This window comes from Leptothrix ochracea (assembly GCF_041083635.1).
Taxonomy (GTDB): domain Bacteria; phylum Pseudomonadota; class Gammaproteobacteria; order Burkholderiales; family Burkholderiaceae_C; genus Sphaerotilus; species Sphaerotilus ochraceus.
The window spans coordinates 57672-115342 of record NZ_JBFPHB010000025.1 but is presented as its reverse complement, the minus strand read 5'-3'; the positions used below and the strand labels follow the sequence as shown (position 1 = coordinate 115342).

The window sequence follows — 57671 nt, the reverse complement described above, 5'->3', positions numbered from 1 at the left end:
CATCGAGCGCGCCGGCCTGCGCCTGACGCCGGGCGTGGATTTTGAAGTCGTCAACCCTGAAGACGACCCACGCTACCGCGCTTGCTGGGAAGACTATCGCCAGCTGCTGGGTCGCGACGGCGTCTCGCCGGAAACCGCCAAGGCGGCCGTGCGTCGCAGCAACACGCTGATTTCCAGCTTGTTGCTGCGCCGGGGCGATGCCGACGCGATGCTTTGCGGCTTGGTGGGCCGCTTCGACGCGCACTTCGATCACATCCGCTCGGTGATCGGCGCCCGCCCGGGCATCCGCACCATGGCGACCATGAACGCCTTGATGCTGGAACAGCACAACCTGTTCATCACCGACACCTTCATCAACGAAGAGCCCAGCGCCGAAGAATTGGCCGAGATCGCCCGCATGGCCGCCGAGGAAGTGCAGCGCTTTGGCCTGCCACCCAAGGTGGCTTTCTTATCGCACTCGATGTTTGGCAGCTCAACCCGCCCCAGCGCCAAGCGCATGCGTGCGGCCCGCGATCTGTTCGTGGCGCGGCACCCAGAGATCGAATGCGACGGCGAAATGCACGGTGATGCGGCCCTGACCGATGTGGTACGGCGTAACACCCTGCCCGAAACCCGCCTCGAAGGCTCGGCCAACGTGCTGGTGCTGCCCAACCTTGACGCCGCCAACATCTTGTTCAGCGTGCTCAAAGTGGTGGCGGGTCACAACGTCACCATCGGTCCGATTTTGCTGGGTGCAGCAGCGCCAGTGCAGTTCCTGAGCCCCTCAGCGACGATGCGGCGCGTGGTCAACATGACCGCCTTGGCAGTGGCGGACGCAGCAGCCATCGCCGGTTCTGCGGTGTAACGCGACCGGAGCAAGGTCTACGGACCTTGCTTGTTCCTTGCATGTTCCTGTCGGGGTCGATAATCGCAAGCCTTACGCTTGCGATTTGATCTTTCATCACGATCCCTACAGGAGACAGCCCCATGCCCCGTCACACCAAGATTGTTGCCACGCTCGGCCCCGCATCCTCGGATCCCGCCGTGCTGGAACGCATGCTCAGGGCGGGCGTGGACGTGGTGCGACTGAACTTCAGCCACGGCAAGGCCGAAGATCACATCGGCCGGGCCCGCTTGGTGCGCGAAATCGCCAAAAAGATCGGCCGTACCGTGGCCATCATGGCCGACTTGCAAGGTCCGAAGATCCGCGTCGGCAAGTTTGCCGAAGGCAAAGTCATGCTCGAAGCGGGCCAACCCTTCGTGCTCGACGCTGGGCGCGTTGAACTGGGCGACCTGAGCGGCGTGGGCCTAGACTACAAGGAGCTGCCGCGCGATGTGAAAGCCGGCGACACCTTGCTGCTCAACGACGGCCTGATCGTTTTGACCGTCACCGCCGTGCGCGGCGAGCAGGTGCATACCGTCGTCAAGATCGGCGGCGAGCTGTCAAACAACAAGGGCATCAACAAGCAAGGTGGTGGCCTGACCGCACCGGCCTTGACAGGCAAGGACATGGAAGACATCAAGACAGCGATGTCCTTCCAGTGCGAGTACTTGGCCGTCTCGTTCCCAAAGAACGCCACTGACATGGAAATGGCGCGTCAGCTGGCCAACGTGGCCGGTGAGCCTTGGCGTCACAAGCCGGGCATGATCGCCAAGATCGAGCGCACCGAAGCCATTCCGCAGCTTGAAGCGATCCTCAAGGCCAGCGACGGCATCATGGTGGCGCGCGGTGATTTGGCGGTCGAAGTCGGCAATGCGGCGGTGCCCGCGCTGCAAAAACGCATGATCCGCATGGCACGCTCGATGGACAAGGTCGCCATCACCGCCACGCAGATGATGGAGTCGATGATCCAGAACCCGGTGCCCACCCGCGCCGAAGTCTCGGACGTGGCCAACGCCGTGCTCGACGGCACCGACGCCGTGATGCTCTCGGCCGAAACCGCTGCCGGCAAGTACCCGGTCGAAACGGTCGAGCAGATGGTGGCCATTGCCATGGCTGCCGAGCAGGCCGAAGAAACCTCGCTGGACGCCGACTTCGTCAACAAGACCTTCTCGCGCATTGATCAATCGATCGCCATGGCCGCCCTGTTTGCCGCCCATCACCTCGGTTGCAAGGCGATCGTCGCGCTGACCGAATCGGGCTCAACCGCGCTCTGGATGAGCCGCTACCGCATCCACGTACCGATCTTTGGCCTGACCAGCCAGCCGGTGTCGCAACACAAGATGGCGCTTTACCGCAACGTGCGCCCCCATCTGGTGGAGCGCATCGAAGACCGTGAAGCCGCCTTGGCCAACGCCGAACAACTGCTGGTGGCCCAGGGCTTCCTCAAGCCGGGCGATACCTACGCCATCACCTGTGGCTCACCGATGGGTCATCCGGGTGGCACCAACTTGCTCAAGGTCTGTCGCGTGGCCGATGAAGGCCGTTGAGGCCGCGTAGCCCCGTAGAATTCACCGGTTTTGCACCCGGAGTTTCAGCGAGGTTACAAGGACGGGTGCTCAGTTTCGCTCCACTTTCTGAGGACTTTCCCATGGCACTCGTCTCAATGCGCCAACTGCTGGACCACGCCGCCGAGAACGGCTACGGCATCCCGGCCTTCAACGTCAACAACCTCGAACAGGTTCAGGCCGTGATGGCCGCTGCCGACGAGGTCGGCGCGCCGGTCATCCTGCAAGCCAGTGCCGGTGCGCGCAAGTACGCCGGCGAGCCCTTCATCAAGCACCTGATCCAGGCTGCGGCCGAGATGTATCCGCACATCCCGCTGGTGATGCACCAAGACCACGGCACCAGCCCGAAGATCTGCGCTGGCGCGATCGACTTGGGCTTCGGCTCGGTGATGATGGATGGCTCACTGATGGAAGACGGCAAGACGCCGTCGAGCTTCGACTACAACGTCGAGGTCACCCGCAAGGTCGTCGAGATGGCCCACAAGGTCGGCGTGACGGTCGAAGGTGAACTGGGTTGCTTGGGCAATCTGGAAACCGGCGATGCGGGCGAGGAAGATGGCATCGGCGCGGTCGGCAAGCTCGATCACAGCCAGATGCTGACGGATCCGGAAGAGGCGGCCACCTTCGTCAAAGCGACGCAGCTCGACGCCTTGGCCATCGCCATCGGCACCAGCCACGGCGCCTACAAGTTCAGCCGCAAGCCCACCGGCGACATCTTGGCGATCAGCCGCGTCAAGGAAATCCACGCCCGCATCCCCAACACCCACTTGGTGATGCACGGCTCGTCCTCGGTGCCCCAAGAACTGCTGGCCATGATCAACCAGTACGGCGGCAAGATGAAGGAAACCTATGGCGTGCCAGTCGAAGAGCTCCAAGAAGCCATCAAGTACGGCGTGCGCAAGATCAACATCGATACCGACATCCGCTTGGCCATGACCAGCGCCGTACGCAAGTTCTTGGTCGAGAACCCCGAGAAGTTCGACGCCCGCGAATGGCTCAAGCCAGCCCGCGAGGCCGCCAAGGCCATCTGCAAACAACGCTACATGGAATTTGGCTGTGAAGGCCAAGGCAGCAAAATCCAAGGTTTGTCACTGGCCGTGATCGCTCAAAAATACGCCGCCGGTGAATTGACTCAAAAGGTACTCTGAGATGACCCAAGCCCTGCACGAATCCAGCCTGAACAGCCTGCCGCTTCTGGCACGCGGCAAGGTGCGCGACAACTACGCGGTCGGCACCGACCGCATCCTCATGGTGGCCAGCGATCGGCTCTCCGCCTTCGACGTCATCATGGGTGAACCCATTCCTGGCAAAGGGGCCCTACTGACCCAAGTCGCGCTGTTTTGGTTCGAGAAGCTGACGGGGATCGTGCCCAATCATTTGACCGGGGACGATCCCGTCAGCGTTGTGCCGGACGCGGAGCAAGCGCAGGTGCGCGGGCGCTCCATGCTGGTCAAGCGCTTGAAGCCCCTGCCGGTCGAGGCCGTGGTGCGCGGCTATTTGGCCGGCAGCGGCTGGAAGGAATACCGTGAAAGCGGCACCGTCTGCGGCGTGCAACTTCCGGCCGGTCTGGGCAACGCCAGCCGTCTGCCTGAGCCGATCTTCACCCCCGCCACCAAGGCCGAGATGGGTGATCATGACGAAAACATCTCGTTCGAACGCATGGTCGGCCTGATCGGCGCTGATTTGGCTGAACGGGTGCGCAGCATCTCCATCCAGCTCTACAAAACGGCCGCTGACATCGCCCTCACCAAGGGCATCATCATCGCCGATACCAAATTTGAGTTCGGTTTGGACAGCGATGGCACCCTGACCCTGATGGACGAAGTGTTGACCCCCGACTCCTCACGCTACTGGCCCGTTGAGAGCTACGCTGCGGCCGTGGCGCGTGGGGAGAATCCGCCCAGCTTCGACAAGCAGTTCGTCCGGGACTGGTTGGAGCAAGCCGAGGTGGATGGTGCCCTCTGGAACAAGCAGGCTCCCGCCCCCGCGCTGCCCAAGGAGGTCATCGAACGGACCGCCGCCAAGTACGAAGAAGCGCGCGCACGTTTGATGGATTAAGCATCCAGCGGCCGAGACGAGCCGCATCCGGTGGTTGAAGGGGGGCGATCATGCGACGGCGACTCGAAGCGCTGGGGCATGCCATTCGGCAAGCCAGTGATCCACGTGACATCTTGCTGCTGGGTGCGCAACGCGCCCTGCTGCTGGCCCGTTTGGGCGACATCTCTCTCGCACGCAGAGATATCCGCGTCATGCGTGAGGCTCCGCTCACCGTGATGGACCCCACCTTGGCCTGTTGGCTATGGCTGGCGGAAGGGGTCACGAACTACTTCGAAAACTTGGCGCCCACCGCCCGAGCGCACATCGCTCGGGCTCATGCCTTGGCCACAGCAACCGCCGCACCCGTGGTGCAAGCGTTGGCATCCGCGTGGCTGGCTCACCTCGATATCGCGGCACAGGACGACCAAGCTGTCGTCACACATGTCGATGAGGCCTTCAAATACTCCGATACAGATCACCACGCCGCCCGTGCCCGTGCAGCCTTGGTGATGGCGTGGGCGTGGCATTTATCCGGCAATGAACACGAAGCCCAGCCGTGGTACAGCCTCGCTCGACGCCATGCCACCGAAGAGGGCGATGGTGGGACCTTGGGTTCCGTGATGCACAACATGGCGGCCTTGCAAGTGATTCGCCTGCGACTCCATGCCATCACCGGCCCCATCGATCGGCGGGCGGCTTACCGTGCGCTTCTCAGTACCGAATCCTCGGCCTTCTTGAATGTCAAGATCCACGCACACGCCCTACAAACACATCTGCACCTTCTACGGGCGCAGATCTTTTTGATGCTGGGGCAAAACGCCGAAGCACTGCGTCTTTACAACAACCATGCGCCTTATGCCTCTCGACAAGGTTTGGCCGAAACGATGGGGCTTTTGCTGGCGGACCGGGCTTGGTGCCTGTGCCAAACCGGGGGAGCCGCCGCACAAGCAGAGGCCAGTTTGGTCGCGGAAGATGCCGCTATCGCCCTCAAGTTCGCCAGAACCGACGAAGAAACAGCCATCGGTCATGCCCAACTGGCCCAAGTCACGGGCTATCTGGGCCATCACAGCGCCAAGTGTCAGCACCGAAATCTGGCTTTGGCGGCCTTGGAGCGACATCAGCAACACAGCAGCGAACGACAACAGTTGTTGAAACGCTCTGATCTAAGTGCATGGGCTCACACCTCAAGCTCTGGTAGAAACACACCTTGAAAGCAGGGGCTGGATCGTTTCGCCGAGACGAGGTCCTGCATACGAGCATTCTCATGGCCCGGATCTGTTCCAAGACGTCGCTCCTGTCCACGCTCAGCTCAGGCCTTGTGTGCTTGGGTCTTGCATTCGGTACAGGCATCTCTGCCGCGCAGGCGCAAAGCAGCGATGCCCGTTTGCCCACCACCCGGCCCGTCTTGGGCATCGGTTTTACCGGCGGAGGTGATTTGCTGGTCCAAGTGCCGTTCAGCGACGGTACGGTCCAAAACATCTACGCCGGACGTCTGGTGCACATGTTTCTCGGCCTGGAACACCAAGTCGCACAAGGCTACTTTTTCCGGGGAACACTGGGCTATCACTCTGATTCGGTCAGCGCCAGCAATGGTTCGGTGTCGTTTTCACGCCTACCGCTGGAGCTGAGCACCCATGTCTATGCGGCAGACCGGGTCACGCTGGGTCTGGGCATGCGCAAATCGCTCAGCCCCTCGCTGGACAGCACCGGCGTGCCCATGCAACCGGTCCCGATGATGGCGGACATGGGTTGGTTCGCGCAAATCGAATACGAACTCACCCCGCAGTTCAGCATCGCTGGACGCACCACGCATGAGACCTTCCACTATCAATCTGGGGGCGTTGATACCCCGATCGATGGCAATCACGTGGGACTTTATTTCAACGTCACGTTCTAAACCCAAAGGCCCAAAACCATGTCAAAGCCCGCCATCTTTTCGATCAAGTTCAGCCGATCCAAACTGATCGCCGCCTTGGGTTTGATCACCGTCACCGCGACAACATGGGCCAATGGGGCCGCCGCGATCGAACCAGGCTTCACACCCAAGCTCCAAGGGGTGTTCGGCCTAGGTTTAACCGTCGGCGGGGATACCTTGGCCCGTTTCACCATGACTGACGGCAGCACCAGCAGCCTCACAGCGGGCGGTCTGTTCCACATCTACGGCGGCGGACGTTATCAGTTCCACCCGCATGGCGCGATCCAAGCCACCCTCGGCTATCAAGCGAGCGATGTCACCGCGAGTAACGGCTCCGCCAGTTTTAGCCGATTTCCACTCGAGGTCATCGGCCAATACCGAGCCAATGAAAAGATTCAGCTCGGCGGTGGTTTGCGCTTGGCCACAGGAGCCAGTTTCAGCACGAGTGGGGCAGCGTCCAACATGACCGGCCCGAACACCTCCCTGACGGCCAACCTTGGCACCGTCCTTGAGGGCGATTACTTCTATGCCGAGAAAGGCAGCTTCGCCCTGCGCTTTGTCAGTGAATCTTTCAAAGGCCCCTACGGACAGACGATCAACGGCTCGCATGTCGGTCTCTATCTCAAAGGCCTGTTTTAACCCGAGCAACAGATGCGCCACCCGAACGGTCGATACGCGCCAGCATGCCTGTTGCTGGCGCCGTTGCTTGTGTTGCTGATGTCGACCCCATGTTCGGCGCAACTCCGGCCTGAGACTTCATGGTCCTCGCTGATAAGCGTGGGGGTCCTCTCCGGACAGCGGGGATTCAGCCAATTCGGTCCAGCCCTACCCGACAAGACACAACTTGGGATCGCCGTCACCTTGGGTATGCGCTATCAGTCCGGGTCAGATGCCGCCCTTAAAGCCACGGTGGGCTACGAGAGCTTGAACTTTGGCTCCGACAAGGCCCTCGTGTTTCAGCATGCCCCGATCGAGCTGATCAGTTCCCTCAAAGTGGCACCCCAGCTTTGGTTAGGGTGGGGCCTGCGACGGACCGTGAAGGCCGAACTTTCAGGATCTACCCAGCCTGCACGACACTTGGCATCGAACACCGGTTTGGTCTTAGAAGCCACCATCCCGATCCTCGTCAAACCCCCCACCCGCCTTCCACCGGAGGGCCGGACTGAACGTGACGCAGTCGGTCTGCGCTACGTTCGTGAGTCGTACCGGGATACTGTCAGCGGGATAAGCCTCAACGCCCCCCACATCAGCCTCTTCTTCCAAGGCTACTGGGAGTAACGGAGCGTCGGCCGAGACGAGGCTCAGAAAATCACCATGCTGAGCCGGCGGCGATATTGGTCGATCACCGGGTCAGCGCTGGTCACCACGGCTTTGCCGGCGATTTCCAAGGTGCTCTTGGCTTCGTTCGCGGCGGGTTTCGGGGCCGGTTTACTCATCAGCTCCAAGATCGCCACGTACGTCTTGCGGGCCAGACCGTCCTGCCACGCTTTGTCGCGCATCAGGATTTCCAGCAGTTCATCCATCGCTTGGGTGTACTGCTGCGCCGCAAACAAGCCTTGGGCCAGAGCAAACCGAGCCTCAAAGTCACGTTTGTTGGCCGCAATCGCCGCCAGCAATTCTTCAGGGTGACGCGCATGGGCTTGGGCCTCCATAGCGCTCAACCAAGCACTCAAGGCGGCGATGCGCTGATCCATCAAGACCTTGCTGGCGATGGGCGCAAAGACGTTGCGAGCCTCTGCGACAAAGCCGTTTTCAAGCAACAACTTGATGTAGTCAAAGCGGACGACATCGTTCTCGGGATCGGCTGCCAAAGCTTGTTGAAGCTTGTCGATGGCCGCGTCCAAAGAATCATCCTCGGCCACCCCTTCCGCTTCGGCCCAATCCGCGTCGGGCGCCATCGCATCAGCACTCGGCACGTGCTTGTCGAGGAACTCGCGGATCTTCTCTTCGGGGATGGCGCCGACAAAGCCATCCACCGGCTGACCGCCGGCAAACATCACACAAAAAGGGATGGAGCGCACACCAAACATCTCACCCAATTGGCTGGAAATGTCTTGCTGCTCATCGGCATTGAGCTTGGCCAGCACGAAACGGCCAGCGTATTCAGTTTCGAGTTTTTCAAGGATCGGACCCAAGCTGCGACACGGTCCGCACCACGGGGCCCAGATGTCGAGCAGCACGGGTTGCTGGAGGGACGCCTGGATCAGGTCGTTCTGAAAATTCTCAAGGGTGATATCGATCATCGTGGGTACCTGGGCCTTGTGGGAGTGTTTTGTGCCGATCGGTCTGGGGGCCGCCTAGAATCTCCCCTTTTTGCTCGACGGGAGTCCGCCTTGAACAGTGCCCAGCCCGTGGTCGGCATCGTCATGGGGTCCAACAGTGATTGGGACACCATGAAGAACGCGGCCCAGATTCTCGCCGACTTCGGCGTGGCTTATGAAGCCCGCGTCGTTTCGGCCCACCGCATGCCTGACGACATGTTTCGCTACGCCGAAGCGGCGCGTTCACGCGGCCTGCAAGCCATCATCGCCGGCGCGGGTGGTGCTGCGCACTTGCCCGGCATGCTCGCGGCCAAGACCTCGGTGCCGGTGCTGGGCGTGCCGGTGGCCAGCAAACATCTGCAAGGGGTGGATTCGCTGCACTCCATCGTGCAAATGCCCAAGGGCATCCCGGTGGCCACCTTTGCCATCGGTGTCGCCGGTGCGGCCAACGCCGCCCTGTTCGCGGTCGCGCTGTTGGCCAACCACGACGAAGGCTTGCGCGCGGCCTTGGACGCCTTTCGAGCCAAGCAAACCGACGTGGCCCGAGCCATGACGCTGGACGATTGATGGATGCTGCTGCCGTGACCTCTTCGCCCTCCACCCCTGTTTTGTTGCCAGGCGTTGTTGGCCCATCCGGTCAACCCACGACCTTGGGTGTGATGGGCGGCGGCCAGCTCGGCCGGATGTTCGTCCACGCGGCCCAAACCTTGGGCTACCGCACGGTGGTGTTGGATCCTGACCCGAGCAGCCCGGCGGGCTTGGTCGCGCATGCGCACATCGCCACCTCCTATCTGGACGGCACCGGCTTGTTCGGCTTGGCCGGCATGGCGGATGCCATCACCACCGAGTTTGAAAACGTGCCCGCCGAAGCCCTGCACGCCTTGGCTGCGCAGCGACCTGTGGCCCCTGGGGCGGCAGCGGTCGCCGTTTGCCAAGACCGCGCCGCTGAGAAAGCACACTTCATGGCGTGCAGCGTGGCGTGCGCACCGCACGCCCTGATCGAAACGCCCGAGCAACTCGCCGCTGTGCCCGACCGCTTGCTGCCCGGTATTCTCAAAACCACCCGCATGGGCTACGACGGCAAGGGCCAGATCCGCGTCACCTCGCGCGAAGATCTCGAAGCCGCTTGGTTGGATCTGAAGCAAGTGAGCTGCGTGCTTGAAGCGCGCTTGAGCCTAGCCTTCGAAGTCAGCGTGATCGTGGCGCGCAACGCCGCTGGCGAGGTGGTTCACTACCCGCTGCAACAAAACCTGCACCGCGACGGCATCTTGGCGGTCACCACCGTGCCCGCACCGGATCTCACCCCGGCCTTGCAGGCCCAAGCGATCACGGCGGCGGAGACCATCGCCGCCCGACTCGGCTACGTGGGCGTGCTGTGCGTTGAATTCTTCGTGCTGCAAGACGGCAGTTTGGTGGTCAACGAGATGGCACCGCGTCCGCACAACTCCGGGCACTACACCATCGACGCCTGCGATGTGTCGCAGTTCGAATTGCAAGTGCGCGCGATGTGCAACCTGCCTTTGGTCGCCCCACGCTTGCACTCGCCGACCGTGATGCTGAACTTGCTGGGCGACCTGTGGTTTGACGCTGAAGGCCGCGAGCACACGCCAAATTGGTCCGGTGTCTTGGCCTTGCCCGGCGTGCATCTGCACCTTTACGGTAAGCACGCCGCCCGCCCGGGTCGCAAGATGGGTCACCTGACCTGCACAGCCGCCACCGAAGAGCAGGTCCGCCAAACGGGTCTGCGGGCGGCGCACATCTTGGGTTTAAGTCGGTGGTGAATGCAACCATGCGCAACGTGATGGAGGCCGCCCAGGCCTTGGCCGAGGGCCATTTGGTGGCTTTTCCGACCGAAACGGTCTACGGCTTGGGTGCGCGCGCGGATCAAGCCCAAGCCGTGGCGCAGATCTTTGCCGCCAAAGGCCGACCCAGTGATCACCCGTTGATCGTGCATGTGGCGGATGCAGCTGCGGCAGCCCACTTTGCTGCTGAACTGCCCCCCGTGGCCCAGCGGCTGATGCAAGCCTTCTGGCCCGGACCGCTCACCGTGATCGTGCCGCGCCGCGCCGGGTTGGCAGCCGAAGCCGCTGGTGGACAAGACAGCATCGGCCTGCGCTGCCCCGCCCACCCGGTGGCCCACGCCTTGCTGCAAGCGGCTGCGGCCTTGGGCGTGATGGGGGTGGCAGCACCGAGCGCCAACCGCTTTGGCCGCATCAGCCCAACCACGGCCGCCCACGTGGCCCGTGAATTTGCCGATCAACCCGAGCTCCTCATCTTGGATGGCGGCGATTGCAACGTCGGCATCGAGTCCGCCATCGTCGATTGCAGCCGAGGTAAGCCCGTGCTGTTGCGCCCCGGTGCCCTTGAACGCGCCGCCATTGAAGCGGCGGCCGGCGAGCCTTTGCACGATCGGGATAAGGCTGCCCCGCGTGCCTCGGGCACCTTGGCCGCGCACTACGCACCGCGCGCCAAAGTCCGGCTGATGTCGGCACACGCCTTGCGCACCGCCTTGGAGCTCCTCGGCCCGGACGAAGCCCGCCAAGCGGGTTTGGCGGTTTATCTACGCACCGTACCGCCACCGACCAAGATGGTCGTGCGGCGCATGCCCAGTGAGGCTAACGCTGCGGCCCGCGAACTGTTTGCCACGTTGCGGGCCCTCGACGACGAAGCCGGCATCCGCCTGATCTGGGTCGAAGCCCCCCCCGAAGACAGCGCGTGGGATGGTGTCCGTGACCGACTCACACGCGCCGCTGCCGCCTGAGCACGAAAGACCCCGAAAGATGAATGCGATGAAGAAACTGTTCTGGCTGCATGCCCTGCTGTTGACCCTCTTGCTCAGCAGCTGCGGTGGCAGCGTGACCCGGGTCGAACCCTTCGTGGCGCAAGCAGTGGTGGTTTTCGGTGATGAGTGGAGCCTGACTCAACCCGATGGTTACCGCTACGGCATCAATGCCTTGGATGCCTCCACCACCCCGGCGACCCTCAGTTGCGCACTGAATCCCGTCTGGAGCCAAATCTTGGCGTCCAACTTTGGCTTCGGCTTCCCGGGGTGCTCTGCGGGCCCCACGGCAACCGTCTTGGCGCAACCCAAAGCCACCGTGGCAGGTGTTGCCACCCAAGTTCAGAACTACACCGGCGGCTTCACCAGCAAAACGTTGATCAGCGTGATGGCGGGCATGCATGACATCGTCAATGCCTATGCCGATTGCAACGCTGGCACGATCACCCCCGCAGGAGCGGTGGAGCAGGTCAAAGCGGCAGGAACCCAGCTTGGTAACCTCATCAACAGCATGGCTGCCGATGGCGTGGGCGGCCGGGTGGTCTTCGTCACCATCCCGGATCCACTGATGAGCCCCAAGGGCATCAGCCCAGATCCGACGGTCAATTTCGGCACCTGTGTCAGCGCCATCCCGTCGGTCGCCCGCACGGGGAAAGATCTGAACTCGTGCGCCGGACAAGGCTTGGCTTGCTCGTTCAACACCGCCCTGCGAACCACCGTGGTCAATGACGGGCGCTACGTGGCCATCGTGACTGCCGATGAATTGACCCATTTGATGACCATCGCCCCCGGCACCTACGGCTTGACCAACATCACCGATCCAGCCTGTGATCCGGCACTGTCGAACATGGCCGCGAATCCGCCGGTGTTCTGCACCACTTCCACCTTGGTGGCTGGCGCAGTGGCCAATCCAACCCTTTACATGTGGTCGGACAACTTTCTTCCAGGGCCCATCGTGCACAGCCGTATCGGTGCAGCCGCTGTGACCCGAGCACGCAACAACCCGTTTTGATCCATCGCTCAACCGCCCTCCACGACCGTGCTACGCTGAAAGCCACCGGGGCCATCTCGGTCCCCGTGGCTTGACGATTGGAGACGATCATGCGTTGGCAAAAACAGGTTCGTGGCTTGGTTTGGGGCACAGTGGTCATCGGCACTTTCGCTGCTGGGCTGGTCGGTTGCGGCGGCAACACCACCCCCTACACCTACAACCGCTTGGTGGTGTTCGGCGACAGCCTGAGCGATGTCGGCAGCTATCGCACGGCGGGTTTGGTCACCACTTTTACCGACGCGGGCAAATACACCATCAACGGGCCCTCTTCGACCATCTGGGTGGAAAACATTGCCACCCAATTGGGGGTCGCGGCCCCTTGTGCCGCACAAACTGGGCTGGAAAGCAGTGGACCTTTAGCAGGGTTTGCTGAGGCCATCGCCAACCACAGTGGCTGCTATGACTACGCCCAAGGCGGCGCCCGCGTCACGGCCACCGTGGGTCCGGGCAACAAAGCGCTGCCTGCACCCGATAGCTACATGGGCAACCTCACGGTCCCCGTCGTGACGCAGATGGATAACCATTTGGCTGTCAGCAGCTACACCAACCATGATTTGGTGACGGTGCTGGCCGGGGGCAACGATGTGTTCATGCAATTGGCAGGCATCGCTTCTGCCACCGTCACACCCGCAGCGGCGATCACCGCCATGCAGCAAGCGGGCGATGAACTGGCCGCAGCGGTTTTGTCCAAAGTCATCGCCAAAGGAGCCAGTCGGGTGGTGGTGGCCAATATCCCGGACATCAGCCTCACACCCTACGGCATCAGCTTGGGAGCCGCCACACAGACGGTGATCGTTCAGCTGGTGCAAGCTTTCAACACCCGTCTCAGCGCGGGGCTGGGCAACAGCAACCGCATCGTCTTGGTCGATCTCTTCACCGAAAGCCAAAAACAAGCGGCCACACCGGCCGCCTATGGTTTAAGCAATGTCACCGCTGTGGCTTGCCCTCCGCCTCCCGTCAATCCAGTGAAGTCCATCGGATGTAACGCCACCACGCTGGTGGCGGGTCAAACAGCGGCCACCACGTACGAATACGCGGATGACGTTCACCCGACGCCCTACGGCTACAAATTGGTGTCGGACAAGGTCTGGGCCGACATGAGCCTGCGCGGCTGGCAACCGTAAAAAGGTCTGGCCGGGATCAATCGGTCCCGGTCGCCTCAAACCAGATCTTCATGGCCAAAATCGTTCCGGCCAACAGCAGCGTGAAAGCGTTGGCGATGATCACGGGCCAAGCGCCGATCAAGCAGCCGTAAACCAGCCAAAGCGCGATGCCAAGGGTGAAAGCCAAGTACATCGGCAGTGAAATGCCGCTGACGTCACGGGTGCGCAAGGTCAGCAGCGTTTGGGGCACAAAAGCCACGGTGGTCAGGGTGGCGGCGATGGAGCCGATGGTGTCGATCCATCCGGGCGAAAGGTTCATGGGGCGCTGGCCGCTGGGGCCATGGAGTCGTCGGGCGGCCAGCGTAGCACGCCCACCAGCAAGGCCTCCAGCACCGCCCGGGCGGTCTCACTTTGAGCCTTGGGGTCATTGAGCATCACCACCACCACCCAACGCTGGCCGGGCTGCGTGCCCTCCACATAGCCCGCCAACCCAGCCACGTTGTCGAGCGAGCCGGTTTTGAGATGGGCTCGCCCGGCAAGGCTGGTCAAGCGCCGCACCGTGGTTTCACCGGCCAAGGGCAAGGAAGCCAGCAGCTCGGGCATCCAAGGTCGCGTCCAAGTCCACTGGAGCAGCTGCGCCAAGCAGTGCGCGCTCAACCGCTCCTCGCGCGACAGCCCCGAACCCACCTCGATCCGCAGGCTCTCAAGCGCACAACCCGCTTGGCTGCGCAGACGCTCACTCACCAGCGCCCGGCTGGCTTCCCATGTGCCCACACCTTGCTGCGCCAGACTCAGGCTCAGAAAAATTTGGTGCGCAATGACGTTGTTGCTGTACTTGTTCATGTCACGCAGCACCTCAGCCAGCGGCGGCGAACTCCACGTCCACCACGGGTTGCGGTTGGCGGGCACCGCCCCATCGCGCACCTTGCCACTCAACTTGCCGCCCAGCTCACGCCACGCCGCTTCCAGCAACCGCGCGTTGTAGCTGGCCGGATCAGCGTAGGCCACCGGCCAGCTTTTTTCGCCGCAGATCCAAGCCATGGCCCCTTTGAAGACCGGCCGGGTCCGGTCGCGCCAATCGGCCTGAAGCAGACTGCGCCAATCACCACACGGTGCTTGGCCCTCGCTCAGGGCCACCTGCGGCGGCAGCGTCACACCCGCCAAGGCGGGTTCGCTCCAAAGCCGGATTTTTTTCAACGCTGCCTCGGGCACAAAGTTGAGCGTGAGGCTCTTGTAATTGAGCATCAACGCATCGGGGCGCACGTTGTAGGGCCGCGATGGCTCAGCATCGAAGGCAGCCGGATCGACCGCTGGGATCTGGAACGCTTGGCGGTCCAGCACGATGTCGCCCCGGATCTCCTTCACCCCGCGTTGCTGAACAGCACGCAGCAACCGTTGCACGCGCTCCACCACCAAGCTCGGATCGCCCAAGCCTTGCACCACGAGGTTGCCGTGCAGCACGCCGTCACGCAACTCGCCGTCAAGGTAGATGGGGGTTGGCCAGACGTAAGTCGGGCCCAGCACATCGAGCGCCACCGCACTGGTGGCCAGCTTCATCAGCGACGCCGGATTGAAGGCCTGATCCGCGTTGTGGGCCAGCCGAGGGGCCTCCGAGCCGACTGGGGCCACCCAGACGGCCAAGCTGCGCGGCTCGATATGCGCCCGAGCTAGGACCGCCAAGACCTCGGGCGGCAGGGGGGCAGCCCGAGCCACAAAGCCCGAAACGTTGAAGAGCAGGAACAGACCCAGAAAGACGCAGCGCAGTGACATCTTGAAAATCATACGCACCGCTACACTGCCGCCGATGACAACGCGCCTCCTTGCCCTCGATAGTTCGACCGAAACCCTGCACTTGGCGTTGTGCGTGGGTGAGGCGGTCCATCGCGTCACCGCCCCCGGCGGGGCCCAAGCCTCCACGACCCTGTTGCCCACAGTGCAACGCCTGCTGACGGATGCCGGCTTGTCAGTGCGCGATCTTGACGCCATCGCTTTCGGACGCGGTCCCGGAGCCTTCACCGGCTTACGCACCGCCTGCTCCGTGGCCCAAGGTTTGGCAGCAGGCGCTGATCGCCCGGTGTTGATGCTCGACACCTTGGCCTTGGTGGCCGAATCGGCCCGGCAACGCGGCGGCCCGCTGCGGGTTTGGGTCGGTTTGGATGCGCGCATGCACGAGGTCTACGCCGCCTGCTGGCACTGGGAGGCCGCCGCCGGCTGGGTGGCCGAACAAAGCGTGGCGCTCTACACCCCTGGCATTTTGGCCGAGCATGTGGCGGCTTCTGGGCTGTGGATGGTCGGCAACGCCTTGTTGGCTTATCCGGAGGCCTTGGCGGCCTTGGGGCGGCCAGAGGGTGCGCTGGCGCAACCGGAAGGGGCCGCGTTGGCAGCCTTGGCACGCGCCGCTTGGGCGCGAGGTGAAGGGCTGGACAGCGCCTTGGCCTTGCCGCTCTATGTGCGCGACAAAGTGGCGCAAACCACCGCTGAGCGCACCGCACAGAAGGTCGCCCCCAAAGGGATCGCATCATGAAACTGCGCCCCATGCTGATGCAGGACGTGGACGCCGTGATGGCCCTTGAAATCCGGGCTTATGCCTTCCCGTGGACGCGCGATCACGTCACCAGCAGCCTCACCACCCCCGGCTACACCGCTCTCTGTCTCGTGAACGACGCGGAGCAGCTCTGCGGTTACCAGATCAGCTTGAGCGGCGTGGACGAGCTGCATCTGCTCAACATCACGGTCGCCCCCGAGCAACAAGGGCGCGGTTTGGCCAGAACACTGCTGGCCGAGCTGCTTGAGCAAGCCAAGCAGCAACGCGCCGAATTCATCTGGCTCGAAGTGCGGCCCAGCAACACCCGAGCCTGCGCGCTCTACGAGCACGAAGGCTTTGAGACCGTGGGCCGACGCCGAGGCTATTACCCCGCCCCACAGGGGCAACGCGAAGATGCGCTCGTGATGCGTCGCCAAGTGATGGCCCACCGGGTTATGGCCCCACACACCGAGGCTGGACATGCGCTGGACTGAACGGCAATGCGCCTTGCTGGGTGAAATCGGCATCAAGGGCTGGTGGCCCACACCGCCCCAAGCGCCGAGGGCCATGCTTGCTCCCCCACCTCCGCCGGCGGCACCCCACCCCAAAGAGAAACCGATCCCGATCACTGTCCCGAGATCCGAACCGGCGCAGCCCGTACCGATCATCCCGCCCGTCGTCGCAGCCGGGCCCACCGCCACCTTGGACTGGCCGGCCCTGCGGGCAGCGGTTGCCGGCTGCCAAGCCTGCTCACTGTGCGAAAGCCGCACCCAAACCGTGTTCGGCACTGGCCATGAACAGGCGCACTGGATGCTGGTGGGTGAAGCACCGGGTGAACAGGAAGACCGCCAAGGTGAGCCCTTCGTCGGCAAAGCGGGGCAGTTGCTCGACAACATGCTGTTTGCCGTCGGGCTTGGGCGGGGTCCAAGTCCACAAGGACAGGACGACCCGGCCCGGCAGGTTTACATCGCCAACGTCCTCAAGTGCCGACCGCCGCAAAACCGCAATCCCTTGCCGGAAGAGGTGCTGCGCTGCGAACCATACCTGAAGCGTCAAGTCGAGCTGGTCCGGCCCCGTTTGATCTTGGCCATGGGCCGCTTTGCAGTGCAGTCGCTCTTGCAAACCCAAGAACCTATCGGTCGGTTGCGCGGCCGGGTGCATCGCTACCAAGGCGTCCCGCTGGTGGTGACCTATCACCCGGCTTATTTACTGCGCAACCCCATCGACAAAGCCAAGGCTTGGGAAGACCTTTGCTTGGCCCGCAACGTGATCCTCGGGCATCAGCCCAGCCATCACCCCTGACGCAACAGGCGGGCAGCGTCGAGCGCGAAGTACGTCAAGATGCCATCCGCGCCCGCACGCTTGAAGGCCAGCAGCGACTCCATCATCACGGCGTCGTGGTCCAGCCAGCCGTTTTGCGCAGCAGCTTTAAGCATGGCGTACTCACCGCTGACTTGGTAGGCAAAGGTCGGCACGCGGAACTCGTCCTTAACCCGGCGCACGATGTCGAGGTACGGCATCCCGGGTTTGACCATCACCATGTCAGCCCCTTCAGCGATGTCGAGCGCCACTTCGCGCAGCGCCTCATCGCTGTTACCCGGGTCCATCTGGTAGACCTTTTTGTTGCTCTTTCCCAAGTTGCCCGCCGAGCCCACCGCGTCGCGGAACGGGCCGTAGAAGCTGCTGGCATACTTGGCGCTGTAGGCCATGATGCGCGTGTGGATGAAGCGCTGCGCTTCGAGCGCTTGGCGGATCGCACCGATACGGCCGTCCATCATGTCGCTGGGTGCCACGATGTCCACGCCAGCTTGGGCATGCGCCAAGGCCTGTTTGACCAACACCTCGGTGGTTTCGTCGTTCAACACATAGCCGGTGTCGTCGATCAAGCCGTCTTGGCCGTGGGTGGTGTACGGATCAAGCGCAATGTCGGTCATCAACCCCAGCTCGGGAAACCGGCGCTTGAGCTCAGCCACAGCTTGCGGGATCAGGCCCTCTGGGTTGAAAGCCTCACGTCCATCGGCGGTCTTGTTGCCCCCCTCCAGCACTGGGAACAACGCCATCACCGGCACACCCAAGGTGACGCATTGCTCGGCGACCTCAAAGAGACGGTCCAAGCTGTGGCGCTGAACCCCCGGCATGGAACCCACGTCTTGGCGCTTGCCCTCACCCTCAAGCAAGAAAACCGGGTAAATCAAGTCCTGCGCACGCAGGTGGTTTTCACGCACCAAGGCACGGGTGAAGTCGTCCCGACGCAGACGACGCGGGCGGTGAAAAGGGAAGCTGTGGGGGAAATGCATGGCAAGGTCCGTTTGAAAGCCTGCGAAATGTGCAGCCATTTCTGGCTCCCCGATTTAGGGGAGAGTCCGTATTGTCATTAGATTCAGAAGTGATATAGTTATTCCTGAGTGGTGCGCCGCAAGGCAGCCACTCCCTGCTTTTCCTCCCTGAGCAGGTGCCTTACCGTGTTGACAGCGTTAAGGCTTCGAAGCCCCAGCCTACGGTTGGGGCTCTTTTTTTTCCAGCCTCACGTCAATGCTTGCGTGAATGGCTTGAGCCCGCTGGCTTCACATGCCCCGGACGATCATCAAACTGCACCGGGCGGGTCGAATGCAACTCATCAAACCACGATGACATCGGCGGAGCCATCGGATCCTCGAATTCATCGCCCATGGGGATGGTGATCGGATTGCTACTCGCTTCCGCATGCACAAAAGGTTCGGCCAGCGGCGGGACAGGATTCCAAGGAGGAATCTCTGGATTGTCCTTCACCAAAGCTTTGCGCACCGCAGCAGGGTCGGGGAGCATCGCATCCCCCCAGATGTGCACGGGGATACCCGCAGCGTGCATCACGCGTTCGACACGACTGCGCCGCTTGCGAGTTCGTTCGGTCTCACTACGGCCCGGATCACGCACATCAATCACAGCAATCACACCCGAAGACAGATCGCAGACCATGAGATCGACGCACACATGACCAATGCGTCGCATCCATTCGCTGTAGGACAGCCGCGTAGGCACGCGCACAAAGCGTGCAATGGGCACCTGCGCCAAAACAAAGTGATCCGGCAAGGCGCGCCTGAGAATTTCCAAAGCATCACGGTGGCGCGGCGTCAACAAACGGGTTCGCTGAGGAACCCACCCGGCGACGGTATCGATCCCATCCAAGATGCGATTGCTACCACCGTGCCCCCCCGAAGGACGCTTACGTCCCTTCCCAAGCTGACTGCGCTGCCATCCCCAAAAGACCAGCACAATCACAAAGCCAAACAACAGCACCTGAAACCAAGGTGTGTTGATCAAAGTCGTCGCCATGGCAACCCCTACCGATCTTTTCGTCGATCTTGAAAGACTCAGCCAGCGTTGGGACCCGGTTTAAGCACCAAATCCCGGCAACCCGCCGCGTCGCCCACCGCCGCCCATGCGCTTGATCATCTTCATCAAACCACCACCGCGCATCTTCTTCATCATGTCACGCATCTGCTCGTACTGATTGAGCATGCGATTCACCTCTTGGACCTGCACTCCTGCCCCAGCAGCAATGCGCCGCTTGCGACTGGCCTTGATGAGATCTGGCTTCGAACGCTCCAAAGGCGTCATTGAGTGGATGATGCCTTCCATGCGGCGCATATCGCGCTCCGCTTTATTCATGTCCGCTTGACCGGCCTTGGCCGCCATCGCCGCAGGGAGCTTGTCCACCAAGCTGGAAAGTCCGCCCATCTTCTTCATCTGACTGAGCTGGAGCAGGAAATCGTTCAAATCGAAGTCAGCACCAGATTTGACCTTTTCAGCCAATTTCTGGGCCGACTCCAGATCCACGCCCTTCTGGACCTCTTCCACCAAGGCAACGATGTCACCCATGCCCAGCACACGGCCAGCATGACGATCAGCATCGAAAACTTCCAGTCCGTCGATTTTCTCCGACACCCCAGCGAACTTGATCGGCGCGCCGGTGATTGCGCGCACCGAAAGTGCGGCACCACCGCGTGAATCACCGTCGAGCTTGGTCAGGACAATCCCGCTCAGCGGCAGAGCTTCCTTGAACGCCTTGGCCGTATTGATCGCGTCTTGACCTTGCATGGCATCGACCACGAACAACGTCTCAATCGGGTTGAGCGTGGCGTGCAGATCTTTGATTTCCGCCATCAAGGCTTCATCAATCGCCAACCGGCCTGCCGTGTCCACCAAAAGGACATCGAAATAATGCTTGCGGGCGTAGTCGATCGCCGCCAAGGCGATGTCATGCGGCTTCTGATCCGGCTGACTCGGGAACCACTCGGCCCCAGCCTGACGCGTCACTGTCTTGAGCTGCTCAATCGCCGCAGGTCGGTAAACGTCGGCAGAAACCGTAAGAACCTTCTTCTTGCGCCGCTCGATCAGATGCTTGGCCAGTTTGGCCGTGGTGGTAGTTTTACCCGCCCCCTGCAAACCGGCCATCAAGATGACCGCCGGCGGCTGGGTGGCCAAATTCAGATCGGCCACCCCCGCCCCCATGGTGGCCGTCAATTCCCGGTGCACGATGCCCACCAGCGCTTGACCGGGTGAGAGCGAGCCCACCACCTCTTGACCCAAAGCTTTGTCTTTGACCCGGGCGATGAAGTCGCGCACCACCGGCAAAGCCACGTCGGCCTCTAAGAGCGCCATGCGAATCTCGCGCAGCATGTCCTGCACGTTGGATTCGGTGATGCGAGCTTGGCCGCGCATCGATTTGACAAGGCGGGATAAACGTTCGGAAAGAGCTGAGGCCATGCGATGCGATGCTACGAAAGTACACTGTGCGGGTGATTCTATCGACCAGCTCCGTCCTTACCCCGACCTTGTGGGTCGTCGTCCCCGCCATGCTGGCCATGGTGGCCTATCTATGGGCTCTGGGCTCGACCGCGCGATGGCCCAAGCGCGCCTTTGCACTCGCTTGGTTGGCCCACGGTACCGCCCTTTTAGCGCATCAATTCGGCGTCGGTGAGCCGGGTGTCGGTGCCCGCTTTGGTTTCGCCTTGGCGCTCACCATGACGCTCTGGCTCGTGATGCTCGTCTATGCCATTGAGCGTCATTTACGCCCCTTGGCCGATGTCCGCCGGGCGCTGTCGATTGCAGGAAGCTCTTCCCTTCTCCTGCTCCTTTTTTACCCGGGTGACCCCCTCGGTCATCCGACGTCTCCTTGGGCCCCACTGCACTGGGTGCTTGGTCTGGTGTCCTATGGGCTCTTTGGCGTCGCGGTGCTCCACGCCTTGCTGCTGGACCGTGCCGAACGCGGCCTGCGCTCCCACGCCAAGCCGAGGGTCATGGAGGCTGAGGCCGCCGGAGCAACCCCCAGCCTGCCGCTCCTGACGCTGGAAAAGCTCACCTTCCGCTTTGTCAAAGCAGGTTTCGTGGCTCTTTCCCTTGCGATTGCTGTGGGCTGGCTATCCAGTCCAGCGTGGCGTTGGGACCACAAGATGGTCTTTTCCCTGCTCGGCTGGCTCATCGTTGCCGGTCTGCTGGGGGGACGGCACCGTTTGGGCTGGCGCGGCCGTCGGGCCACACGTTGGCTTTACGCCGGTGCTGGCTTTCTGCTCTTGGCCTATGTGGGTTCACGCTTCGTGGTCGAAGTGATGCTGCATAAATCCCCAGGCCAAGGCATGGCGTTCGGATGGATCCCCCCTTGGGTGCTGGGATGAGAACCCTGCTCCTGCTCTTGATCGGCGCCTTGGTCTGGTGGCTCGGCCGCTTGGCCGGACGCTCGTCTTCTGCGCTGACCCTGCGAACCCGTGCAAAGTCTTCTGCCGCTGGCCCGCAAACGTTGGTGGCTTGCGCGCATTGCGGTGTACAGCAGCCACGCAGTGAAGCGCTGTTTGATGCAGCAGGGCGGCCCTACTGCTGCGCCGAACACCGCGACGCCGCTCGGCGCGCGTCGCTCAAGACCTGATGCATCTTTTTGGCATCTTTGCCTTGGCCCGCGTCCTGCTGGGCCTGTTGTTGTTGCTGGTCGAAGTCCTGCTGGAGCTCTACGCCCATACCGGTATTTCGATCCTCGCTTGGGGCTTGTGCTCCGCGTATGTGGCTGCCGCCGTCGGGCTGCTGCGCTGGCAACGCCGCACCAGCACCACCTACCCCCACACCGCCCCCATACCGCCCAAACATTGGTGGCTATGGACGGTGGGCGTGGATCTTTTGGCCTTCACCTTCTTGCTTCAGGTGGTCGGTACAGGCCAAAACATCGCAGCGATGTTCGCCATGCCCGTGTTGATGGCCGCCATGCTGGCTCGTCGTCGAACGGCCATGGCCGTGGCCGCTGCCGTGACCCTGATCTTGCTTGGCTCAGCTTGGATTGAATGGATGCACAGCGGCGGCGTCGCTGCCGTGCTGTTCACGCAAGCTGGGGTGACCGGATCCGGTCTTTTTCTGGTCGCCATGCTCACGGGTGATTTGGCCAGCCGACTTGCGCGCCAAGAACAAGCCACGCGCAGCTCCATCGGTCTGGCCCGCCAACAAGTGGCCCTGAACCGACTGATGATCGATGAGATTCCCGAAGGGGTGATGGTCATCGACCAACAGGGGTTGGTGCGCGCGGGCAACCCGGCCGCCCTCGGCTTGCTGGCAGACAAGGACAACCCCTTACCCAGCCCACCGTTTTTGCTGCCTCGCATCGCCGAAGCGCGTGGGCTTTGGCAAGCGGTCGAAGATGGTTTTCGCTCCGGCGTTTGGCCCAGCTCGGGTCGGGATGTGGCCCTCGGACAAGCCGCCATCGGCTCTGCGGAGGGTCGCACGGTGCGGGTGCGCATGCGCATGACCCGTGATCACGGCATGGAGGCCGGTCAGGTGCTGGGGGTGGTCTTTCTCGAAGATCTACGCGCCATCCAAGCCCGCGTCCGCCAAGAACGGTTGGCGGCGATGGGTCGGGTCTCGACGGGCATCGCCCACGAGATCCGCAATCCGCTCGCCGCCATCGCCCAAGCCAACGCGTTGCTGCACGAAGATGTCCCGCCCGGCCCGCAGCAACGCCTGACACAGATCGTGAGTGACAACGTCGAACGCTTGCGCCGCACGGTCGATGACATCATGGAAGTGGCGCCGGGGCGGATGCAAGCCGTCATGCCCATCGATCTGCGCACCCAAGTGCAGTCGGCCTGTCTCGAATGGTCGCGCATCCACGCCCTGCCCGATGACATCGATCTCAACCCCTTGAGCGTCGAGATCGGCATGGATCGATCGGTCCATGAATGGGCGGTGCGCTTCGATCCCGATCATCTGCACCGTGTTTTGGTCAATCTGCTGGACAACGCGCTGCGTCACAGCACACGGCGACGCGGTGCCATCGCCGTCACCTTGGACTGGTTGCCCGGCAAGGCTGAACTGTGTGTGGCCAACGACGGGCTGCCGGTGGAGCCCGAGGTCGAGCCCTATCTTTTCGAACCCTTTTTCTCGACCCGCAGCCGAGGCATGGGCCTGGGTCTGTACATCTGTCGTGAACTGTGTGAACGCTACGGCGCCACGATCGAATATCGTGCCGCTGAACCTGGAGCCCGACGGCACAATCAGTTCCTCATCACGTGGCCCTGTGAACCCGCATTGCTCAGTGCCAACGAATCTGCCGAGCCCCCTTCTCCCCGCCTATGACAAGTTCCGCAACGCCTGGCCGCATTTTGGTCGTCGATGACGAGCCTGATTTGCGTGTGCTCTATGAGCTGACCCTGATCCGCGAAGGTTATGGGGTTGAAACCGCAGGCTGTGTCGAAGAAGCGTGGGAGCTGCTGCAAGACGACGTTTTTGCAGCGGTCATCTCCGACATGCGTCTGCCAGACGGCACCGGGCTGGCGTTGTTGGACCGCCTCGAAAAAGCAGGTCGTGCGGAAAAAGTCATCGTCATCACAGCGTATGGCTCGCCAGAAAACGCCGTCAAAGCGCTGAAAGCGGGTGCTTTCGATTACCTCACCAAACCGGTGGACTTAAAGCAGTTCCGGCTGGTGGTGGCCTCGGCCGTCGGTCGTCCCACAGGGGGTCGCCGTTGGGGCGATAAAAATTTCCTCCCGGCCATCGCTGGGCGACAGGGGCGCGACAACACCTTGACCCGCATGGTGGGCAGCTCGGCACCGATGTGCCAAATACGCGCCCTGATCGATAAAGTAGGGCGCAGCATGGCCCCGGTGCTCATTCAAGGTGAATCGGGTACCGGCAAAGAATTGGTGGCCCGCGCCATCCATGAAAGCGGGGTGCGGGCTTCGCAAGCCTTCGTCGCCGTGAACTGCGGCGCCATTCCTGAACATCTGCTGGAGGCGGAATTCTTCGGCTACCGCAAAGGGGCCTTCACCGGTGCGACCGAAGACCGGGGCGGTTTTTTCCAAGCCGCCCAAGGGGGCACGCTGTTCTTGGACGAAATTGGTGACCTGCCGCTCCTGATGCAGACCAAATTGCTGCGGGTCATCCAAGAGCGCGCCGTGCGTCCCATCGGCATGAGCACCGAAATGCCCATCGATGTGCGCATCCTCAGCGCCACGCACCGCGATTTGAGTCAAGAAGTCCAAGCAGGACGCTTTCGTCAGGATCTGTTCTACCGCCTCAACGTGATCGAGATTCGGGTGCCACCGCTGCGCGAGCGGCGCGAAGATGTGGCCGAACTCTCCAGCGCCATCTTGAACCGGCTCTCGCAGGACATGGGCGACGGCCTGAACCGCGAACTCAGCGCCACCGCCCACGCCGCTTTGCAACACCACCCCTTCGTCGGCAATGTGCGTGAACTGGAAAACATGCTGCACCGCGCCATGGCGTTGAGCAGCGGCACCACGATCGATGCCGCTGACCTCGGTTTGGCCGAGATCGAACCCGTCGAGCTCACGCTGCCAACCCACAACACCCACAACGTCAGCGCCCCAGCGTCATCGCTGAACACATCACCCTCCACCGCCCTGCCCACCGATTTAGCACGCTACTTGGACGACATGGAGCGCGAGATCTTGGTACGGGCGCTGGACAACCACAACCACAACCGCACCGCCGCAGGTCAGCGCTTGGGGTTGACCTTGCGTCAGATGCGTTACCGCATGGCACGCTTGGGCATCCACCTCGATGGTGAAGCCCCGCTGCCGGAGGACATGGCGTGAGTGAGCACGACCGGAGCTGGACGGAGGGTTGGTATGCGGCCGCCCGTCACATCGCCTCCCCCAATCACGGTCCACGCCCCGAAGGCGTGAGCGTTGATCTGGTGGTGATCCACGCCATCAGCTTGCCGCCCGGCATCTACGGCGGCGATGCGATCGAGAAGCTCTTCACCAATCAACTCGACGGGGACGCCCACCCGTACTTCGACACCCTCCGGGGGCTGGAAGTTTCGGCGCATTTCCTCATCCAGCGCGATGGCCGCTGCACACAGTTTGTCAGCACGGAGCGCCGGGCTTGGCACGCTGGGCGATCCTGCTGGCAAGACCGTCCCAACTGCAACGATTACTCCATCGGCATTGAACTCGAAGGCTTGGACGGCGACACCTTCGAGCCGGCCCAATACACCCAACTGGCCACCCTGATCCGTGACCTGAGCACCCAGTACCCCATCACCGCCGCCGTCGGCCACGAACACATTGCCCCCGGTCGCAAGCCCGACCCTGGCCCCGGTTTTGACTGGACTCGATTAAGCAATCTGTTGCTGGAATCCCCTGTAAAGATCGTGCCGCGCTCTTGACAGAAGCCCGCCTTGGCGCTAGGCCCAACCCAAAGCCTAACGCTATGGGTAGTGTTGATGCATCAAAGTCACACTATATGTAGTGCTCACTGACGAGCTTGCATGGTATTCTCGCGCCCGCCCAAGTGCTGAGGAATTTCATGCCATCTACCGTCATGTCGAGCTCGTCATCCGTGTTGTCCACCGCTTATGTGGCTGATGCCGAGGGGGTTGCCACCCCTGCCATCAACTACGCCGATTACCACATCATCCGCCGCAACGGCGCGGTGGTCGCCTTCGAGCCCAACAAGATTGCTGTGGCGCTGATGAAGGCTTTTTTGGCCGTGCGCGGCGCTCAAGGCGCGGCTTCAGCCAGCGTGCGCGAGACGGTGGAACACCTGACCAGCAACGTCGTGCGAGCCTTGATGCGTTCCCGTCCGAGCGGCGGCACCTTCCACATCGAAGACGTGCAAGACCAAGTTGAACTGGGTCTGATGCGCGCCGAACACCATGAAGTGGCTCGCGCTTACGTGCTGTACCGTGAACGCCACGCCCAAGAACGCGCCCGTCTGGCTGAGCAAGCCGCGCAAGCGGCGGCCCAAGCCGCCGCTCAAGTACCGCCGCCGTTGATGGTCATCGACCAAGGCGAGCGTGTGCCTTTGGATCTGCTCAAACTGCAAGGCCTGATCGAATCGGCTTGCGCCGATCTGGGCACCGATGTGGTGGCTGAGCCGGTGCTGGCGGAAACACGGCGCAATCTGTACGACGGCGTTCCGATCGACGAGGTCTACAAGGCGTCGATCTTGGCCGCCCGCACCCTGATCGAAAAAGATCCGAGCTACACCCGCGTGACCGCTCGGCTGCTGCTGCACACCATCCGCCGCGAAATCCTCGGCGGTGAAGTGACGCAGGCCGAGATGAGCACGCGCTACGCTGAGTACTTCCCCAGCTTCATCCAAAAAGGGGTGGCGACCGAGCTGCTTGACGAGCGCATGGGCCAGATCTATGACCTCCAACGCTTGGGTGCCGCGCTCAAGGCCGAGCGCGATCTGAACTTTGATTACCTTGGTCTGCAAACGCTTTACGACCGCTACTTCTTGCACATCAAGAAGCAGCGCATCGAAATGCCGCAAGCCTTCTTCATGCGCGTGGCCATGGGCTTGGCGCTGAACGAAACTGACCGCGAAGCCCGCGCCATCGAGTTCTACGAAGTGCTGTCGAGCTTTGACTTCATGTCGAGCACGCCCACGCTGTTCAATGCCGGCACCCGCCGCTCGCAGCTGTCGAGCTGCTACCTGACCACCGTGCCCGACGACCTCGACGGCATCTACGAGGCCATCAAAGATAACGCCATGTTGTCCAAGTTCGCTGGCGGCCTGGGCAACGACTGGACTGCGGTGCGCGCGCTCGGCAGCCACATCAAGGGCACCAACGGTGAATCCCAAGGCGTGGTGCCGTTCCTGAAAGTGGTCAACGACACGGCCGTCGCGGTGAATCAATGCTTCGCCCCCGATACGCTGGTGTACACCGCGCAAGGCACACGGCCAATCCGCGATATCCGCGCTGGCGACTTGGTACTGGGCCACAGCGGCCAGTACCGCGAAGTCACCGAGCGCATGGTCTACAACCAACATGACCCGATGGTGGCGGTGGACGTCAAGCACGCCATCGAGCCCTTGCAAGTCACCGACGCGCACCCGTTCTGGGCGATTCAAGGCGTGCCGCTGGGTCAAGCCAATGCGCGCACCGAAGCTTGGTTGGCCAAGGGCAAAGTGGCCCCGGCTTGGATCGACGCCGGCCAGCTCCGCCAAGGCGACTACATCGGCCTGACCATCCCCACCGAAGTGGTGCCGGTCGAAGGCCTCACCGAAGACGACGCACACCTCTACGGCATCTTGCTGGGCGACGGTCATTTGTCCAAGGACGGCATGCAATGGGGCGTGTCGGGCAACCCGCAAGTCGATGGTCACTTGGACTTCGTGCGCAGCTATCTGGCAGCACGCGGCGTCCACAGCTGGGAAACGGGCCGGGGCGACACCTATGTGCAAATCCACTGGGCCGCAGGCTGTGGCGTGGTGCGCAATGGCACCACGGGCCGCATCGTCGGCGCGGGCGCACCGACCCTGCCGTTCAGCCACGACGACCTGTACGACGCCCAGCACGCCAAGCGCATTGCGCCGCGTCTGGCCCACCTGCCGCGCCAGCAAACCCTGGCGATGGTTCAAGGCCTGCTGGAAACCGACGGTTGCGTCTCGCGCGGCAAGGAGCTGAGCTTCACCTCGGCGTCTGAACCGCTGGCCCACGGCTTGCGCTATCAAATGCTGCGTCTGGGCGTGCCCGTCGCCGGTCAAAAGCGCACCCGGCACCAAGCCCACGTGGGTCAACGCTCGGACGGCTCACAAGCCGTCTTCAACGGTGACAGCACGTCCATCGACTTGCGCATTCCCGCTGTGCCCGAAGTCGCTGAGCGCTTAGGCTGCCAGCCGCTGACCAAGCGCAACTGGCTGACGGTGGACGGTGTGATCTATTCGCGCATCCGCTCAGTCACGCCCATCACGCCCAAGCCGCTGGTGGTCGATCTGAAGGTCGATGTCGATGAGTCCTACCAAACCGTCGCAGGTTTGGCGCACAACGGCGGCAAGCGCAAGGGTGCGGTCTGCGCGTACCTCGAAACCTGGCACCTCGACATCGAAGAATTCTTGGAGCTGCGCAAGAACACGGGCGATGACCGCCGCCGCACGCACGACATGAACACCGCGAACTGGATTCCGGACTTGTTCATGAAGCGTGTGATCGAAGGTGGCCCGTGGACGCTGTTCTCGCCTTCGACCTGCCCGGATCTGCACGACAAGTTCGGCGCGGCCTTCGAGACGGCCTACACCGCCTACGAAGCCCAAGCCGATCGCGGCGAGATCACGCACTTCAAGCGTCTGCGCGCGGTGGATCTGTGGCGCAAGATGCTGACGATGCTGTTCGAAACCGGCCACCCTTGGATCACCTTCAAGGACGCCTGCAACGTGCGCTCGCCCCAGCAACACGTCGGCGTGGTGCATTCGAGCAACTTGTGCACAGAGATCACCTTGAACACCAACCCCGAAGAAATTGCGGTCTGCAATCTCGGATCGGTGAACTTGGCCCAGCATCTTTGCGCCGACACGAACGGGCCCAATGGCAAGGGGCTGGATGTGGCCAAGTTGAAGCGCACCATCCGCGTGGCGATGCGCATGCTCGACAACGTGATCGACATCAACTACTACGCCGTCAAGAAGGCCCACGACTCGAACGTGCGCCATCGTCCGGTGGGCATGGGGCTGATGGGCTTCCAAGACGCGCTCTACCAAATGCGCTTGCCCTACGCCTCGCAAGAAGCGGTGACCTTTGCGGATCGGTCGATGGAAGCGATTTGCTACCACGCCTACGAAGCGTCGTCGGCCCTGGCCGAAGAGCGCGGTCGCTATCAAAGCTACGCCGGCTCGCTGTGGGACAAGGGCATCTTGCCGCTCGACTCGCTCAAGCAGTTGGCCGAGCACCGAGGCGGCTATGTCGAGGCCGACACCTCCTCGACCCTCGACTGGGACGCGCTGCGTCAGCGCATCCAAACCCACGGCATGCGCAACTCCAACTGCGTGGCCATCGCACCGACCGCGACCATCTCGAACATCATCGGCGTGGACGCCTCGATCGAGCCTTGCTTTGGCAACCTCTCGGTCAAGTCGAACCTCTCGGGCGAGTTCACTGTGGTGAACGAATACTTGGTGCGCGACCTGAAAAAGCTCGGCCTGTGGGACGACATCATGGTGATGGACCTGAAGCACTTTGACGGCTCGCTGCGCCGCATCGACCGCATCCCGGAAGAGCTCAAGCGCCTCTACGCCACCGCTTTTGAAGTCGATGCCGGCTGGTTGGTGGAAGCCGCTGCACGGCGCCAGAAGTGGATCGATCAGGCCCAAAGCCTGAACATCTACATGGCGGGCGCTTCGGGCAAAAAGCTTGACGAGACCTACAAGCTGGCGTGGCTGCGTGGTCTGAAGACCACCTACTACCTGCGCACCATGGGCGCCACGCACGCCGAGAAGTCCACCGGCCGCGCCGGTCAGCTCAACGCCGTCAGCTCCGGCCCCGCCGTGGTGGCCCCATCCGCCCAAGCGGAGCCCGCCACCGACGTCAAGTTCTGCTCGATCGACAACCCGGACTGCGAAGCCTGCCAATAAAGGGCCAAAAAACAAACCCCGCCGCGTTGCACCGGGCGGGGTTTGCGAAAGACGGCGAGAGAAGCGGAAGAACCGCAAAACCGTTGGATCGTCTTTCAGACTCTTGCGTTGAAGAGCGACTCCAGTTTAGTCCCGTGGCGGCCCGAGGGATCAGGTTTTTCCCGAAGGCCCGCCCTTAGATAGAGAAAGAAGACCGCAACGAATTGAGCACGTTCACGCCAAGCATGCGTGATGGCACAAAAAAACAAACCCCGCGCTGGTGGAACAGGGCGGGGTTTGCGAAAGGTACAAGGCGATCGGGATGCGCCTTGTGCCCAAGGGGCACAAACCTTTCGGTGTCTTGCAAAGGACAACCGAAGATTTTATACCCTTTGTTCGCCAAGCATCCTGTAACCCTTCGCCCATATACGGGAGAAAGGTACATCATGACCACGTTCATTGAACGCGATCGTCTTGTGCCGGTTTGCGCCTACAAGCGCCGCCGGTTCGGACGCGTGGAGTGTGTACGCCATCACTGGCGCTCATACCCTGACCGTTAAACACGGGTAGTTCGGTGAGGAGAGCGGTTTACCGCTCTCCTCCCGCCCCGTCTGATGGCGCGCCATGAAGACCCAAGAATTGCTCGGCGATGTAGAAAGACAACTGGAGAGAGTGAGATGCTGAGCTTTGAAGACGACACCCTGCCGCGTGCCCCTGCTGGGCCGATGAACGTGCCTAACCCGATCGGTTCGCCTACCAGCACCAGCGAGCGCCGCGTCAACGTCGCGGACAAGCGCATCATCAACGGCCACACCGATGTGAATCAGCTCGTGCCCTTCAAGTACAAGTGGGCTTGGGAAAAGTACCTCGCCACGTGCGCCAATCACTGGATGCCGCAGGAAGTGAACATGAGCCGCGACATCGCGCTCTGGAAAACACCGGGCGGGTTGTCAGAAGACGAACGCCGCATCGTCAAGCGCAACTTGGGCTTTTTTGTGACCGCTGATTCGCTGGCGGCCAACAACATCACCTTGGGCACCTATCGCCACATCACGGCGCCGGAGTGCCGTCAGTTCCTGCTGCGCCAAGCCTTTGAAGAAGCGATCCACACCCACGCCTACCAATACATCGTCGAGTCGCTCGGTCTGGACGAAGGCGAGATCTTCAACGCCTATCACGAGGTCAAGGCCATCCGTGACAAGGACGAGTTCCTGATCCCGTTCATCGACGCGATCATGGACCCGCACTTCAAGACCGGCACCCTGCAAAACGACCAGACGCTGCTCAAGTCGCTGATCGTCTTTGCCTGCTTGATGGAGGGGCTGTTCTTCTACGTCGGCTTCACGCAAATCCTGGCGCTGGGCCGCCAAAACAAGATGACGGGTGCCGCCGAGCAGTACCAGTACATCCTGCGCGACGAGTCGATGCACTGCAATTTCGGCATCGACTTGATCAACGCCATCAAGCAAGAAAACCCGCAGCTTTGGACCGCCGCCTTCAAGGACGAGATCCGGGCGTTGTTCCACCAAGCCGTCGAACTCGAATACCGCTACGCCGAAGACACCATGCCGCGCGGCGTGCTGGGCTTGAACGCCTCGATGTTCAAGGGCTACTTGCGCTTCATTGCCAACCGCCGCGCGGTTCAAATCGGGCTGGAAGAGCTTTTCCCCAACGAAGAGAACCCGTTCCCGTGGATGAGCGAGATGATTGACTTGAAAAAAGAACGCAATTTCTTCGAAACTCGCGTGATTGAGTACCAGTCCGGTGGCGCTTTGTCGTGGGATTAAGCATGATGCGCGACTAGGTTATTTGGGTTGAGTCAGGAGAACCGAGATATGGCAACTGCCAAGAAAACAAGTGCCGTGAAGACTGCTGCACCGGCCAAGAAAGCGACAGCCGCCGCCAAGAAGACAACGGCGCCAGCGGCTGCCGCTCCCGCCGACGTGGCAACCCCCGCAACGGTCCCGGTGAAGACCAAAGCCCCGCGCAAGAGCCGGGCAGCGGCGCCGTCATCCGATAACGTGCTGAAGGCTTTGCCGCCAGCAACACCGATCAAGAAGACGGCGGCCAAAAAGGCGGCGGCCAAGAAAACCGCCCCCACCGGGCCGGTGGCCAAAACCACGCTGAGCCCGCAATCGCCGTGGCCCTTCCCCACGGGCGACAAACCCTGAGTCGCCAGCGCCGTCCCTCGGAGCCCTCCACCGCAGCCTCTGGGACTGCGGCTTGGCCGCCCTTTGTCCGCTGGCGAAGCACCGAGCTCTGTGTGATCGATGTGGTGGTCGTGCCCAACGCCCGCCGCACCGAAGCGGTGGGCCTGCACGGCGAAGCTTTGCGCATCAAACTGGCGGCCCTGCCCATCGACGGGGTCGCCAATGAGACCTTGATTCGCTGGTTGGCCGAGGTGCTGGATGTGCCCCGTGCGCGGGTGGCTTTGCTGCACGGCACCAGCAGCCGGCGCAAACAACTGTCGCTCGACGTCGCCCCAGAGCGGCTGCGTCAGTGGCTCATCAGCCTCAAACTCGACGACTCAGCGCAGGGGTAGGGTGTCGGCAAAACCGTGGGGACGATGCATCGATTGCGCCACGGCATCCGGCGAAGGCAGGGAGTAGTGATGTCCCGGTGAATGGCCCGCATCCAAGACAGCGTGCAAAGAACGCAGCCGATTCAGTTCATCTTGGGCGTGCTCCAGCTCCACTTGCAGGGGCCGCAGGTGACGCATCTCGCGCTCCAACCGCATCAGGTCTTGACGGGCCTGCACGGCAAACTGCGCCGCTGCCGCTCGGGCCGTTTCAAGGTTGGCCTCCAATTGACGCACTTGGCGTTTCGTGCGCCAGCGATCCACCCCCCAAGCCAGCCCGGAAACAGCGAGACCGGCAACCGTGAAAATCAAAGCATCCATGCTGACCATGACACACCCCCTTATTAAGGGGGGTGATTTTACATTTAGCGCACCACGATGGGCTCGATGCGATGGTTTTGCGGCCCGTGGCAGGCGATCTTGAGCGCGCCCATGCGGTTGCCCAAGTCCAAACAGCGCGGCAAATCCCAACCCGCTTCTAGGCCATAAAGCAGCCCGCCCCGGAAGGCATCGCCGCAACCCGTGGGGTCCAGCACCGCTTCGGCTTGGAAGCCCTCGATGCGCTGCACCGCGCCATGGACCCACAGATCACAGCCCTGCGCGCCCAAGGTCACGATCAGCGCCTTGAGCTGCGGCTGGCGCGACAAGGTGGCCAGATCGGTGGCCATGCGGTCGCACAGCAGGCGCGCTTCGTAGTCGTTCACCGTCACCCACGTGGCTTGGGCCACCAGCGCGGCCAGCTCAGCGCCGTCAAACATCGGCAAACCTTGGCCCGGATCAAACACGAAGGGGATGCCGGCTTGCACCAACTGCGCCGCGTGCACTTGGGTGGCGGCCTTGCCGTCGGGCGACAGGATGGCGAGGCGCACATCGCCACCGTCACGCACCCCAGCGCCAGCGGGCACCGCAAGGCGATCGGCAAACTGCATCGCACCGGGGTGAAACGCGGTGATCTGGTTGTTGTCTTGATCGGTGATGATGTTGGCCTGCGCGGTGTAGCTCTCGGCCAGCGTCTCGACGTGACGCGTCTCCAGCCCCAGACGCTGCATGTGCGCCAAGTACGGCCCGCCGTCCGCCCCCAGCGTGGCTAGGATGCGCGGCTCGCCGCCCAAACCCTTCAAGGTGTAGGCGATGTTGCCGGCACAACCGCCGAACTCGCGGCGCAAGGTCGGCACCAAGAACGAGACGTTCAGGATATGCAGCTGATCCGGCAGGATCTGCTGGGCAAAACGCCCCGGGAAGGTGGCGATGGTGTCAAAGGCAAGCGAGCCACAAATCAGCGCGGACATAGGGAACTTTCAAACAAAGAAGAACATCAAAACGACCCGAAACGCACGTCAACCCAGCTTTTGCTTGAGCAGCTCGTTGACCTGCGCCGGGTTGGCCTTGCCCTTGCTGGCTTTCATGATCTGCCCGACCAGCGCGCCAAAGGCTTTTTCCTTGCCCGCGCGGTAATCCTCGACCGACTTGGTGTTGGCCGCCATCACCTCGTCGATGATCTTTTCCAACGCGCCGCTGTCATTCATCTGCTTGAGACCCTTGGCCTCGATGATCGCGTCCACGTCTGTGCCCTCAGCGGTCCACAGCGCCTCAAAGACTTGCTTGGCGGCGTTGTTGGAGATCGTGCCGTCTTGGATGCGCCGAATCAGCGCGGCCAAGGTTTCGGGACGCACCGGCGCGGTGTCGATCTCGCCGCCTTCGGCGTTCAGGCGCTTGCTGATCTCGCCCATGACCCAGTTGGCCACCAGCTTGGGTTGCTGGCAGGCGCTGCGGGCCGCTTCGTAATAGGCCGCCACCGCACGGCTAGCGGTCATCATGGTGGCGTCATAGGCCGGCAGGCCGTCATCCGCTTGGAAGCGTTCCGCCATCGCGCGCGGCAGCTCGGGCAGCGCCGCCTTGACGCGCTCGACCCAATCGGCACCAATCACCAGCGGCGGCAGATCGGGGTCGGGGAAGTAGCGATAGTCGTGCGCGTCTTCCTTGGTGCGCATCATGCGGGTCTCGCCGGTGTCCGGGTCAAACAGCACCGTGGCTTGCTGGATCGCGTAGCCGTCCTCGATTTGATCGATCTGCCAGTTGACTTCAAAGTCGATGGCTTGCTGCAAGAAGCGGAAGCTGTTGAGGTTCTTGATTTCGCGCCGCGTGCCGAAGGGCTGGCCGGGGCGGCGCACCGAGACGTTGGCGTCGCAGCGGAACGAGCCTTCTTGCATGTTGCCGTCGCACAGGCCGAGCCAGACCACCAAGGTGTGCAGCGCCCGGGCGTACTCGACCGCCTCCTTGCTGGAGCGCATTTCCGGCTCGGAGACGATCTCCAGCAGCGGCGTGCCCGCACGGTTCAAGTCGATGCCGCTCATGCCGTGGAAGTCTTCGTGCAACGACTTGCCAGCGTCTTCTTCAAGGTGCGCGCGCGTCAGGTTGATGCGGTGCTTGACGCCCTCCACATAGAACTCGATCACCCCGCCTTGAACCACCGGAATCTCGTACTGGCTGATCTGATAGCCCTTGGGCAGATCGGGATAGAAGTAGTTCTTGCGCGCAAAGATCGACATCGGCGCAATCGTGGCGTTCACCGCCACACCAAACTGGATGGCGCGCTCGACCGCACCCCGGTTCATCACCGGCAGCGATCCCGGCAAGGCCAGATCGACCGCGCAGGCCTGGGTGTTGGGTTCGGCACCAAACGCAGTGGATGCACCGGAAAAAATCTTCGACCGGGTCGAGAGTTGGGCGTGGGTCTCGAAGCCGATCACGACTTCATAACCGCGCACAAGAAGAGATGAAGGCTTGGAACTCATAGGAATCTCGGGAATCTAGGATGGGCTGGGCCAAGCCGCGCATGCTAAGGCATCCGCACGCCGCTAGGCATGTAGGACCCATGCCTGACGTAAAGTGCAGCCCATGAAGCTCGCCCACCCGCTCCGCCGTTCCGGCTTGATCACCGCCTTCGTTCTGGCCCTCGTCAGTGCCGCCCTGACCGGGTGCAGTGACCGCGAACACGCCCCGACGCTCAACTACACCTTGCTCGATGGCAGCCAGCACAGCACCGCCGCCTTGAAAGGCCACGTGGTCCTGATCAACTTCTGGGCCACCACCTGCACCACCTGCGTCAAAGAAATCCCGCACCTCGTCGAGGCCTACCAACGCCTGCACCCCCAAGGCCTTGAAGCCCTGTCGGTCGCCATGAGCTACGACAAACTCGACTACATCACCGAATTCACCCGCGCCCGCCAACTGCCCTACCCCGTCACCTTCGACCGCAGTGGCGAGCTGGCCCAAGGCTTCGGCAAAGTCCAGATCACCCCCACCACCTTCGTCCTAAACAAGAAGGGCGACATCATCAAACGCTTCGTCGGCGAACCCGACTACGCCCAACTCGATGCGCTGCTGAAAGAGTTGCTGGCGGAAAGGGTGTGAGCCCCATCTGCTCAAAAAAACGGCACCCTCAGGTGCCGTTTTTCATGTGGCGGTGAGCCGTTGATGGATCAAGCGGCCTTGACCTTCAACCGCCAAGCATGCAGCAGCGGCTCGGTGTAGCCGCTCGGCTGCACCTGGCCCTTGAAGACCAGATCCAGCGCAGCTTGATACGCAGCGCCGTTCGGGTTGGCAACCAAGCTCTTGTAGGCGGCGTCACCTGCGTTTTGGCCGTCCACCTTGGCGGCCATGCGGGCGAAGGTTTCGCGCACTTGGGCCTCAGTCACCACGCCGTGCAGCAACCAGTTGCAGATGTGCTGGCTGGAGATGCGCAGCGTGGCGCGGTCTTCCATCAGGCCGACGTCGTTGATGTCGGGCACCTTCGAGCAGCCCACGCCTTGATCGACCCAGCGCACCACGTAGCCCAAGATGCCTTGGGCGTTGTCGGCGTCGCCGCTGGCTTCGATCTGCTGCTGCATCTCGACCATCAGGTCGGGCATAAGTTGGTCCCAAGAATCTTCACCAGATTTTTTGCCTGTTCTGTCTTGAACGATCAGGTACCTGCAAAATGGTGTGCAAATCCGCCTGCACCTTAGCCCATGTCCCGCATCTTCGACAACATCCAGCAAGAACTGCTCAAGGCATTGCGAGGGACGCTTGAAGTCTCCAAGCGTGCCGACTTCTGCGTCGGGTATCTGAACCTGCGAGGGTGGCAGGCCATCGATGACCTGATGACCTCATGGGATCCTGCTGCAGGCCAAGTGTGCCGTGTGCTAGTTGGGATGCAACGCCCGCCGCAGGACGAAATCCGGGAACTGTACCGACAGGCCCACGAAGAGGGTTTGATCGACAACGCAACCGCCAGTCGCCTCAAGACGCAGTTTGCAGCACACCTGCGCGAACAGATCACGCTCGGTATCCCGTCAGGCAAGGATGAGGCCGGGCTACGTCGTCTTGCAAAGCAGTTACGTGCCGGACAGGTTGTCGTCAAGTTGTTTCTGCCGTACCCGCTGCACGCCAAGCTTTATCTTCTGTTCCGCGACGACGTGAACAACCCCATCACAGGATTCGTGGGCAGCAGCAATCTCACTCTTGCAGGGCTCTCCAAACACGGCGAGCTGAACGTGGATGTACTGGATCATTTAGGCACACAAAAACTGTCGGAGTGGTTTGACGCCCGCTGGGGAGACCGTTGGTCGCTGGACGTGTCGGCGGATCTGGTCACGATCATCGAAACCAGCTGGGCACGGGAAGAGACCATCCCGCCGTACAACATCTACCTCAACATCGCCTACCACCTCAGCACCGAAGCGCGTGCCGGTCTGAGCCAGTTCCGTCTGCCAGCACGGTTTGAGCGCGAACTGTTCGAGTTCCAGAAAAGCGCCGTAAAGATCGCTGCCCGGCATTTGCACCGCCGGGGCGGCGTGATGATTGGCGACGTGGTGGGGCTGGGCAAAACCATGATGGCCACCGCGCTAGCGCGCATGTTCGAGGACGATCAGGGTTATGAAACCCTCATCATCTGCCCGAAAAATCTCGAACCCATGTGGGAGCGTTACCGAACCGAATACGGCTTGCGCGGCATGGTGCTGCCGGTGTCGCAAGTCATCAAAAAGCTGCCCGACCTCAAACGCTACCGGCTAGTCTTGATTGACGAAAGCCACAACCTGCGCAACCGCGAAGGGCGGCGCTACAAAGCCATTGCCGACTACATCAAAAGCTGCGACGCCAAAGTCATCCTGCTCACCGCCACGCCGTACAACAAAAGCAAGGCCGATTTGTCGTCCCAGTTGCGCCTGTTCATTGACGAAAAAGCCAATATCGGTATCCGCCCCGAGCACCACATGCGTAAGCTGGGCATCAGCGAAGCCGAGTTCGAACGCAAGCACCAGTGCCGGGTGAACTCCATCCTCGCCATCGAAAAAAGCGACGAGTTCGACGACTGGCGCGAGCTGATTCGCCTCTACATGGTGCGCCGCACCCGCAGCTTCATCATTCAGCACTACACGCAGGCCGACAAACAGGGCCGGCGCTACATCGCAGGCCAAGGCGATGAAAAGCGTTATTTCCCGGTGCGCAAACCCGTCTCGCTTCAGTTCACCGTCAACGATACCGACCCGGCTGACCGCTACGCCCGGCTGTATTCGCCTGCGGTGGTGGATCAGATCAATGCGCTGCATGTACCGCGTTACGGTCTGGGCTTGTATGTTGAACCCCAGGCAGAAAAATCCGCCACGCCTGCCGAACGCAAAATCGTTGGCAACCTGGGTCGCGCTGGCAAGCGGCTGATGGGTTTTTGCCGCACCAACTTGTTTAAGCGGCTGGAGTCCAACGGCTTCTCGTTTTTGCAGTCGATAGACCGGCATATTCTGCGCAACCAGATTTACCTCTACGCGATTGAAAACGGCCTTGATTTGCCCATCGGTGTGCTGGACGCCGGGTTGCTTGATCTGGAGCGCGTCGATGAAGACGCCGATGGCCTGGAAGGCGAACCCGAAGACTTGCTTGATGGCATGGTCGAAGCAGCGTCGGACGCTGCGCCGGAAACCGAAGCTATCCCTGACGATATGGCCCGTGCCAAAGCGGTTTATGCCCAATACGCCGGCCAGTACAAAAAGCGCTTCAAGTGGATACGTCCCGGCCTGTTCAAGCCCTCACTGGCGGCGAACTTGGCAAAAGACACGCAAACCCTGAGCGAGCTGTTAGCCGCGCAAGGCCACTGGGAACCGGCGCAGGACCAAAAACTGCTGGCCCTGCGCCAACTCATCACCAAAACCCACGCCAAAGACAAGGTGCTGATCTTCACCCAGTTTGCCGACACCGCCCGCTACCTGGCGCGTGAAGTGCGCCGGGCGGGCGTGACCCACGTCGAAGTCGCCACGGGCGTGAGCGCAGACCCCTACGCGCTGGCCTGCCGCTTTTCACCCAAGTCCAACAGCAAAACCGTCGCCAAAGCCGACGAGGTGCGCGTGCTAATTTGTACCGACGTGCTCTCTGAAGGCCAGAACCTGCAAGACAGCAACGTGGTGGTGAACTTCGATTTGCCTTGGGCCATCATCCGGCTGATCCAGCGGGCGGGCCGGGTGGATCGTATCGGCCAGCGGGCGGAAGAAATTTTTTGCTATTCATTCCTGCCCGCCGACGGTGTGGAAAACCTGATTCAACTGCGCGCCCGCATCCGCCAGCGCCTGAAAGAAAACGCCGAAGTCGTCGGCACCGACGAAGAATTCTTTGACGACGAAGAAGCGAACACCATCCGCAACCTTTACACCGAGCAGCAGGGCATTCTGGACGACAACGATGACGAGGTGGATTTGGCCTCCTACGCCTGGCAAATCTGGAAAGAAGCCACGCAGGACAACCCGGATCTGGCTCGCGCCGTCGAGTCACTGCCGCCCGTGGTGTATTCGGCCAAAGCCTTTGCATTGGATGAAGCGCGCTTTCCGCTGATGGGTGCAGATGCAGCCCAAGGCGGGGCGCTGGTCTATGTCAAGTCGCCCGAGGGCAACGACCATTTGGCTTGGATAGGCGCGAGCGGAAAAATCGTCACCGAATCGCAGTTTGCCGTGCTGCGCGCCGCCGAATGCGCGCCCGGTACACCCGCCGTGGCACGGCTGCCCAACCATCACGAGCTGGTCGCTGGCGGCCTGCAACTCGCTGTGGTGCAAGACAAAGCCGTGGGCGGAGGCCTGGGCCGCCCCAGCAGCCCACGCCGCCGTGCCTACGAGCGGCTCAAACCTTATGCTGCCGAGCAAATGAAGACGCTGTTTCGCGATGAGGAGCTGGAGCGCGCTTTGGACGACATGTACCAGCGCCCGCTGCTGGAAACCGCCGCCGACCTGCTCAACCGCCTGATGCGTAGCGGGGTCAATGAAGAAGAATTGTCCGGAGCCGTCAAGTCGCTGCGTGAAGAAGGCCGCCTGACGTATGCCGAAGACGACGCCACGCTGCGCGAGCCGCGTGTGGTGTGCTCGTTAGGACTGGTGGCGTAGAGAACGCCAGCCTTAGAAGTAAGCAATTGATGACCGATTCCAAATACAACACTCATGGCCAAACTTGACTTCCCCAGCTTTGAAAAGCACCTGCGCGCCTTCGATTTTGTCCACCTGTTCGTGGATGTGCTCGGCTGGAATCGCGCGCCTGCCGAGGGCCAATGGCAGCCAGACGCTGCTGGCGAAACCGCCTTCAGTCGCCGCACGGTGGCCGAACTGGGCGGCGTGGTTGCTCTTCAGATCGTGGTCGATGGCGGCTGGCCTGACGAGGCCCAGCGCCTGCGCGTCTGGAAGCACATCGCCCACCGCCATGCGGAAAACCTGCTGATCTTCACCGACCGGCAGGACAAGGCCAGCCAGAGTCAGTGGTACTGGGTCAAGCGCGATAAGCACCCCGAGACCGGCAAACCTCGCCTAACCGCCCGCCGCCACGAATACTTTCACGGCCAGCCGGTGGACTTGTTCGCCTCCAAGCTGCAAGCGATGGTGGTGGAGCTGTCCGAGTTGGACGCCACAGGCCGCCTGCCCGTGCTGGAGGCGGCCCGCCGCATCCAGGCCGCGCTGGACGTGGACAAGACCACCAAAAAATTCTTCACCGCCTACCAGCAGCAGCACTTGGAGCTGCTGGCTCACATCCAGGGCATAAACAACGAGCGCGATAAACGCTGGTACGCCAGCGTGCTGCTCAACCGGCTGATGTTCGTCTGGTTCTTGCAAAAGAAATTCTTTCTGGACGGCGGCAACGCCGACTACCTGCACACCAAGCTGGCGCAAAGCCAGCAGCGCGGGCCGAATCGGTTCTTTGGCGAGTTTCTTAACGCGCTGTTTTTTGAAGCCTTCGCCAAGCCCGAAGACGACCGCAGCCCTGCCGCCCAAGCGCTCACGGGCCAGATCCCCTACCTGAACGGCGGCCTGTTTCTGCACCACAAGCTGGAGCTGGATGCCACGGGCCAGCCGCGTGTCGGCACCACGCTGACCGTGGCCGACGCTGCGTTCCAAGGCATTTTTGACCTGTTCGCCAGCTTCACTTGGCATCTGGACGACACGCCCGGCGGCGATGCGGACGAGATCAACCCCGACGTGCTGGGCTACATCTTTGAGAAGTACATCAACCAAAAAGCCTTTGGTGCGTACTACACCCGGCCCGAAATCACCGGCTATCTGGCCGAGCGCAGCATCCACCAGATGATTCTGGAGCGGGTGCATCAGCCCGCCATTCCCGAGCTGGGACTCAAGGAAATCAAGTTCGACACCGTGCCCGACCTGCTGGCCCGCATGGACGCCCGCACCGCGCTGCGGCTGGTCAACGAGGTGCTGCCCAGCATCACCATCCTGGACCCGGCGGTGGGATCGGGTGCGTTTCTGGTGGCGGCGCTCAAGTGCCTCATCAACATCTATTACGCGGTGGTGGGCCGCGCTGAAATGGGCGCGAGCAGAGAGTTGAAAGACTGGCTGACCGGCATTCAGCACAACCATGCCAGCGTGGGCTACTACATCAAGCGCCGCATCGTCACTGACAACTTGCACGGCGTGGACATCATGGAAGAGGCTTGCGAAATCGCCAAGCTGCGCCTGTTTTTGTCGATGGTGTCTAGCGTCCGCAGGGTTGAGGATCTGGAGCCTTTGCCCAACATCGACTTCAACATCCTGCCCGGCAATTCGCTGGTGGGCTTGATGCGGGTGGATGAGCACGAGTTCAATAGTAAGCAGGACGACCTGTTTAAGCCCCAGTTCCGCGAATTGCTGGCTGAAAAAAACCGCCACCTAAACGACTACCGTCATGCTGCCGATGTGGTGGGCCAAGACATGAACCTGCGGGACTTGCGCGACAAGATAGACGCGGAGATGAAACAAGCTAGCGGCGTGATGAACGAACTGCTGCGCGACCAGTTTGAAGCGCTGGGCGTGAAGTACGAAGAAGCCCAGTGGGACGCCAAGAAAAAAGACCTGGGCAAGCCCAAAAAACGCCGGATTGAATGCAAGGACATTGACGCCCAGATGCCGTTTCACTGGGGTTATGTGTTTGACGAAATTATGCAGCGGCGGGGCGGTTTTGACATCATTCTTGCCAATCCGCCGTGGGAAGTTTTTAAACCGCAGGCCAAAGAGTTTTTTGCCGAATACTCCGACGTGGTCAGCAAAAACAAAATGACCATCAAGGAGTTTGAAAAAGAAAGCGCTAAACTGCTGCAAAACCCCGAAGTTCAGGCGGCGTGGCTGGCGTATGAAAGCCGGTTTCCGCACATGAGCGGCTGGTTTCGCGCCGCGCCCGAGTTCAAACACCAGAGTGCAGTGGTGGGAGGCAAGAAAACCGGCAGCGATGTGAATTTGTACAAGCTGTTTGTCGAGCGCAGTTTTCACCTGCTCAGGCCGGGCGGGCATTGCGGGATTGTGATTCCCAGCAGTATTTATACAGACCTTGGTGCAACGGGTTTGCGGAAAATGCTTTTTGATCAGGCCACAGTTGAATCATTGATTTCCTTGTCAAATGAAAAATACATTTTTGAAGGCGTTCATCACGCCCAAAAATTCTGTTTTCTGACGTTTGGCAAAGGTGGCAGCACCAAGCAATTTCAGGCCACTTTCCGAATCAATCCCCGTGAAGCAGTAAAGCCCGATGATTTGGCAAATTTCATCCAAACTGAAGCTAACTATGTGGCCATCTCGGTGGAACTGATCAAGCGCCTGTCGCCAGATAGTCATTCGGTGATGGAGTTCAAAGCCGAAGCCGACGTTTTAATCGCCGAAAAGATGCTGCACTTTCCGTTGCTGGGCGAACGGATTGAGGGGACGTGGAATTTGTCGCTGACGCGCGAATTTGATATGACTAATGACAGCCATTTGTTCAAAACCGAACCGGGGCCGGGGCGGCTGCCGCTGTGGGAAGGCAAGCAGTTTCACCAGTTTGATGCCAACTTTGCCAAGCCGCGCTACTGGTTGGACGAGAAGGCGGCGCGCGCCGAGTTGATGTCGTCGCGCATCAAGGCGGTGCGGCGCGAACTGGAAAAGCTGGGGGATGAGCCTGACCCCGGCTGCATCCGACTGAACTACGACAGCTATCGCATGGCGTTCAGGGATGTTACGGCCAGCACGAATGAACGGACGGTCATTGCCACAGTGTTGCCGCCCAAGCGCTTTTGCCCGCACACGGTGAGCCTGGAGCAGGTGTATGAGGACGTGGTGACCAAACAAGGGCATTCGAGCAAGCCCTACCTTGAACCCGCCGAACGCCTGTACGTCACCAGCGTCTTCAACAGCTATGTCGTGGACTGGTTCATTCGCCAGAGCGTGACGGCCCATGTGTCGTTTTTCTTTGTCTATAACCTTCCCGTTCCGCGTCTTTCGGCCAGTGATCCGCGTTTTTGGCTCATCGTCCACCGCGCCGCCCGCCTCATCTGCACCACGCCCGAATTCGATGACCTCGCCCAAGCCGTAGGCCTGAAAAGCCACCAGGACGGTGCCACCGACTCCACTGAGCGCGCCCGCCTGCGCGCCGAACTCGATGGCCTCGTCGCCCACCTCTACGGCCTGAGCGAAGCCGAATTCGCCCACATTCTGGGCACCTTTCCGCTGGTGGCCGAGCCGGTCAAGATTGCCGCCCTTAACGCATGGCGCGATGTGCAGAAAGGATTGATTTCATGAGACTGCAAAGCGTGCGTGTGCGCAACTTCAAAGCCATTGTCGATAGCAAGACAGTGAAGCTGGGGCCTTTGACAGCCTTCATTGGCAACAATGGCGCGGGCAAGTCGAGCCTGATCGAGGCGCTTGAGACCTACCAAAGCATCGTGCGTGATGGGCTGGACATTGCCATGCAGCGCTGGCTGGGCATAGAGCATGCGCGCCACAAAGGGCAGGAGGTTCGGCAGCGCCTTGGTGAGCCTGTCAACCCGATCCAGTTCCAGTTGTCGATTGGAGACAGTCCGCGAAAGGCTCGCCGCATCGAACTCGCCGTGAACAACGACCCCGCAGGCAACCGAATGATGATTTCCGCAGAGCGGCTTTCGCGCGGCGATGGCACATGGTTGGAGCGGGACCAGATCGGCGCGATTCAGACTTATGGCGCGGGGCGCTCTATTCTGGCGGGTGCTCTTGGTGAATACGTCGAACAAGTCCGCCATGTACTGTCCTGGCAGTTTCTGACCATGATTCCGGAACGCATGGGCTTGCCCGTGCCTCAGCAACGCACAGACGGTGGCGTTCGCCTGGCGCATGACGGGTCCAACGTCGCGGATTTTTTGCTCGACTTACGTCGGCAGGACACCCGCGCGTTCGATGGCATTGTGGAAACCATGAGTTTTGTGTTGCCCTATGCCAAAGACATTCAACCGTCGCTCACTTCGTCTGAGATCGAGCGCAAGGCATGGTTGCAATTGACCGAGGCCAATTTCAAGGTGCCCGGCTGGCTGCTGTCCACCGGCACGCTGCGGCTGCTGGCGCTGCTGGCCTTGCTGCGCCACCCCAAGCCGCCGCCGCTCATCGTCGTGGAGGAGATTGAGAATGGCCTGGACCCGCGCAGCGTGCATTTGATCGTGGAAGAAATTCGCAATGCCGTGCTCTCTGGCGTGACGCAGGTCATCGTCACGACACACTCGCCGTATTTGCTCGATTTGCTCAAGCTGGAGCATTTGGTGGTGGTGGAGCGCGACGCGCAGGGGCATCCGCGTTTTTCCAGACCCGCAGATCAGGCCAATTTGCAGCGCTGGGCGCAAGAGTTTGCACCGGGCAGGCTGTACACGATGGGCAACTTGACCGGGTTGGACGCATGATCGGTTTTATTTTCGAGTGCGGGCCGCAAGGGGCCGACAAGCATGTGTGCGAATACTTGGCCAGCCAGCTCCGGCCCGGCGTGAAGCTGATCTCGCGCACGATGGACAACAAGCTCAAGTTGCTCGCAGGCGCTGCCAGCGTGGCCAAGAGCCTGCTGGATGAGGGTTGTGAGCGGGTGCTAATCGTGTGGGACTTGCGCCCGGCCTGGCCCGACAAGAAAGAAAAGCCCTGCCGCGCCGCAGAACGGCAGACCTTGCTGGATGCGCTGACAAAAGCGGGCTTGCAGGGCCAGCCTGTGTACCTGGTGTGCGTGGAGCAGGAACTGGAGAGCTGGCTGCTGGCCGATGAGACCAAACTGTCGGCCTACCTTTCGACTGACTCCCGCGCCTATAGCGCCCCGAGAACGCGCCGCCCCGATGATGTGGTCAATCCCAAGTCAAGGGTGATGAAGTACTTCAAAGAGGCGCGTGGCTTGCGCTATGAAGACTATGTTCATGCCGTCAAGGTGGTGAAAACCGGGACGGTGAATCCGCAGCGTCTGCGGCAATCAAAGTCATTTGCCCGGTTTGAAGACAAGTTGAGTTGCTGAAGTCTGTGCGCATTTCATTATCTTTTGCCTAAAAAATAGGCACTTTCTGGCGTTCGTCTTGTGCGTTCAGAATTGAAAACGGCACCCGCAGGTGCCGCTCATCAAACCGCTAAAACCCGGCCAATCAAGCCGCGCCAGCCTTCACCTTCAGCCGCCACGCGTGCAGCAGCGGTTCGGTATAGCCGCTGGGTTGTTCCTTGCCCTTGAAGACCAGATCCAGCGCAGCTTGATACGCAGCACCGTTCGGGTTGGCGACCAGGCTCTTGTAGGCCGCGTCACCGGCGTTTTGGCCGTCCACCTTGGCGGCCATGCGGGCGAAGGTTTCGCGCACTTGGGCCTCAGTGACCACGCCGTGCAGCAGCCAGTTGCAGATGTGCTGGCTGGAGATGCGCAGCGTGGCGCGGTCTTCCATCAGGCCGATGTCATTGATGTCGGGCACCTTCGAGCAGCCCACGCCTTGATCGACCCAGCGCACCACGTAGCCCAAGATGCCTTGGGCGTTGTTGTCGATTTCTTGCTGGCGCTCTTCAGCCGACCACGTCGCTTCAGCCACCACCGGGATGGTGAGCAGGTTGGCCATCAACTGCGCGGTCAGCTCGGCGTTGTCGGCGTCGCCGCTGGCTTCGATCTGCTGCTGCACTTCAGCCACGCTGACTTGGTGATAGTGCAGTGCGTGCAGCGTGGCAGCGGTCGGGCTCGGCACCCAGGCGGTGTTGGCACCGGCTTTGGGGTGACCGATCTTTTGCTTGATCATTTCAGCCATCAGATCCGGCATGGCCCACATGCCCTTGCCGATTTGGGCGCGACCGCGCAGGCCGCAGCTCAAGCCGATCAGCACGTTGCGACGCTCATAAGCGGCAATCCAGGCACTGCTCTTGATATCGCCCTTGCGCATCATCGGGCCCGCGTGCATGGCGGTGTGCATCTCGTCGCCGGTGCGATCCAAGAAGCCGGTGTTGATGAAGGCCACGCGGCTGGCGGCCGCAGCGATACAGGCTTTCAGGTTGACCGAGGTGCGGCGCTCTTCGTCCATGATGCCGAGCTTGACGGTCGAATCCGGCAGACCGAGCAGTTGCTCAACGCGGCCGAACAACTCACCCGCAAAAGCCACTTCTTCCGGGCCGTGCATCTTGGGCTTGACGATGTAGACCGAACCTTTGCGCGAGTTGCAGACTGGGCGGCCGCCGATCTCGGCACCGTGGCGTTGCAGGTCATGCAGCGCGATGGTGGTGGTAACCACTGCATCGAGGATGCCTTCGGGAATCTCACGCCCTTCAGCGCCCCAGAGGATCGCAGGGTTGGTCATCAGGTGGCCGACGTTGCGCACGAACATCAGCGAGCGGCCATGCAGCACCACGTCGCCGCTGCCTTCGGGCGTGAGGTAGACGCGGTCGGCGTTCAGGCGACGGGTGAAGGTCTTGCCGCCCTTGGCGACTTCTTCGGTCAACGTGCCGAGCTGAATGCCGAGCCAGTTGCTGTAGGCCAGCACCTTGTCTTCAGCGTCCACCGCCGCAACCGAGTCTTCCAGGTCGAGGATGGTCGAGAGCGCAGCTTCGACGATCACGTCTGACACGCCAGCAGCGTCACTCTTGCCGATGGTGGTTGAGCGGTCGATCTGGATGTCGAGGTGCAGGCCGTTGTGGACCAGCAGCACGGAGGTCGGGGCGCTGGCCGCGCCTTGGTAGCCGGCGAAAACGCCGTGGTCGCGCAAGCCAGTGACCGTGCCGTCCTTCAACGTGACCGCGAGTTGGGCATCGACCACCGCGTAGCCGCTGGCTTCAGCGTGGCTGCCGGTGGCCAGCGGTGCCGCTTGGTCGAGCACTTGGCGGGCGTAGGCGATGACCTTGGCGCCGCGCACCGGGTTGTAGCCCCGGCCCTTGTCGGCGCCGTCGGTTTCAGGCAGCACATCGGTGCCGTAGAGCGCGTCGTAGAGCGAACCCCAACGGGCGTTGGCGGCGTTCAGGGCGTAGCGCGCGTTCAGGATCGGCACCACCAGCTGCGGACCGGCTTGCAGCGCCAGCTCGGCGTCCACGTTCGAAGTGGTCGATTGCACGCTCTTCGGCACCGGCACGAGGTAGCCGATCTCGGTCAGGAACGCTTGGTAAGCGGCCATGTCGGTGATCGGGCCGGGGTGGGCGGTGTGCCAAGCATCCATTTGCAGCTGGATCTGATCCCGCTTGGCCAACAAGGCGGCGTTCTTCGGCGCCAAGTCAGCCACGAGCTGATCAAAGCCGGCCCAGAAAGCAGCGCTGGTCACGCCCGTGCCGGGCAGCACCTTGTCTTCGATAAAACGGAACAGCTCGGTGGCCACTTGCAGGCCATGGATGGAAGTGCGTGCAGTCATGTTGAACAACTCAGAGACTCAGAGGTTAAGGATCAAAAAAGAAGCGAAACAAACATCAGCCCAAAGCGGCGATACCGGCTTTGGCGATCTGGGCGTCTTGCGCGGACGTGACGCCCGAGACCCCCACCGCACCGATGACTTGGCCATCGATAAGGATCGGCACGCCGCCTTCGAGCATGCCTTGCAGCAACGGTGCCGACAAAAACGAGGTGCGCCCGCCGTTGATCATGTCTTCATAGACCTTGGACTCGCGCCGACCCAAGGCCGAGGTGCGGGCCTTTTCGGGGGCGATGTAGCTGCTGAGCGGTGCGGCGCCATCAAGGCGGATCTGGCCGAGCAGATGGCCGCCGTCATCGACCACGGCGATGCTCACGGCCCACTGGTTGGCTTGGGCTTCAGCGCGCGCAGCCGCCAAGATACGGTCGATGTCGTCAAGGCCAAGCACAGCTTTGGTTTTCATACAGGTCGCCTCAAGGGTCAGGATGTGGTGGGGAAAAAACCCAGCACCTCGCGCAAACTGGCGGCGGTGCGGGTGGGGGTGCCGGTGGGGGTGTCGAGTTGCTCGGGCGGCAGGCCAGCACGGTTCACCCACAAGGTGGTGTAGCCGTACCACGTCGCACCGAGCGCGTCCCAGCCGTTGCTGGAGACAAAAAGAATCTGTTTGGCGGCCAAGCCCAGCGTTTGCGGCCCCAGGGCGTAGGCGCGCGGATCGGTCTTGAAGGCGCGCACCGCTTCGACGCTGATGACATGCTCAAGCACGTTTTCTAGGCCCGCGCTCCGAACCGCCACGCCCAGCATGGCCGGGTCGCCGTTGCTCAAGATACCGGCTGGAATGCCGCGCGCCTTCAAGGCTTCGAGCACCTCACGCACCTCGGGGAAGGCTGAGAGCGCCCGGTACTGATTCATCAGCCGGTCTTCGCCGTCGCGGCCCAGATCAAGCTGGAGACGCAGGGCCGCAAAACGCAGGGCCGCGCGGGTCAGCTCCCAGAACGGCCGGTAGCGCTCACCGCCGGGCGCGCTCATGGTGACAAGGCGGGTGTATTCGATCTGCTTGTCACGCCACAACACCGCCAGCGCCTCGCCGCGCCCCGGGCAGAGCTGCTCAGCCAACAAGGCCACGCTGTAGACATCAAACAGCGTGCCGTAGGCGTCAAACAGCACCGCCTTGGGCGCAGCACCCACGGCAGGGCCGGAGACAGACAGAGAGCGAGCAGCGATTTTTTCCATGGCCACGACTGTATTTCAACCTTGATCAAACATTGATACTCAAAATAGCGAATCATTCATGACTCTATTGAACATAATCTGACTTGGCAATCTCATGATGAACCTCGAAGTCTGGCTCGCTTATCTCCATGTGGCTTGCATCCTTGGCTGGGTGGTGTTTGTCACCAGCGAGGCCGCGCTGCTGCGGGCCGAGTGGCTCAACGGGGCCGTGATCGAGCGCCTAGCGCGGGTGGATCGCATCCTCTGGATCTGCTGGGCAGCGGTGTTGCTCAGCGGTTTGGCCCGGGCCTTTTGGGGTTTCAAGGGCGCACATTGGTACTGGAGCCAACCGCTGCTGCATGCCAAGCTGAGCCTGTTGGTGTTGCTCGGTGCCAGCGCCATCCCCACCCACCAACGCCTGAATCTCTGGCTGAAGCAATGGCAGCACGATCAACGCCTGCCTGGCGCTGCCGAGATCCAACAGGTCCGCCGCCGCGTCATGGTCGGCGCGCATCTGATGCTGATCATTCCGCTGCTGGGCGTGGCCTTGGCGCGTGGTGTGTGGTGTGTGGACCCGTTAATCCGTTGACCGGCTGCGTGGATGCCTCATGGACCGCCTCAAGCAACTTCAAACCTTGGTCGCCATTGCCACCAAAGGTAGCCTGACCGCCGCCGCCCAAGCCGAAGGCATCGCCCCGGCGGTGATCGGGCGGCGCATCGACGCGCTTGAAGAGCGCTTGGGCGTGAAACTGCTGGTGCGCACCACGCGGCGCATCAGCCTGACGCACGAAGGCGCGGCTTTTCTGGAAGACGCGCAGCGCATCTTGGCCGATCTGGCCAACGCCGAGGCCAGCGTCAGCGCCGGCGGTGTCAAGGCCAGCGGCCATCTACGCATCACCGCCCCGGCGGGTTTTGGGCGACGTCATGTGGCCCCTTTGGTGCCCAAGTTCCTCGCCTTGCACCCCGAGGTGTCGATCTCGCTGAACCTCTCGGACCGCGTGGTCGATATCGTCAACGAGGGCTTCGACTGCGCCGTGCGGGTGGGCGAGTTGCAAGACTCCAGCTTGGTGAGCCTGCGGCTGGCCGACAACCGCCGGCTGTGCGTCGCCACCCCGGCCTATCTGGCCCGCGCGGGCACGCCGCAGCAGCCGTCCGACTTGGCACGCCATGACTGCCTGACCCTGTCCTCCGACGCCAGCCAAACACGCGGCTGGGCTTTCGTCATCGACGGCCAAGTGCAATACCTGCGCCCCAGCGGCCGCATCGATTGCAGCGACGGCCAAGTGCTGCACGCGTGGTGCCTTGAAGGTTTGGGCATCGCTTGGCGCAGCACGTGGGAAGTGGCCGGCGACATCAGCGCCGGTCGCCTGCGCAGCGTGCTGGAGCCCTTTGCCGCGCCGCCCAACGGCATCCACGCGCTCTTTCCCCACGCCCGCCACCTCGCCTTGCGCGTGCGCCTGTGGATCGACTTTCTCAAACACAGCTACAGCGCCCCGGGCTATTGGGGCGCGACCTGAGCTGGGGATGGTGCATCGTCTTATGACTCATGTATAAGCGACGGCTTCATCATGAAGCCAAACACACTGCATCGATTTGTCCCCCAATCCACGCGCAGGCGGGCGCAGCTCGGGCCGATGTTGCAACCGGAAATGGATGGCAACGTCAGCGGGGCCTTGTTTGTTGCTGACATTGCGGGCTTCACGGCCTTGACCGAACTGAAGGCGCGCGCCGGGCAAGCAGGCATCGAAGAGATGCAACTCATCTTGACCAGCTGCTTCGAGCGCGTCGTCTCGATCATTGAAGAAAGCGGGGGCGAGGTCTTCAAATTTGCCGGCGACGCCACTTTGGCATGGTGGCCGGCCACGGGACCGGATTTGCATGATGTGACCTTGGCTTCCGCCGCCGCCGCCCTGCGCATCCAGGCGCTGGTGCCTGAGCTCGCCACCACGCTGGGTGTGCCGCTGAGCCTGCGCATTGGCATCGGTGCCGGCCGCTTGTTCACGGCGACGGTCGGCGGAGAAACCGGCCGTTGGGAAGTCTTGCTGGGCGGCGAGGCGCTGCGCCAAGTGGCCAACACCCCCACCGTGGCCTCGGGCCAAGTCACGCTCTCCCGAGAGGCTTGGGCGCTGCTGCGCCAAGATTGCGGTGGCGAGCCGATCACTCAGGGTGAACACAACGGCTTTGTGATCCACAGCCTGACACCGCCGCCGCCCCGCCCAATCTATCCGGATCCGGCCACGCCGGAACCCAGCACCACGCAACTCGCGCCCTTCGTGCCGCGTCATCTGCTTCAGCGCCTGCTGGCCAACCCGCATGACCCGCTGGCCGAGTTGCGCTCGGCCAGTGTGCTGTTCGCCATCGCGCCAGTGCCGACCGATCTGGCCGACTTGCAACAGTGTGTCCAAACCATGCAACGCAGCGTCTACAGCACCGGGGGCAGCGTGGTGCAGTGCCTTGTGGACGACAAGGTGCACCTCGTGCTCGTGGCCGCTTGGGGCATCCCCGGCAGCAGTTATCCCGATGATGCCGAACGGGCAATGCGCGCAGCCCACACCCTGCTCGCCAGCCGAACCGCCGAAGGACACACCATCTCGGTGGGTGTCGCCAGCGGCCGGATCTTTGCTGGAGTACGCGGCGGCGGCAGCTCGCGGGCGGAATTCGCCCTGATCGGCGCGGTCGTCAATCTGTCGGCCCGTTTGGCCCAAGCCGCGCAAGGACGGGTGTGCTGTGATGAAGCCACCGCCCGCACCGTTCAGGCCATCGACTTCAAGGCCTTGCCGCCCACACAGCTCAAGGGCATCGGTTGGGTCACGATCTACGCCTCGCTGGGTCAGCGCCGGGTGGATCTCTCCAACGCCGGGGCCTTGATCGGACGGGAGACCGAACGCACCCTGCTGATGAACGCCTTGGAACGGGTGGTGAACAACCCCAACACCAGTGTGGCGCTGCTGGTGGAGGGCGAGGCCGGCATCGGCAAATCCCATCTGTGCAGCGCCTTTGCCAAAGCGGTGCGCGAACAAGGCCTGATGCTGGCCAGTGGGGCCAGCGATCCGCTTGATGACTCGGCGGCCTACCAACCGCTGCGCCGGGTGTTTGACACCTTACTCGGACTGGAAGATGAGCCCCTCCACAGCCGACGCCAAGAACGCGTGCTGATGCTTCTGGGCGAAGACCCCGCCTGCCGCGAACGGGCCAGCTTGTTGGCTGCCGTCTTGGATCTGGACTTGCCGCCCTCGCCCATCGAACAACAGATGAGCGGTCGGGGCCGCATTGAGGCCACCACCGATTTGCTGGTGCAACTGCTGCAAGCCACGCACGCCGGCGTCGCACGGGTCCTGTTGCTCGAAGACCTGCACTGGCTGGATTCAGCCTCTTGGGATGTGCTGGAACACGCCGTACGCCGCTGCCCTGGGTTGGTCATGTTGCTGAGTTCACGCCCTTTGGCGGACGACACCCCCTACGGCGCGCTGTTCGACACCTCGGACGCCATGCGCTTGCGTCTGCGCCCGTTGGGGGAGTCGGCCGTGCGGGACATCATCGCCTCCGAACTGAATGTCAACGATGTTCCCGAGGCGGTGCTGCGAGCCGTGGCCGACACCACCCAAGGTCTACCCCTGTTTGTGCGGCAGGTGGTGGCCGCGCTGGTGGACCGTGGGATCGTGCGGAACACCGCTGGGGCACTGAGCTTTGATGCGCACGCCCTGGCCCACTTCACCATCCCTGACACCATCCAAGGGGTGGTGATCTCGCGCATCGACCACCTCTCACCTCACCAACAAAGCACCCTCAAGGCCGCCAGCGTGATCGGGCGCAATTTCAGCCTCGACGCCCTAGGCAGCGTGGATGCGGGCCACACCCAAGCGGATCTGGGCATGCTGATTGAAAGCGGCCTGATCGAACAATCAGGCGACAAAGATCACTTCCAGTTCAGCCACGCGCTGGTCCGCGACGCGGTCTACAGCTTGCTGCCTTTCAGCTACCGCCGCCGACTGCACGCCGCCCTGGGCGCTTGGTACGAGCGCCATGCGGGCGACAACCCGTTGATGCTGTCGCGCATCGCCAACCACTGGACCCAAGCCCACGACTCGGTGCGTGCGCTGCATGCCTTGGAGCAAGCCGGCACCCATGCGCTGCGCACCGGGGCCAACCGCGAAGCGCAAGCTCTGTTCAACCGACTGATCCATCTCACGGCGCACGGCTTTGGGGAAGGCGCTCACCAGCCGGTGCCCACCAGCACCGAGGCTCTCGCCCGCTGGCATCTGAACCTCGGTTTGGCCAATTACCACATGGGGGAGCTGGAACATGGCCGCAGCGTGCTCGAAACCACGGCCCGCTTGCTGGGCCATGCCTTGCCCAGTCCTCCCATGATCAACCCCTCTCTGGCCTTGGAGGTGGCGCGCGCTGGCGCCCGACAGTTGATCAGCGGTTGGCGCAAGCGCAGCCCCTTGCATGCCGATGACCTGGATCAAAACACCCATGCACGCCGCACGGCCGAGGTGCTCAGTACGTTGGGCCGGATCTATCACCTGACCCAACGACCGAGCTACACCATGTACTCGATGTTGCGGCGTTTCAACCTGCTTGATCGCCGCCCACCCAGCCCCGAACAGATGGTGGCCTTCAGCGGCATGATGTACCTCACCACCATGATCGGCCAACATCGCTGGGCCGATGCCTACGCGGCCCGCGTCATGGAGGTGAATCGGCGCTTGCACAACCCTCTGGCCTATGCCGACGCCACCATGAGCATTTCCTTGGCCTACCTCGGCCAAGCCCGCTGGGAACCCTGTGAGCGCCTTGCGGGTGAATCTGAACAGATCTTCCACCGCTTGGGCGAACGCCAACCGCGCATGGTGATGGTTTCGGTGCTGGCCAATGCGGCCGAATTGCGCGGCGACTTCGAGCGCTCCATGCGGCTGTACCGACTGGTGCAAGAGTTGGCCGACGCCGTGGGCGATCAGCTCGGCCAATGCTGGGCTGCTGGGGGCTTGGCGATGCTGGCGATTCGACAGGGCTGCTATGACGAAGGTATCGCGCAAGCGCGTTTGGCCGTCACCTTGGCTCGGGCGAGCGGTGAGGCCGCTTCATACCTGTCTGATATCGGTCTGCTGGCCCTGAGTCTTTTCGAAGCCGGTGATCTGGCGGCCGCCCGCTTGCTGGTCGATGAAGGTCTGGAGCTGATCGCCAAACTGTCGGTCTTTGCCACCGCCCACCATGTTCTGAACGGCTTGGACACCTTCTCCGAACTGGTGCTGCGCTTTTGGGAGCGTGAATCGCCCCCACCCGGCAGCCCGGCATGGCGGCAATGGGCGCGGGATGCTGAGCTGGTGACCTCCCGCCTGCGGGGTTACGCCCGCACCTTCGCCATCGGCAAACCCATGGCGGCGCAGCGCCGGGCCATGCAGCACTGGCTGCACGGTCGCCACGCCAAGGCTTGGGTGTCGTGGCATCGAGCCATCACAGCAGGCAAGCAAGCGCAGATCCCTTATGAAACGGGCAAAGCGAACTTGGCCTTGGCACAGCATCTTCCCAGCGGGAGTGCTGAGCAGCGCCAACATGCCGAACAAGCCTCCTTGATCTTCGAGCGCCTTGGTGCGCTGGGAATGTTGGCGCAAGCGCGAGCGCTGCTTTAGTGGGACAGGGATGGGTGGCTCGGATGATTGAGCGACCATTGACGCCAACCCGCCAGCGCACACAACAGCGGCATGCCCATGGCAAAGACCGCGATGGAGCGCGTCTCCACCGGGAAACCCGCCACCACTTGGAAGGCCATCAGCCCGGCGTAGATCCACACCGGGATCAAGACATCGCGCGGCCGCCAAGCCCCAGCCGGCTGGATCGACACCGTCGGCACCGCCACGCGAAAAACAACAACGATGGCCAAGCTCACCAGCATCCAGCCTACAAAGCCTTGCACCGTTTCGCCAAACCACGCGCCATCGGTCTTGGTCATGATCCACGCCTTGAGCTTGAAGACCATATAAGGGTCCGCGCCCAAATCGTAGGCCGTCACGATCATGGCGGCCAGCAGCGACGACAGCGCCCCATTCACCCGGTCGGTGGATGCCTCCACCGGCGCATGCCAGAGGATCAGGTTGGCCATCAGGTAGGCGATGTAGGTCAGAGCGAACCACATCAGGGGGATCACGATGGGCACATCACCGAGGCAAGGACCGAGAACGGCGGTGTAGTCGTAACTGCCAAAAAACCAGCCGTAGGACGAGCCCATCTGTTCAGCAAACCAACCCAAGCCCAAGGCGATGGCGATAAATTTGAGCGCCGCACTGCGGCCCAGCACATGCACGGCACTGGAGGCACAAGCGGCGAACATCCCCAAAGAACTCAGGATGAGCGCCCAAGTGAGACCGCCGTAACCCAGCACCCACCCAGAAGACGACACGTTGTCCACCCGCCACTCCGATCCATCAAGCTTTGCGAAGACCACCATCTTAGTGATGCGCAAAGCAGGAAGCGCAGGTTATAAGCCGAGAAAGAGAGGAAACCCGTGAGCCTTTTACATGCGCCCGCTCACCCGAGGCCTTTGACCTTGCATCGCTTCGTTCCAGCCTTTGCCCGCAGCCATGTTCAGCGGGTGCCTGCGCTCGCACCGTCGTGGGATGGCACCCAATCTGGGGTGGTGCTGATTGCTGATTTGGCGGGCTTCACCGCGTTGACGGAAGAAAAAGCGCGCCGAGGCCAAGCTGGCATCGAAGCGATGCAAACCATTTTGAATGGCTGCTTCGAACACCTCGTCTCGATCATTCAGGCAGGCGGGGGTGAGGTCTACAAATTTGCCGGTGATGCCACGATCGCTTGGTGGCCCGCGCGCAAGGGCCATGACCCACAAAGCCTGCGTGACCTCATGCTGGCCGCCACCACCACCGCCCAACGCTTGCAGGATTTGGTCCCCGATTTGGCGGCGATCTTGCACGTCCCACTGAGCCTACGCATCGGCATTGGCGCAGGACCGGTGTTCACCGCCATCGTCGGGGGGGTCGGCGATCGCTGGGAAGCCGTGTTGGGGGGCGAAGCTTTGCAGCAAGTCGCAACGATTCACCACCTGCCCCCCGGCCAAGTGGTGCTTTCACCGCAAGCCTGGCGACTGATCCACACCGATAGTCACGGCGATATACGCACCGATGGCAGCGTGCTGCTGCATCACTTCACCCACCCACTCGGACCGCTTTCGCAGGCGCTCAAACACACCCTAGCCCCGGCTCCCGAGCCCGCCACGCAGGCGTTAACCCCCTTCATCCCCCGCCATGTGGTTCAGCGCCTACACACCGAGTCCTTGGAAAGTCTGGCGGAAATGCGCTCGGTCACCGTGCTCTTTGCCATCATGTCGCCACCCAGCCATCTGAAGGCCCTGCAGCGCTGCACCGAAGCGGTCCAGCGGAGTGTCTACGCCAGCGGCGGCAGCATCTTGCAATGCTTGGTGGACGACAAGGCCGCGTTTGTCATGATCGCGGCGTGGGGGATTCCAGGCAGCAGCTATGCCGATGATGCCGAACGCGCACTGCGCTCCGCGCATGGCCTGTCCAGCGTTCTCAGCCACCAAGGGGATGAGGCGGCAATCGGTGTGGCCAGTGGACGCGTGTTTGCTGGCCTGCGTGGCAGCCCATCGCGGGCCGAATTCGCCTTGATCGGCTCGGTGATCAACATGGCGGCACGGCTCGCCCACCATACGGCTCAGACGAGCCATGGCATGCTGAACTCGGGGGTGTTTTGTGACGAGGCCACGGCCCGAGCTGTCCCATCCATCGGCTTTGCCATGCACACCGACACAGCCCTGAAGGGCTTGGGCAAGGTCACGGTCTTCGAGTCCTTGGGCCAGCGGGTCAGCGTCGGCTTGCATACCGGAGCCCATACCCGTGTGATGCTCGGGCGCGAGGAAGAATTGGCGCAGTTGCTGCATGTCCTGCAAGCCATCACGGACGAGCCTGAACTCAGCCGAGCCGTGCTGATCGAAGGTGTCGCAGGCATTGGCAAATCACATCTGTGCCACGCCTTTGCGCAAGCCGTCCATGCCCGAGGGGGCATGCTGGCGATGGGAGCCAGCGATCCCTTGGATCACGCCTCCGCCTATCGCCCCTTGCGCAGCATCTTCAACACCCTTTTGGGGTTCAGCAGCGACACCGGGCCGGCCCAACGCTACGAGCGGGTCCGAGCCTTGTTGGAGGAGCCCGAACATCAAGCGCGAATCAGCCTCCTCAGCACCTTCCTCGATTTGGATCTTCTGCCGTCGAACCTCGAAGAACAGATGAGTGGCCGGGGACGCATTGAGGCCATGACGGAGCTGCTGATTCAGCTGTTGAACGCCACCGACACCGGGGTGATTCGGGTGGTGATCGTCGAAGACCTGAATTGGCTGGACTCCGCTTCTTGGGGCGTGCTTGAAGCCGCAGTGCATCGTTGCTCAGGCCTGCTGCTGATCTTCAGCGCCCGTCATCTTCTCGCCGACGACCCGCATGCCGCGCTGTTCAGTGGAGCCCACCCAGAACAAACCCTGCGGATCAGCTTGGCCCCCTTGGGCGAGATCGCCGTGCGCAGCATCATCGCCGCCGAACTGAACATCGCGGTCGTCCCCGAAGTGGTGCTGCGCGCCGTGGCCGACAAGACCCAAGGTCTGCCCCTGTTTGTGCATGAAGTCGTCGCGACCTTGGTCGATCGGGGCATTGTCAAAAGCTCGGCAGGTGTGCTGAGTTTTGATCGCCAAGCCTTGGCCGACTTCACCATCCCCAACACCATTCAAGGGACGGTGGTCTCACGGATCGACTGCCTGAATCCCCACCAGCAGAGCTTGCTCAAAGCAGCCAGCGTGGTCGGCAACAGCTTCAGTCTGGCGGCTTTGTGGGTCATCGTCACGGCC

At 62.0% G+C, this 57671-nt stretch carries 48 protein-coding genes and 1 pseudogene (2 of these 49 cut by a window edge); 34 read left to right on the top strand and 15 right to left on the bottom strand.

Annotated elements, in window-relative coordinates:
• The 8 genes from AB3X39_RS10560 to AB3X39_RS10525 form a co-directional block, all read left to right on the top strand.
• Nucleotides 1–844, top strand: partial view of an NADP-dependent malic enzyme gene (locus tag AB3X39_RS10560; RefSeq protein ID WP_369417335.1) — the 3' portion only. It extends 1475 nt beyond the left edge of the window; the window shows 844 of its 2319 coding nt (coding positions 1476–2319); the start codon falls outside the window, past its left edge; it ends in the stop codon at nt 842–844.
• A gap of 122 nt (nt 845–966) precedes the next feature.
• Entirely contained in the window at nt 967–2409 is a 1443-nt protein-coding gene (gene pyk / locus AB3X39_RS10555; RefSeq protein WP_369417334.1) for a pyruvate kinase, read from the top strand.
• Between the two features lie 101 nt (nt 2410–2510).
• Entirely contained in the window at nt 2511–3575 is a 1065-nt protein-coding gene (fba, locus tag AB3X39_RS10550) for a class II fructose-bisphosphate aldolase (protein WP_369417333.1), read from the top strand.
• Between the two features lies 1 nt (nt 3576).
• Nucleotides 3577–4485, top strand: a complete 909-nt coding sequence (locus tag AB3X39_RS10545) for a phosphoribosylaminoimidazolesuccinocarboxamide synthase (protein WP_369417332.1) — start codon at nt 3577–3579, stop codon at nt 4483–4485.
• Between the two features lie 50 nt (nt 4486–4535).
• Nucleotides 4536–5675: a hypothetical protein gene (locus tag AB3X39_RS10540; RefSeq protein WP_369417331.1), complete on the top strand. Its 1140-nt coding sequence runs from the start codon at nt 4536–4538 to the stop codon at nt 5673–5675.
• Between the two features lie 53 nt (nt 5676–5728).
• Nucleotides 5729–6361: a hypothetical protein gene (locus AB3X39_RS10535; RefSeq protein WP_369417330.1), complete on the top strand. Its 633-nt coding sequence runs from the start codon at nt 5729–5731 to the stop codon at nt 6359–6361.
• Between the two features lie 18 nt (nt 6362–6379).
• Nucleotides 6380–7018: a hypothetical protein gene (locus tag AB3X39_RS10530; RefSeq protein WP_369417329.1), complete on the top strand. Its 639-nt coding sequence runs from the start codon at nt 6380–6382 to the stop codon at nt 7016–7018.
• Nucleotides 7019–7156: 138 nt separating this feature from the next.
• Nucleotides 7157–7657 carry a hypothetical protein gene (locus tag AB3X39_RS10525; RefSeq protein WP_369417328.1) on the top strand — a complete coding sequence of 167 codons (501 nt, stop codon included), beginning with the start codon at nt 7157–7159 and terminating at the stop codon, nt 7655–7657.
• 23 nt (nt 7658–7680) lie between these two features.
• Here the strand turns inward: AB3X39_RS10525 and AB3X39_RS10520 are convergent, their stop codons facing one another.
• On the bottom strand, nt 7681–8622 hold the full coding sequence (locus AB3X39_RS10520) for a tetratricopeptide repeat protein (protein ID WP_369417327.1): 942 nt from the start codon (nt 8620–8622) through the stop codon (nt 7681–7683).
• Between the two features lie 123 nt (nt 8623–8745).
• Between AB3X39_RS10520 and purE the strand changes: the two genes are divergently transcribed.
• From purE to AB3X39_RS10495, 5 genes are all read left to right on the top strand, one after another.
• The gene (gene purE / locus AB3X39_RS10515) at nt 8746–9207 is read left to right on the top strand and encodes a 5-(carboxyamino)imidazole ribonucleotide mutase (protein ID WP_369417357.1); all 462 of its coding nucleotides are present in this window, start codon (nt 8746–8748) and stop codon (nt 9205–9207) included.
• Entirely contained in the window at nt 9207–10421 is a 1215-nt protein-coding gene (locus AB3X39_RS10510; RefSeq protein ID WP_369417326.1) for a 5-(carboxyamino)imidazole ribonucleotide synthase, read from the top strand. Before purE ends, AB3X39_RS10510 begins: the two co-directional genes overlap by 1 nt.
• An 8-nt stretch (nt 10422–10429) precedes the next feature.
• A complete protein-coding gene (locus tag AB3X39_RS10505) occupies nt 10430–11401 on the top strand; it encodes an L-threonylcarbamoyladenylate synthase (protein WP_369417356.1) in 972 nt (323 codons plus the stop codon).
• Nucleotides 11402–11429: 28 nt separating this feature from the next.
• Entirely contained in the window at nt 11430–12431 is a 1002-nt protein-coding gene (locus AB3X39_RS10500) for a hypothetical protein (RefSeq protein WP_369417325.1), read from the top strand.
• 89 nt (nt 12432–12520) lie between these two features.
• Complete coding sequence (locus AB3X39_RS10495; protein WP_369417324.1) at nt 12521–13594, top strand: SGNH/GDSL hydrolase family protein; 1074 nt, start codon at nt 12521–12523, stop codon at nt 13592–13594.
• A 16-nt stretch (nt 13595–13610) separates the two neighbouring features.
• Here the strand turns inward: AB3X39_RS10495 and AB3X39_RS10490 are convergent, their stop codons facing one another.
• Nucleotides 13611–13892 (bottom strand): SemiSWEET transporter, encoded by a 282-nt coding sequence (locus AB3X39_RS10490; protein WP_369417323.1) that lies wholly within the window; start codon nt 13890–13892, stop codon nt 13611–13613.
• Nucleotides 13889–15343 carry a D-alanyl-D-alanine carboxypeptidase/D-alanyl-D-alanine endopeptidase gene (gene dacB, locus AB3X39_RS10485; RefSeq protein WP_369417322.1) on the bottom strand — a complete coding sequence of 485 codons (1455 nt, stop codon included), beginning with the start codon at nt 15341–15343 and terminating at the stop codon, nt 13889–13891. Before dacB ends, AB3X39_RS10490 begins: the two co-directional genes overlap by 4 nt.
• Nucleotides 15344–15377: 34 nt before the next feature.
• On the opposite strand from dacB, the gene tsaB reads away from it, so the two are divergent.
• The 3 genes from tsaB to AB3X39_RS10470 are packed head-to-tail and all read left to right on the top strand — an operon-like array spanning nt 15378 to nt 17399.
• The gene (gene tsaB, locus AB3X39_RS10480) at nt 15378–16097 is read left to right on the top strand and encodes a tRNA (adenosine(37)-N6)-threonylcarbamoyltransferase complex dimerization subunit type 1 TsaB (protein ID WP_369417321.1); all 720 of its coding nucleotides are present in this window, start codon (nt 15378–15380) and stop codon (nt 16095–16097) included.
• Nucleotides 16094–16591 carry a ribosomal protein S18-alanine N-acetyltransferase gene (rimI, locus tag AB3X39_RS10475; RefSeq protein ID WP_369417320.1) on the top strand — a complete coding sequence of 166 codons (498 nt, stop codon included), beginning with the start codon at nt 16094–16096 and terminating at the stop codon, nt 16589–16591. The genes tsaB and rimI overlap by 4 nt, the downstream gene beginning before the upstream one ends.
• Entirely contained in the window at nt 16578–17399 is an 822-nt protein-coding gene (locus AB3X39_RS10470) for a uracil-DNA glycosylase (RefSeq protein ID WP_369417319.1), read from the top strand. Before rimI ends, AB3X39_RS10470 begins: the two co-directional genes overlap by 14 nt.
• Here AB3X39_RS10470 and hemB read toward each other — a convergent pair.
• From hemB to ffh, 3 genes are all read right to left on the bottom strand, one after another.
• Entirely contained in the window at nt 17390–18394 is a 1005-nt protein-coding gene (gene hemB, locus AB3X39_RS10465; RefSeq protein WP_369417318.1) for a porphobilinogen synthase, read from the bottom strand. The two genes, AB3X39_RS10470 and hemB, sit on opposite strands and share 10 nt — an antisense overlap.
• A 232-nt stretch (nt 18395–18626) precedes the next feature.
• Nucleotides 18627–19409, bottom strand: coding sequence for a DUF2726 domain-containing protein (locus AB3X39_RS10460; RefSeq protein WP_369417317.1), 783 nt, complete (start codon nt 19407–19409; stop codon nt 18627–18629).
• Between the two features lie 60 nt (nt 19410–19469).
• The gene (ffh, locus tag AB3X39_RS10455; RefSeq protein ID WP_369417316.1) at nt 19470–20843 is read right to left on the bottom strand and encodes a signal recognition particle protein; all 1374 of its coding nucleotides are present in this window, start codon (nt 20841–20843) and stop codon (nt 19470–19472) included.
• A gap of 68 nt (nt 20844–20911) precedes the next feature.
• Between ffh and AB3X39_RS10450 the strand changes: the two genes are divergently transcribed.
• From AB3X39_RS10450 to AB3X39_RS10410, 9 genes are all read left to right on the top strand, one after another.
• Nucleotides 20912–21751 carry a cytochrome C assembly family protein gene (locus AB3X39_RS10450; protein ID WP_369417315.1) on the top strand — a complete coding sequence of 280 codons (840 nt, stop codon included), beginning with the start codon at nt 20912–20914 and terminating at the stop codon, nt 21749–21751.
• Nucleotides 21748–21999, top strand: coding sequence for a PP0621 family protein (locus AB3X39_RS10445; RefSeq protein ID WP_369417314.1), 252 nt, complete (start codon nt 21748–21750; stop codon nt 21997–21999). The genes AB3X39_RS10450 and AB3X39_RS10445 overlap by 4 nt, the downstream gene beginning before the upstream one ends.
• Entirely contained in the window at nt 21999–23690 is a 1692-nt protein-coding gene (locus AB3X39_RS10440) for a sensor histidine kinase (RefSeq protein ID WP_369417313.1), read from the top strand. Before AB3X39_RS10445 ends, AB3X39_RS10440 begins: the two co-directional genes overlap by 1 nt.
• Nucleotides 23687–25171, top strand: a complete 1485-nt coding sequence (locus tag AB3X39_RS10435) for a sigma-54-dependent transcriptional regulator (RefSeq protein WP_369417312.1) — start codon at nt 23687–23689, stop codon at nt 25169–25171. Before AB3X39_RS10440 ends, AB3X39_RS10435 begins: the two co-directional genes overlap by 4 nt.
• Nucleotides 25168–25746 carry a 1,6-anhydro-N-acetylmuramyl-L-alanine amidase AmpD gene (gene ampD / locus AB3X39_RS10430; RefSeq protein ID WP_369417311.1) on the top strand — a complete coding sequence of 193 codons (579 nt, stop codon included), beginning with the start codon at nt 25168–25170 and terminating at the stop codon, nt 25744–25746. Before AB3X39_RS10435 ends, ampD begins: the two co-directional genes overlap by 4 nt.
• Nucleotides 25747–25886: 140 nt before the next feature.
• Entirely contained in the window at nt 25887–29936 is a 4050-nt protein-coding gene (locus AB3X39_RS10425) for a ribonucleoside-diphosphate reductase subunit alpha (protein ID WP_473964897.1), read from the top strand.
• A 656-nt stretch (nt 29937–30592) separates the two neighbouring features.
• Nucleotides 30593–31702: a ribonucleotide-diphosphate reductase subunit beta gene (locus AB3X39_RS10420; protein WP_369420597.1), complete on the top strand. Its 1110-nt coding sequence runs from the start codon at nt 30593–30595 to the stop codon at nt 31700–31702.
• 75 nt (nt 31703–31777) lie between these two features.
• On the top strand, nt 31778–32086 hold the full coding sequence (locus AB3X39_RS10415) for a histone-like protein 2 (protein WP_369417310.1): 309 nt from the start codon (nt 31778–31780) through the stop codon (nt 32084–32086).
• Entirely contained in the window at nt 32056–32457 is a 402-nt protein-coding gene (locus AB3X39_RS10410) for a DUF167 domain-containing protein (RefSeq protein ID WP_369417309.1), read from the top strand. The genes AB3X39_RS10415 and AB3X39_RS10410 overlap by 31 nt, the downstream gene beginning before the upstream one ends.
• Here AB3X39_RS10410 and AB3X39_RS10405 read toward each other — a convergent pair.
• The 3 genes from AB3X39_RS10405 to gatB are packed head-to-tail and all read right to left on the bottom strand — an operon-like array spanning nt 32443 to nt 35288.
• Nucleotides 32443–32814 (bottom strand): hypothetical protein, encoded by a 372-nt coding sequence (locus tag AB3X39_RS10405; RefSeq protein ID WP_369417308.1) that lies wholly within the window; start codon nt 32812–32814, stop codon nt 32443–32445. The two genes, AB3X39_RS10410 and AB3X39_RS10405, sit on opposite strands and share 15 nt — an antisense overlap.
• A 44-nt stretch (nt 32815–32858) precedes the next feature.
• A complete protein-coding gene (locus AB3X39_RS10400; protein ID WP_369417307.1) occupies nt 32859–33782 on the bottom strand; it encodes a carbohydrate kinase family protein in 924 nt (307 codons plus the stop codon).
• Nucleotides 33783–33830: 48 nt separating this feature from the next.
• Nucleotides 33831–35288, bottom strand: coding sequence for an Asp-tRNA(Asn)/Glu-tRNA(Gln) amidotransferase subunit GatB (gene gatB / locus AB3X39_RS10395; protein WP_369417306.1), 1458 nt, complete (start codon nt 35286–35288; stop codon nt 33831–33833).
• A 103-nt stretch (nt 35289–35391) separates the two neighbouring features.
• On the opposite strand from gatB, the gene AB3X39_RS10390 reads away from it, so the two are divergent.
• On the top strand, nt 35392–35907 hold the full coding sequence (locus AB3X39_RS10390; RefSeq protein WP_369417305.1) for a TlpA family protein disulfide reductase: 516 nt from the start codon (nt 35392–35394) through the stop codon (nt 35905–35907).
• 68 nt (nt 35908–35975) lie between these two features.
• On the opposite strand, the pseudogene AB3X39_RS10385 reads toward AB3X39_RS10390, so the two are convergent.
• Nucleotides 35976–36347 (bottom strand): annotated as a pseudogene (locus AB3X39_RS10385) (malate synthase G); the annotation flags it as partial.
• 156 nt (nt 36348–36503) lie between these two features.
• Here AB3X39_RS10385 and AB3X39_RS10380 point away from each other — a divergent pair.
• Nucleotides 36504–39896, top strand: coding sequence for a helicase-related protein (locus tag AB3X39_RS10380; RefSeq protein WP_369417304.1), 3393 nt, complete (start codon nt 36504–36506; stop codon nt 39894–39896).
• A 12-nt stretch (nt 39897–39908) separates the two neighbouring features.
• On the opposite strand, the gene AB3X39_RS10375 is transcribed toward AB3X39_RS10380, so the two are convergent.
• Nucleotides 39909–40289 carry a hypothetical protein gene (locus AB3X39_RS10375; protein WP_369417303.1) on the bottom strand — a complete coding sequence of 127 codons (381 nt, stop codon included), beginning with the start codon at nt 40287–40289 and terminating at the stop codon, nt 39909–39911.
• Between the two features lie 90 nt (nt 40290–40379).
• Here AB3X39_RS10375 and AB3X39_RS10370 point away from each other — a divergent pair, with 90 nt between their 5' ends.
• The 3 genes from AB3X39_RS10370 to AB3X39_RS10360 are packed head-to-tail and all read left to right on the top strand — an operon-like array spanning nt 40380 to nt 45252.
• The gene (locus tag AB3X39_RS10370) at nt 40380–43538 is read left to right on the top strand and encodes an Eco57I restriction-modification methylase domain-containing protein (protein ID WP_369417302.1); all 3159 of its coding nucleotides are present in this window, start codon (nt 40380–40382) and stop codon (nt 43536–43538) included.
• Nucleotides 43535–44662, top strand: a complete 1128-nt coding sequence (locus tag AB3X39_RS10365) for an AAA family ATPase (protein ID WP_369417301.1) — start codon at nt 43535–43537, stop codon at nt 44660–44662. The genes AB3X39_RS10370 and AB3X39_RS10365 overlap by 4 nt, the downstream gene beginning before the upstream one ends.
• Nucleotides 44659–45252 carry a DUF4276 family protein gene (locus tag AB3X39_RS10360; protein ID WP_369417300.1) on the top strand — a complete coding sequence of 198 codons (594 nt, stop codon included), beginning with the start codon at nt 44659–44661 and terminating at the stop codon, nt 45250–45252. Before AB3X39_RS10365 ends, AB3X39_RS10360 begins: the two co-directional genes overlap by 4 nt.
• Nucleotides 45253–45376: 124 nt before the next feature.
• Here AB3X39_RS10360 and AB3X39_RS10355 read toward each other — a convergent pair whose 3' ends face one another.
• From AB3X39_RS10355 to AB3X39_RS10345, 3 genes are read right to left on the bottom strand one after another with little or no spacing between them, the layout of a single operon-like run.
• Nucleotides 45377–47596: a malate synthase G gene (locus tag AB3X39_RS10355; protein WP_369417299.1), complete on the bottom strand. Its 2220-nt coding sequence runs from the start codon at nt 47594–47596 to the stop codon at nt 45377–45379.
• A gap of 55 nt (nt 47597–47651) precedes the next feature.
• Complete coding sequence (locus tag AB3X39_RS10350) at nt 47652–48056, bottom strand: heme-binding protein (protein ID WP_369417298.1); 405 nt, start codon at nt 48054–48056, stop codon at nt 47652–47654.
• Between the two features lie 17 nt (nt 48057–48073).
• Nucleotides 48074–48823 (bottom strand): haloacid dehalogenase type II, encoded by a 750-nt coding sequence (locus AB3X39_RS10345; protein WP_369417297.1) that lies wholly within the window; start codon nt 48821–48823, stop codon nt 48074–48076.
• Nucleotides 48824–48920: 97 nt separating this feature from the next.
• On the opposite strand from AB3X39_RS10345, the gene AB3X39_RS10340 reads away from it, so the two are divergent.
• From AB3X39_RS10340 to AB3X39_RS10330, 3 genes are read left to right on the top strand one after another with little or no spacing between them, the layout of a single operon-like run.
• Nucleotides 48921–49391, top strand: a complete 471-nt coding sequence (locus AB3X39_RS10340; protein WP_369417296.1) for a DUF2214 family protein — start codon at nt 48921–48923, stop codon at nt 49389–49391.
• A 19-nt stretch (nt 49392–49410) separates the two neighbouring features.
• Nucleotides 49411–50319 carry a LysR family transcriptional regulator gene (locus AB3X39_RS10335; RefSeq protein ID WP_369417295.1) on the top strand — a complete coding sequence of 303 codons (909 nt, stop codon included), beginning with the start codon at nt 49411–49413 and terminating at the stop codon, nt 50317–50319.
• 51 nt (nt 50320–50370) lie between these two features.
• Nucleotides 50371–54435: an AAA family ATPase gene (locus tag AB3X39_RS10330; RefSeq protein WP_369417294.1), complete on the top strand. Its 4065-nt coding sequence runs from the start codon at nt 50371–50373 to the stop codon at nt 54433–54435.
• Here the strand turns inward: AB3X39_RS10330 and AB3X39_RS10325 are convergent.
• Nucleotides 54432–55250 (bottom strand): carotenoid biosynthesis protein, encoded by an 819-nt coding sequence (locus AB3X39_RS10325; RefSeq protein WP_369417293.1) that lies wholly within the window; start codon nt 55248–55250, stop codon nt 54432–54434. The genes AB3X39_RS10330 and AB3X39_RS10325 overlap by 4 nt on opposite strands.
• 57 nt (nt 55251–55307) lie before the next feature.
• Between AB3X39_RS10325 and AB3X39_RS10320 the strand changes: the two genes are divergently transcribed.
• Nucleotides 55308–57671, top strand: the 5' portion of a protein-coding gene (locus AB3X39_RS10320) for an AAA family ATPase (protein ID WP_369417292.1). 1815 nt of this gene lie beyond the right edge of the window; 2364 of the gene's 4179 nt are visible here — the first part of the coding sequence; its start codon is at nt 55308–55310; the stop codon falls past the right edge of the window.

Coding starts and splice junctions, on each gene's coding strand:
- pyk (WP_369417334.1), top strand. CDS start 967: ATGCCCCGTCACACCAAGATTGTTGCCACGCTCGGCCCCGCATCCTCG.
- fba (WP_369417333.1), top strand. CDS start 2,511: ATGGCACTCGTCTCAATGCGCCAACTGCTGGACCACGCCGCCGAGAAC.
- AB3X39_RS10545 (WP_369417332.1), top strand. CDS start 3,577: ATGACCCAAGCCCTGCACGAATCCAGCCTGAACAGCCTGCCGCTTCTG.
- AB3X39_RS10540 (WP_369417331.1), top strand. CDS start 4,536: ATGCGACGGCGACTCGAAGCGCTGGGGCATGCCATTCGGCAAGCCAGT.
- AB3X39_RS10535 (WP_369417330.1), top strand. CDS start 5,729: ATGGCCCGGATCTGTTCCAAGACGTCGCTCCTGTCCACGCTCAGCTCA.
- AB3X39_RS10530 (WP_369417329.1), top strand. CDS start 6,380: ATGTCAAAGCCCGCCATCTTTTCGATCAAGTTCAGCCGATCCAAACTG.
- AB3X39_RS10520 (WP_369417327.1), bottom strand. CDS start 8,622: ATGATCGATATCACCCTTGAGAATTTTCAGAACGACCTGATCCAGGCG.
- purE (WP_369417357.1), top strand. CDS start 8,746: ATGGGGTCCAACAGTGATTGGGACACCATGAAGAACGCGGCCCAGATT.
- AB3X39_RS10510 (WP_369417326.1), top strand. CDS start 9,207: ATGGATGCTGCTGCCGTGACCTCTTCGCCCTCCACCCCTGTTTTGTTG.
- AB3X39_RS10505 (WP_369417356.1), top strand. CDS start 10,430: ATGCGCAACGTGATGGAGGCCGCCCAGGCCTTGGCCGAGGGCCATTTG.
- AB3X39_RS10500 (WP_369417325.1), top strand. CDS start 11,430: ATGAAGAAACTGTTCTGGCTGCATGCCCTGCTGTTGACCCTCTTGCTC.
- AB3X39_RS10495 (WP_369417324.1), top strand. CDS start 12,521: ATGCGTTGGCAAAAACAGGTTCGTGGCTTGGTTTGGGGCACAGTGGTC.
- AB3X39_RS10490 (WP_369417323.1), bottom strand. CDS start 13,892: ATGAACCTTTCGCCCGGATGGATCGACACCATCGGCTCCATCGCCGCC.
- dacB (WP_369417322.1), bottom strand. CDS start 15,343: ATGTCACTGCGCTGCGTCTTTCTGGGTCTGTTCCTGCTCTTCAACGTT.
- tsaB (WP_369417321.1), top strand. CDS start 15,378: ATGACAACGCGCCTCCTTGCCCTCGATAGTTCGACCGAAACCCTGCAC.
- rimI (WP_369417320.1), top strand. CDS start 16,094: ATGAAACTGCGCCCCATGCTGATGCAGGACGTGGACGCCGTGATGGCC.
- AB3X39_RS10470 (WP_369417319.1), top strand. CDS start 16,578: ATGCGCTGGACTGAACGGCAATGCGCCTTGCTGGGTGAAATCGGCATC.
- hemB (WP_369417318.1), bottom strand. CDS start 18,394: ATGCATTTCCCCCACAGCTTCCCTTTTCACCGCCCGCGTCGTCTGCGT.
- AB3X39_RS10460 (WP_369417317.1), bottom strand. CDS start 19,409: ATGGCGACGACTTTGATCAACACACCTTGGTTTCAGGTGCTGTTGTTT.
- ffh (WP_369417316.1), bottom strand. CDS start 20,843: ATGGCCTCAGCTCTTTCCGAACGTTTATCCCGCCTTGTCAAATCGATG.
- AB3X39_RS10445 (WP_369417314.1), top strand. CDS start 21,748: ATGAGAACCCTGCTCCTGCTCTTGATCGGCGCCTTGGTCTGGTGGCTC.
- AB3X39_RS10440 (WP_369417313.1), top strand. CDS start 21,999: ATGCATCTTTTTGGCATCTTTGCCTTGGCCCGCGTCCTGCTGGGCCTG.
- AB3X39_RS10435 (WP_369417312.1), top strand. CDS start 23,687: ATGACAAGTTCCGCAACGCCTGGCCGCATTTTGGTCGTCGATGACGAG.
- AB3X39_RS10425 (WP_473964897.1), top strand. CDS start 25,887: ATGCCATCTACCGTCATGTCGAGCTCGTCATCCGTGTTGTCCACCGCT.
- AB3X39_RS10420 (WP_369420597.1), top strand. CDS start 30,593: ATGCTGAGCTTTGAAGACGACACCCTGCCGCGTGCCCCTGCTGGGCCG.
- AB3X39_RS10405 (WP_369417308.1), bottom strand. CDS start 32,814: ATGGATGCTTTGATTTTCACGGTTGCCGGTCTCGCTGTTTCCGGGCTG.
- AB3X39_RS10400 (WP_369417307.1), bottom strand. CDS start 33,782: ATGTCCGCGCTGATTTGTGGCTCGCTTGCCTTTGACACCATCGCCACC.
- gatB (WP_369417306.1), bottom strand. CDS start 35,288: ATGAGTTCCAAGCCTTCATCTCTTCTTGTGCGCGGTTATGAAGTCGTG.
- AB3X39_RS10390 (WP_369417305.1), top strand. CDS start 35,392: ATGAAGCTCGCCCACCCGCTCCGCCGTTCCGGCTTGATCACCGCCTTC.
- AB3X39_RS10380 (WP_369417304.1), top strand. CDS start 36,504: ATGTCCCGCATCTTCGACAACATCCAGCAAGAACTGCTCAAGGCATTG.
- AB3X39_RS10370 (WP_369417302.1), top strand. CDS start 40,380: ATGGTGGTGGAGCTGTCCGAGTTGGACGCCACAGGCCGCCTGCCCGTG.
- AB3X39_RS10365 (WP_369417301.1), top strand. CDS start 43,535: ATGAGACTGCAAAGCGTGCGTGTGCGCAACTTCAAAGCCATTGTCGAT.
- AB3X39_RS10360 (WP_369417300.1), top strand. CDS start 44,659: ATGATCGGTTTTATTTTCGAGTGCGGGCCGCAAGGGGCCGACAAGCAT.
- AB3X39_RS10355 (WP_369417299.1), bottom strand. CDS start 47,596: ATGACTGCACGCACTTCCATCCATGGCCTGCAAGTGGCCACCGAGCTG.
- AB3X39_RS10350 (WP_369417298.1), bottom strand. CDS start 48,056: ATGAAAACCAAAGCTGTGCTTGGCCTTGACGACATCGACCGTATCTTG.
- AB3X39_RS10345 (WP_369417297.1), bottom strand. CDS start 48,823: ATGGAAAAAATCGCTGCTCGCTCTCTGTCTGTCTCCGGCCCTGCCGTG.
- AB3X39_RS10340 (WP_369417296.1), top strand. CDS start 48,921: ATGAACCTCGAAGTCTGGCTCGCTTATCTCCATGTGGCTTGCATCCTT.
- AB3X39_RS10335 (WP_369417295.1), top strand. CDS start 49,411: ATGGACCGCCTCAAGCAACTTCAAACCTTGGTCGCCATTGCCACCAAA.
- AB3X39_RS10330 (WP_369417294.1), top strand. CDS start 50,371: ATGAAGCCAAACACACTGCATCGATTTGTCCCCCAATCCACGCGCAGG.
- AB3X39_RS10325 (WP_369417293.1), bottom strand. CDS start 55,250: ATGGTGGTCTTCGCAAAGCTTGATGGATCGGAGTGGCGGGTGGACAAC.